Genomic DNA, 55,929 nt, shown 5'->3' with positions numbered 1-55,929 from the left:
GCGCTTCGCGCTGCCGGGCCGGCAGCTGCTGGAGTGCGTTGATCAGCACACGCTGGTCGTCCTGGAGGAGTGCGGTGCTCTCCGCAGAGGCGACGACCTCCGTCGGCGGCGTCTCCGCGTGCTTGCGGGCGACCTGGAGGTGGCGTATGCGCATACGGGTCAGATTGCACACCGTGGAGCGCAGATACGCCTCGGCTGCCTCGGCGTCCCGCAGCCGTCGCCACTTCCGGTAGATCTGGTAGTAGGCCTCGGCCACCACGTTCTCGGGATCGTCGGCGCCGAGCAGGACCGCGAGGCGCAGCATCGAGGCGTAGTGCCGGTCGAAGAGGTCGGCGAGGGCGGCCTCCCGCTCGAGGTCGGCCGGATCGCTCACCGTGGTCGCCAGGGCGGGCGGGCCGGCCGCGTGCTCGGCCGGGGCCGACGTGGCCTCCATGGCCGCCGGGTTCGTGGCCGGTGCAGGCTGCGGCAGCTTGACCGGGGTGTCCTGTCTCGTTCTCACGGATTGCTCGCTCCCGTCTCGGGGCGTCGCCTGAGGGCCAGGCGGGACGGCAGGTCGGTTGCGTCGGCGCCGCGAGGGACGCCGAGGCGTTCGAGAGCCGTGGAAGTGACCACGGCGACGGTCAGGTTGAGAAGAAGGGCCACGAGCCCGGCGTAGATCTCCAGCGGCTGGTCGGCGGGGCCGAACGGCACGACGGACGAGAACCCCTCGCGCACCACCATCACGGTGCCGGACGCCATCCCCACCGCCCACCCGGCGAGCAGGGCCCGCGGATGCAGCCGGCCGGTGAACAGGCCGACGGCCACGGCGGGGAAGATCTGCAGAATCCATACGCCGCCGAGCAGTTGGAGATTGATGGCGTCCTGGTCGCGCAGGCCGAACACGAACGCGACCGCGCCCACCTTCGCGGTGAGCGAGACCGCCTTGGCGATCCGCACCTGCCGCTTGGGCGTGGCGGTGGGATGGAAGTACTCGACGTAGACGTTCCGTACGAAGGAGGTCGCGGCCGCTATCGACATCACGGCGGCCGGGACCAGCGCCCCCACGGTGATCGCGGCGAACACCAGCCCGGCGAGCGGTGCCGGCATGAGGCGGTCGACGAGCATCGGAACTGCCGCCTCGGCGCCGCCCTTCGGGGCGCGTACCCCCGCCGCCACGGCCGCGATGCCGAGCAGGCCGAACAAGGCGAGGAGCGCTGTCCACGCGGGCAGTGCCACGGAGACCTTGCGCAGGGTGGCAGGTCCCGAGGCGGCGAAACCGGCGGTCAGCACGTGCGGGTACATCAGCAGGGCCAGCGCGGAGCCCAGGGCGAGCGTGGCGTAGGCGGGCTGCTGCGCGGGGGAGAGGAGCAGCGGATTCCGGCCCGCGCCCGCCTCGGCGAGCCGGTGTGCCGCAGTGTCGAAGACCGCCCCCGGACCGCCGAGCCGTTCCAGGACCAGCCAGCAGACGACCGTGACCGAGGTGAAGACCGCCACCGCCTTCAGGGCGGAGATGACCGCGGGCGCGCGCAGGCCCTGCCGGTAGGTCGCCACCGCGAGTCCGGCGAAGAGCGCGACCATCACCAGGTCGCCGGCGGCGCCCCGCGGATAGACGCCCCCGGCGGTGAGCACCGCGCGTATGCCGAGCAGCTGCAGCGCCAGATAAGGCATCGTCGCGAGGATCCCGGTCAGAGCCACCACCAGGGCCAGCGGCGGCGAACCGTAGCGTCCGCGGACGAAGTCGGCGGCGGTGACATAGCCGTGGCGGCGGGCCACGTCCCACAGCCGGGGCAGCAGGAGGAAGGCGAGCGGGCAGACGATCACCGTGTAGGGCACCGCGAAGAAGGCCGGTGCGCCGTTGCCGTACGCAAGGCCCGGTACGGCGGTGAAGGTGTACGCGGTGAAGATCGTGCCGCCGAGCAGCAGCCAGGTCCACACGGGCCCGAGCCCCCGGTCGGCCAGCGCCCAGCCCTCCAGCGAGGGAAGCCGGCCGCTGGGATGCAGGCGCCGGGCCGTGACGGCGAGCAGCGACGCCCCGCCGATCACGGCGAGGAACGTCGCGGTCATGGCGCCATCCGCCATGGGTCACCGTCCTTGGTGTGCCTGGACCCTCGGGGTGGAGTTGCGCGGCAGGCCCATTTCGATGACAGAAAACCGGCGGAAATCTTCTGGAAAATTCACTGTCAACCGGTTCCACCGGGTGCGCAACTCTTGCACAGACCGACAGCTGGCGGGAGAGGAGTGCAGGTCATGGCACGGACCGGTCACCACCGGATACGAAGCGTCGCCGTCGCCGTCCTGCTGCTCGCTCCCGCTGCGGGGCTGCTGTGGGTCCCCTGGTACGCGAGTGCGAGCCCGCGGCTCGGGGGGATGCCGTTCTTCTACTGGTACCAGCTCGCCTGGATACCGGGGTGCGGCCTCTGCCTGCATGCCGCACATGCGCTGACCAGGAGCGAACGCCGCCGTCCCTGATTCCGGGCGCGTCCCGGTCCTCGTACCACCCCACACACCGCCACGGTGAGGAGCCGCCATGCCTGTGTCCGCCATGCCCGAATCCGGTCACCCGGAATCCCCTGGGCAGCTTTCCCCATCCCCGCGTGCCCGTATGACGCCTCGGTCGGTCCTGCTGTGGACCGCTGTGGCCATCGCCGGCGCGATCGGCTGGGGCGTGCTCGCCCTCGCCCGGGGCGAGAAGATCTCCGCCGTCTGGCTGCTGGTGGCGGCCCTCGGTTCGTATGCCATCGGCTACCGCTTCTACTCACGCTTCATCACCCGGCGGGTCCTGAGGCCGGACGACCGACGGGCCACTCCCGCAGAGCGGCTCGAGGACGGCGTGGACTTCCAGCCGACCGACCGCCGGGTCCTTCTTGGCCACCACTTCGCCGCGATCGCCGGGGCCGGGCCGCTGGTCGGACCGGTGCTCGCGGCCCAGATGGGCTACCTGCCCGGCACCCTGTGGATCGTCGCCGGAGTGATCTTCGCCGGGGCGGTGCAGGACATGGTGGTGCTCTTCCTGTCCATGCGGCGCGACGGCAAGTCGCTCGGGCAGATGGCCCGCGAGGAGATCGGCAAGGCGGGCGGTGCGGCGGCCCTGATCGCCGTCTTCGCCATCATGATCATTCTGCTCGGTGTGCTGGCCCTCGTCGTCGTCAACGCCCTCGCCCACTCCCCGTGGGGCACCTTCTCGGTGGCCATGACGATCCCCATCGCCCTGTTCATGGGCTTCTGGCTGCACATGCTGCGACCGGGCAGGGTCATCGAGACCAGCCTGATCGGTGTTGCCCTGCTGCTGCTCGCCATCATCGGCGGCAGCTGGATCCAGGAGTCCTCGCTGGCCGACACCTTCACGCTGAGCCCGACCATCCTGGTCTTCTGTCTGGTCGGCTACGGCTTCGTCGCCTCCGTACTCCCCGTGTGGATGCTGCTCGCGCCGCGCGACTACCTCTCCACCTTCATGAAGATCGGCACGATCGCGCTGCTCGCGGTCGGAGTGATCGTCGCCGCTCCGGTCCTGCACGCCCCGTCGGTCAGCGGCTTCGCGTCCTCCGGTACTGGTCCGGTCTTCGCAGGCTCGCTGTTCCCGTTCCTGTTCATCACCATCGCCTGCGGCGCGCTCTCCGGCTTCCACGCGCTGGTCGCCTCCGGGACCACGCCGAAGCTCATCCAGAAGGAGTCCCAGGTCCGGCTCATCGGCTACGGCGCGATGCTGATGGAGTCGTTCGTCGCGATCATGGCGCTGATCGCCGCGGCCACCCTCGAGCCGGGCCTGTACTACGCGATGAATGCGCCTGCAGCGCTCCTCGGCACCACTGCCGAGTCGGCCTCGCACGCCGTGGCGGGCCTCGGCTTCACGATCACCCCCGACCAGCTGACCGCCGCCGCCAAGGCGGTTGAGGAGCAGACCCTGATCGCCCGGTCCGGCGGGGCGCCGACGCTCGCGGTCGGCATGTCGGAGATCTTCTCCAGGGTCTTCGGCGGCACGGCGATGAAGGCCTTCTGGTACCACTTCGCGATCATGTTCGAGGCGCTGTTCATCCTGACGACGGTGGACGCGGGCACCCGGGTCGGGCGCTTCATGCTCCAGGACATGCTCGGCAACGTCTGGAAGCCGATCGGCCGGGTCAACTGGAAGCCGGGCATCTGGCTGTGCAGCGCGCTCGTCGTGACCGCCTGGGGCTACTTCCTCTACACCGGCGCCACCGACCCGCTGGGCGGAATCAACCAGCTCTTCCCGCTCTTCGGCATCGCCAACCAGCTCCTCGCCGCCATCGCCCTCACCGTCTGCACCACCGTGCTCGTCAAGTCCGGGCGGCTGCGCTGGGCCTGGGTCACCGGCATCCCGCTGGCCTGGGTGGTCGCGATCACCTTCAGCGCCGGCTGGCAGAAGATCTTCTCCGACGACCCGCGCGTCGGCTTCTTCGCCCAGCGTTCCAAGTACGTCGACGGCATCGACGCCGGACAGGTCCTACCGCCCGCCAAGACCCTCGAAGAGATGCACACCGTGGTCACCAACTCCACCGTCGACGGCGTGCTGATCGCCCTGTTCCTGCTTCTCGTCGCCGTGGTGATCGCCAACGCGGCCGTGGTCTGCGCACGCGCCGTACGCTCCGCCGCACCGCTGCCGACGACCGAGGCGCCGTACGTCGAGTCCCGCATCGAGGAACCCGGCAGCCGGCATGCCGAGGAGCCGGCCGTCGTGGGCGCCGGCTCATGAGCGGCTGGCTCATGAGCGGTCGGTCCATGAGTGGTCGGTTCGGGAGCGGCCGTGTCCGGAGGCTGGCCGGGGCCGTCCGCTGGTATCTGCGGGAGCTGACCGGCGAGGCGGAGTACGACCGCTACTGCGAGCGGCACGGCCGGGCCCACCCGGGCGCCCCGCTGCCGACCCGCCGTGAGTACGAGGTGCTGCGCACGCGGCACCGGGAGCAGCACGCGCACAGCCGCTGCTGCTGAGCCGGAGCCCGCCCGGGAAGACCCGGGCGGGCAACGGAACACCGAGACCGCGGGGCGGGCGCGACTCCCTGCCCTGATGGGCGCCCGCCCCGCACCGCAAAGCGCCCGCCTTCCCTGCTCTCCCCTGGCGAGACCCCGATGCCGCTACGCAGACCACCCCTGCTGATCCGCCCAGAACTCGACGACCGCAAACTGCACCGGACGCTCGCCGAAGTCCGCCCCGAGCAGCAGCTCCACGGCCTCGGCGCCGGCCGCACGCGCCCCGTCTGGGGGCCCGTCGCCGAGCTGCTGCGCGCCACAGGACGCGACTGGGACCGCCGGGTGCACCGCATCTCGGTCCTGGCGCTCGCCCTGCCGCCCGTCGTCTCCGAGCGCTGGGCCGCCGACCAGCCAGGAGACGGGGACGCCCTCGTCCTGCGAGCCTGCGTGAGCGCGGCGCGCGCGGCGGCCGAGGGCTGGGGCGCCGCCAGGCAGGCCGAGGAGGCCTGTCTGCGCGCCGCGGACGCCTGCCCGGAGGACCCGACGCCGTGGCTCGCCCTGCTGTCCCTGATGTACGCGTTCGCCGTTCCGGTCGCGGACGCCGTTCCCGTATGGAGGGAGGCGGTCGCCCGCGACCCGTGGAACAGGACCGCCCACCACCGGCTGGTGGGTTACCTGTCCCCGCGCGGACACGGAACGGTCCTCGACATGATGGACTTCGCCGCGCACACCGCATCCCGCGCCCCGCACGGCTCACCGCTGGCGCTGCTGCCCGTCGCGGCACGCGCTGAACTCGTCGCCCACCGCCTCGGGCAGCAGTCCCTCGACGCCGTGGCGGCAGGCCGTCACTGGAACGAGCCCAGGGCCGCGGAGGAGCTCGACGCGGCCATGAAGGGCTGGTTCCACACACCGACCCCGCCCCACGCCGAAGCGCTCGCCGACCTCAACCTCCTCGCCTTCGCCCTGATCCGCATGCAGCGCACGGCCGAGGCGGGACCGGTCTTCCGCCGCATCGGCCGCCGTATGACACGGCATCCGTGGGACCTGTTGCCGGATGCGGAACGGACGTTCTTGTACTGGCGGGAGCGCCTGGCTTGAATAGCCCGTCCGGCGTTTGAGGACGAGCCCGAAGGGCGATCGGGGTCCAGGGGCGGAGCCCCTGGTTACGGGAAGGGGCGGGGGAGATCTAAGCGCTACACGGTGGCCGGCGCCGGCGTCTCCGCCGGCCGCGCGGCCGCCTCGGCCCGATCCCGCCGCTCCCGGCGAACGAGAACGACCCACCCGACCGGCACCCCGGCAGCGAACAGCCACCACTGAACGGCATACGCCATGTGCGGCCCGATGCTGCTGTGGTCGGGCTCAGCGATCAGCTCCGGGCTGCCCCCCTTGGGCTCGGGCGACACCTGCTCGATGTACCCGCCGAGCACCTCCCGACCGCCGAGGCTCTTCGCCAGCTGCCCGCCGCTGATCAGCATGATCTGCCGGTCCGGCAGCCCCTGGACGTTCTTGATCCCGCTCTCGGCGGTCGTCTCGTCGGCCATGAGCCGCCCGGTGACGGTGACCTCGCCCTTCGCCGGGGCGGGGATCTTCGGAAAGGCGGTCTGCGGACCGTCCGCGGGGATCCAGCCGCGGTTGACGAGGAGCACCCGTCCGTCGTCGAGGATGAACGGGGTCAGGACATGGAAGCCGACCTCGTCGTCGGAGTTGGTGCGGCGCCGCACGACGACCTCGTGCGCGGTGTCGTACGTCCCGGTCGCAGTCACCCGCCGGTACAGCTCGGAGTGCGGCACGGTGTGCCCCGGCGAGGTGAGCTGCTCCACGGGCACCGGCTTCGCGGACAGCGCGTCGGAGATCAGCTTGTTCTGCGCGACACGGTGCTCGTGCCGGTGCAGCTGCCAGAAGCCCAGCTCGACCATCGTGGGGATGAGCGCCAGGGTCACGAGGGTGAGGATCACCCATTGCCGGGACAACAGGAAGCGGTACACCCCATTGACGGTACCTGGCACCGATCGGCCCCCTACGGGAGGGTCTCCCGTAGGGGGCCGCGTACCCCCAGTGCGTTCCCTGCTCCGCGATGCGTTCCCGGTGCTCACACCGTGCCGTTCACGCTTGTCGTTCACACCTTGTCGACGATTCCCACCTTCCCCTCCGCGCGGGAGCAGTGAGCCCCGCAGAACCAGTGGCCGTCGACCTCGACTCCCTGGCCGATGATCTGGACCCGGCAGTGTTCACAGAGGGGCGCCATGCGGTGGATGGCGCACGCGAAGCAGTCGAAGACGTGCACCGCGCCCTGCGCGTGCACCTCGAACGACATCCCGTAGTCGTTTCCGCAGACCTCACAACGTGCCATGCGCCACAGGGTGGGCTGCCGCGGCGGCAGGGGGCGAGCCATCCGTGGGCGAGTCGCCCGGCAATCACCCGGTCGCCCCTGCCGTCACCCCTCTGATGCCGGGGCCACGTCCTGGAGGAGCTGCCCGAAGGCGGCCTCGTCCACGACCGGCGTGCCGAACTGCTTCGCCTTCGCGGTCTTGGAGGTGCCGGAATCCGGGTCGTTCGTCACGAGCAGGCTGGTGAGCCGGGACAGGCTCGTCGCGACGTGAAGCCCCGCCTCGACCGCCCGGTCCTCGAGCAGGTCGCGCTCGACGGACGTGTCGCCCGAGAACGCCACACGCATGCCCTGCTTGAGCGGCTTGCCTGGTTCGTACCGTCCCGGGTTGGGATAAGGGCACGGCGGCCGCTTCCGCGAGGGCCGCCAACTGCTCACCCCGTAGGAGGACTGGTGATAGGAGGACTGGCGGCCGATCCGCGGGGCGACCGGGCGGTCCGACCACTCGGTGAGCGGCCGGCACTCCAGCAGCGGCAGCCGCACCCCGTCGCGTGCGGCGGCGTGCAGGCTCGGCCGGAACGCCTCGGCGAGCACGCGCGCGTCGTCCAGCGCATGGTGGGCGCGCTGCTGTACGACGCCGAAGTGCGCGGCCAGCGTCTCCAGCTTGTAGTTGGGCAGCGGCAGTCCCAGCTCCTTGGAGAGCGCGATGGTGCACAGGCGCTGGCGTACCGGGGCGGTGCGCTCCGCGCGCGCGTACTCCCGGGCGATCATCGACCAGTCGAAGACGGCGTTGTGCGCGACGAGGACGCGGTCGGCGAGCCGGTCCGCGAACTCCTCGGCGATGTCGCCGAAGAGCGGTGAGCCGGACAGTGCGTCGCTCGTCAGGCCGTGGATCCACACCGGTCCCGGGTCGCGCTCGGGGTTGACCGTCGTGTACCAGTGGTCCTCGACCTCGCCGCGCGCATTCAGCCGGTAGACGGCGGCCGAGACTATCCGGTCGTCCCGGGCGAGGCCGGTGGTCTCCACGTCGACGACCGCGTACCCCTTCGGATACGCGGCCGGCCACGGTCCCGCGGGCGCTGCGGTCGTCAGGTCTTCGAGCATGGTCATTGAGGATACGGGCCCCGACTGACAGTCCCCGTACGGGCCATGACCTGCGGCCCTCGACGGGGCATGCGCCGTCGGCCTGTTGTCGGACCTAGCCGACCCCCCGCTCCCCGATCCGTCCTATTTGTACGAGTTGACGGAAGAGCGGGCGCCGAACTGACGGCTGAACTGGTGGTCGAACTGACGGCCGCTCCAGTCGTGGGCTCAGCGGGGCGGCGCTTCGAGCAACCCCGTCACCAGCGCCCGTACGGACAGGGTGAACAGCTTCTCCGTGTCGATCGGCGCCGCCAGTGCGCGGGCCAGCTCCGGGTCGCCGTCCGCCGTACGCGCACCCCACAGCTCCTCCTCGCCGGGCCGCTGCACGGGTGCGCGCTCACGGTTGCGCTCGACGAGGACGTGGCCGACGACGTGGAACTGCACGGCCCGCACCACCTCGGCGGCGCGCGCCCCGCGCAGGCCCGCCGCGTGCACCTCCCGCACCAGCACCTCCTGGGCGGGCAGGAACATCTGCTCGGTCAGACCGCGTTCGTGCACCATCGCCACGAGGTGCGGATGGCCGCGCAGCCGGTGGCGCAGGGCGCGGGCCACGGAGACGATGCGCTGGGTCGGGGTACGGCCGGTGGGGCGCAGCTCGCCGAGGTCGGCGACGGTGCGCTCGACGAGGGCGTCGAGAAGCGACTCGCGATTGCCCACGTGCCAGTAGATCGAGGTGACCGCCGTGCCGAGCTCGGCCGCGAGCTTGCGCATCGTCAGGGCCGCCGGACCCTGCTGCTTCACCAGCTTCGCGGCGGCTTCCAGGATCTCGTCGCGGCTGAGTGACGGTCTCGCCATGAGTGCCCCCAAGTCCCCGGCACGCTCGTCGGCCAAGTCGTCGGCGTGCACGCCTCTTTACCTTCATCGGCGTCGGTTGTAACAGTGTTACAGGCCGCTGCCGGACCGCTGTCGGCGACTGTCGAGATCAGCGGCCGAGCCGCCGGGCCCCCGGCACGTCAGAGTCGACGAAGGGTGGTACCACATGGCACGCGTACGGTACGGCGCGCGGACCGAGGCGGAGATCGCCGCCGCGCGCACCGCGAACTCCGCACTGCCCGACATCTGGTCCACCGGCGTGGTGGCCGTCTGGGAGAGCGACCCGGACGCGGTGGCGGCCGTGCTGCCGCCGCCGCTCAAGCCCACCGGGCGCCCACTGGTGCGGGTGAACATCAGCAAGGTCGAGCTTCCCGGCTATCCGCTGGGCGCCGGCTCGGTCGCCGTCGCCGCCGCGCACGACGGCGTCGAGGGCTGGTATCCGCTGGTCATGCCGATGACCCACGAGCGGGCCCTCATCGGCGGCCGCGAGGTCTTCGGCGAGCCGAAGAAGCTGGGCGAGGTGACGGTCGAGCGGGACGGCCTCGTCGTACGGGCGTCGCTGGCGCGGCACGGCATCGCGTTCGTCGAGGTGCGCGGCGCGGTGAGCGGGGCACTGCCGGTTCCGGAGCCCGCCCAGAAGACCGACTTCTACTTCAAGTTCCTTCCGGCTGTGGACGGTTCGGGCCTCGAGGGCGATCCGGTGCTGGTGCACTGCGTGCGCAACGAGAAGGTACGCAAGCTGGAGCAGATCACCGGCGACGTCGTGCTCCGCGAGTCGATGTATGACCCCGTCGCCGACCTGCCCGTCCGCCGGCTCGTCGAGATCACCATCGGCGAGAAGACCAGCGATCAGAAGGGCAGGGTCGCCGAGCGGGTGAGCGCGCAGGCGCTGCTGCCGTACATCCATCAGCGCTACGACGACCCGGCACACGTCCTGGACGGCCCGCCGGACGGGTCGGAACGGGGGAGCGCCTGATGGAGCTGAGGGAAGGACAGGTCGCGGTCGTCACGGGCGCGGCGAGCGGTATCGGGCTGGCCATGGCGCGGCGGTTCGCGGCGGACGGCCTCAAGGTGGTCCTCGCGGACGTGGAGGAAGGAGCCCTGGAGAAGGCGGCGGCCGGGCTGCGCGAGGACGGGGCGCAGGTGCACGCGCGCGTGGTCGACGTCGGCGAGCGCGAGCAGGTGATGGCGCTGGCGGACGCGGCGTACGAGACCTTCGGCGCCGTCCACGTCCTCTGCAACAACGCGGGCGTCGGCTCGGGCGCCGAGGGCCGGATGTGGGAGCACGACCCCAACGACTGGAAGTGGGCCTTCGCCGTCAACGTGTGGGGCGTCTTCCACGGCATCCAGGCGTTCGTGCCGCGCATGCTGGCGGCAGGTGAGCCTGGACACGTCGTCAACACGTCCTCGGGCGACGGCGGCATCGCGCCGCTGCCCACCGCCTCCGTGTACGCGGTCACCAAGGCGGCCGTCGTGACGATGACCGAGTCGCTGTACGCCCATCTGAAGGCGGAGCACGCGCGCGTGGGCGCGTCGGTGCTCTTCCCCGGCCCGCACATGCTACGCACCGGCCTGTGGGAGTCGCACCGCAACCGGCCCGTCCGGTACGCCAAGCAGAAGCCCCGCCGGACGCCGTACCGCAGCCTCGGCCAGTGGGAGTCGGCGATGCGGGAAGCGGGACAGGAGGTGCAGTTCACGCCGGTCGAGGACGTCGCGGACCTGGTGGCCGACGGCATCAGGGACGACCGCTTCTGGCTGTTGCCGCCGAGCGAGCACAGCGACCGGCAGATCCGGGCTAGGTCGCAGTCGATGCTCGACCGCGCCGCCCCGTCGTATCTCGAGAGCTTCATCCTGGACTGAGGGAGCCGCCATGACGGACCCGCACGGGAACGACCCGTACCTGATCATCTCCTCCGACTGCCACGCCGGGCTCCCCACCGAGGAGTACCGACCCTATCTGGACGCGCGCTTCCACCGGGCCTTCGACGACTTCCTCGCCGGCCGGGACGCGCGCCGCGACGAGGCGACGCGCCTCGGCATACGGAACGAGGCGTTCGCGAACAAGTGGTTCCAGGACAACGAGGAAGGGCTACGCGGCGGTTGGGACACCGCCCAGCGGCTCAAGGAACTCGACGGCGACGGAGTGGCGGCGGAGGTCGTCTTCCCGGACGCCGACGCCGTCGACAGCCAGACCGCCGCCCCCTTCGGCGTGGGCCTCGGGCTCTCCGGCGACCAGGACCCCGAGCTGGGCATGGCGGGCGCACAGGCCCACAACCGCTGGCTCGCCGACTTCGTCTCCGAGAACCCCGAGCGCCACTGCGGTGTCGCCCTGCTGCCGGTCACGGCCGAGCCCGACAAGGTCGTCGCCGAGATCCACCGTGCCAAGGAGTCCGGACTCGGCGCCCTCATGATCCCGTCCATGTGGGTCGACAAGGAGCCCTACCACGACCGGCGTTACGACCCCGTGTGGGCCGCGGCGGCCGAGTGCGGGATGCCGGTGGTCACCCACTCGGGAGCGGCACCGCGCCACGAGTACGGCGACCACCTGGGCATCTACGTGAGCGAGGTGACCTGGTGGCCCGCTCGGCCGCTGTGGTTCCTGCTCTGGTCGGGCGTCTTCGAACGGCACCCGGGGCTGAAGTTCGGCGTCGCCGAGTCGGGCTGCTGGTGGCTGCCGAACCTGCTGTGGTTCATGGACCGCCTCTACCTCGGCGCGCACGGCGGCAAGAAGCTCTCCCCGTTCGCCGAGCTGAAGCGGCCCCCGCACGAGTACCTGGACCGGCAGGTCTTCGTCTGCGCCACCAACACCAAGCGCCGCGAACTCGCCCAGCGCTACGAGATCGGCGTCGACAACATCCTCTGGGGCAGCGACTTCCCGCACCCCGAGGGGACCTGGCCCGACACGCGCGCGTGGCTCGCGAAAACCTTCCACGACATCCCCGTGGCGGAGACCCGCCGGATGCTCGGCCTGGCGGCGGCGGAGGTCTTCGGCTTCGACGTGCAGAAGCTGGCCCCGCTGGCTCGCCGCATCGGCCCGACACCGGCCGAACTGGGCCAGCCCGCCGACCAGACGGCCGTCGAGGCGTCCTGGGCGCGCTCGCGCGAGGTGGGCCGCCACTGGCTGACCGACCACGACTTCCCGGCCCTGGGGGTGACCTCGTGACGACGACCGACCGAGACCACGTGACGGCCACGACGACCCCTCGAGACCCCGTGACAGCCACGACGACCCCTCGAGACCCCGTGACAGCCACGACGGCCGATCGAGACCCCGAGGCGGCCACAACCGACCGCTACACGGTCATCTCCGCCGACTGCCACGCGGGCGCCGACCTCCTCGACTACAAGCCCTACCTGGAGTCGCGGCACCACGACGCGTTCGACGCCTGGGCCGCCACGTACGTCAATCCGTACGAGGACCTGCTCGCCGACACTGCCGACAAGAACTGGAACTCCGACCGGCGCCTCGCCGAACTGGAGCAGGACGGCATCGTCGCCGAGGTCGTCTTCCCCAACACCATCCCGCCGTTCTTCCCGTCCGCCGCGCTGATGGCCCCGGCGCCGACCCGCGAGGAGTTCGAGCAGCGCTGGGCGGGCCTGCGCGCCCACAACCGCTGGCTCGCAGACTTCTGCGCGGCCGCGCCCGGCCGCCGCGCGGGCGTCTTCCAGATCCTCCTCAACGACGTCGACGAGGCCGTGAAGGAGATCCGCTGGGCGGCGGACGCGGGCCTCAAGGGCGGTCTGCTTCTGCCTGGCACCCCGCCGGGATCGGGCCTTCCCGAACTGTATTCCTCGGCGTACGACCCGATCTGGGCCGTCTGCGCCGAGCTCGGCGTGCCCGTCAACCACCACGCGGGCTCCGCATCGCCGCCCCTCGGCGACGAACCGGCCGCGCGCGCCGTCTTCATGGTCGAGACGACGTGGTTCTCCCACCGTGCGCTGTGGCACCTGGTGTTCGGCGGGGCGTTCCGCCGCCACCCGGAGCTGAAACTCGTCCTCACCGAGCAGGGCTCGGGCTGGATCCCGGGCGTGCTCGACATGCTGGACTACTACCACGGGCGGCTGGTGGCAGCGGCCACGCGCGCGTCCACCGCGGAGTCCAAGTTCGGTGCGGGCCTTGCCGCTTCGATGGGCAAGGGCCCGAGCGAGGTGTGGCGGGAGAACTGCTTCGTGGGAGCGAGCTTCATGCGCCCGCACGAGGTACCGCTGCGCGACCGCATCGGCCTCGACAAGATCATGTGGGGCAGCGACTACCCGCACGACGAAGGGACGTTTCCGTACTCCCGGGAGGGCCTGCGGATCGCGTACGCGGGTTTGCCGCGCGATGAGATCGCGGCGATGGTGGGGGGGAACGCGGCCCGCGTCTACGGCTTCGACCTGGACCTCCTCCAGCCGATCGCGGCGAAGGTCGGCCCGACCGTGGAGGAGCTGGCCGAACCGCTGAAGGAACCGCCGGCGGACGCCACCAGTCCGGTGTTCGCGGCCGGGGGATCGGTCCGCGTCTGGTGATGGCGGGGGTATGCGCATGGCCGATCGCTCACCCGGGGGCAGAGGCTCCCCGGGTGAGCGATCAGGCACCCGGAAGTGACGCTACGCCCGGTAGCGGTTCTCCGCACGACGAGGCCCCATAAGGGTGCACTGGGCGAGCGCCCCCACCGGTCGCGCGCGTGAAGGCCGACCGGGACCGGCCGGGAGACCCGCCCGGAGATCAATGGCCGAAGCCACCAAGAAGTGGGGCCGTACCGCCGGTAATACTTGTCGGTAACAAGGTCTGGCCGCCGCACGCCCAGGCCTCTACGGTGCACCCATGCCGAACCTGCCCGATGTCGTGCTCTGGTCCATACCGGCCTTCGTCCTGCTCACCGTCGTCGAGATCGTGAGCGTCCGGCTCCATCCCGACGAGGAAGCCGCCGGATACGAGACGAAGGACGCCGCCACCAGCATCACGATGGGGCTCGGCAGTCTCGTCTTCGACTTCCTGTGGAAGATCCCGATCGTCGCCGTCTACACGGCGGTGTACGAGCTCACGCCCCTGCGGGTGCCCGTGCTGTGGTGGACGGTCCCGCTGATGCTGCTCGCGCAGGACTTCTTCTACTACTGGTCGCACCGCGGCCACCACGTCGTACGGATCCTGTGGGCCTGCCACGTCGTCCACCACTCCAGCCGCAGGTTCAATCTCACCACCGCCCTGCGGCAGCCCTGGACGTCATGGACGGTCTGGCCCTTCTACCTGCCACTCATCGCGCTCGGCGTGCACCCGGCGGCGCTCGCGTTCTGCTCGTCGGTGAACCTCGTCTACCAGTTCTGGATCCACACCGAACGCATCGGCAGGCTGCCCCGCGTCTTCGAGTTCGTCTTCAACACGCCGTCGCACCACCGCGTCCACCACGCCTCCCAAGGCGGCTACCTGGACCGCAACTTCGGCGGCATCCTGATCGTCTGGGACCGGTTGTTCGGCAGCTTCGTACCGGAGACCGAGCGGCCCGTCTACGGGCTGACCAAGAACATCGCGACCCACAACCCGCTGCGCGTGGCCACGCACGAGTACGTCGCCATCGCCAAAGACCTTCGGACGGCGGCTGGTTGGAGGGAGCGGGCCGGACGTGTGTTCCGCGGTCCTGGGTGGCAGCCGGCCGAGCCCGTTCCGTCCGCCGCCGGGCGGCGGGCGGTCGGGGACGGCGCGGCTGAGCAGCAGACGGTCGCGGAAGGTGCGGCCGGGCGGCGGGTTGTCGGGGAGGGCGCTGCGTGAACGGCCGCCGTGAGCGGGCCGCCCGCGCGCTGCTGTGGGCCTTCGCGCTTGCGGCGGTCGCCGATCTCGTCGCCCTGGCCGCCGGGGCCGGCACGGTCCACACCGCCGTCAAGCCGCTCCTCATGCCGCTGCTCGCGGCGCATGCGGGCGCGCGTGGCGCGCCGCGGCTCCTGACCGGGGCGCTGCTGTGCGGATGGGCCGGCGACACGTTGCTGCTGTCCGAGGCCGATCCGGCGTTCCTCGCCGGGATGGCGGCGTTCGCCGCCGGGCACATCTGCTACCTCGTGCTCTTCGGGAGGCTCGTGTCTTCCGAGAAGCACGTGCCTTTCGGAAGGCACGTGCCCTTCACCGCACGCGCGCGTGCCGCCTGGATCCCGCTCGCGTACGGCGTCGTGCTCGTCGGCATCGTCGCGCTGCTGTGGCGTGACCTGCCGAACGATCTGCGCGGGCCCGTCGCCGCGTACAGCCTGCTGCTGACGGCCATGGCGTACTGCGCCGGCCGGCTCGGGATCATGGCAGGCATCGGGGGAGCGCTCTTCCTGTTGTCCGACACGCTCATCGCGACCGGGGTCGCCGAGTGGCCGCAGCTCCCGCGTCCCGATCTGTGGATCATGGGCACCTATCTCGTGGCGCAGTACCTGCTCACCCGCGGGGTGCTCGATGCCCACGGCAGGCGGGCTGTCCCTGCACCGGCGTACCGGGAAACACGCAATGTCTGACTCTGAACAGACATAGGCTGATCACGACCACCCTGAGCAGGTACTTTGATCAGGCACATCGTGAACACACAGAGGAACCGGACATGCGCGCCACCACCATCCACGCCCCGTACGACATGCGCGTGGAGGACGTCCCCGAGCCCGTGGTGCAGCTGCCCACCGACGCCCTCGTCCGGGTGCTGCGCGCCTGCATCTGCGGCAGCGATCTGTGGGCGTACCGCGGCGAGGCCGCCCGTGAGCCGGGCCAGCGGATCGGACACGAGTTCCTTGGCATCGTTGAGGACACCGGGGCGGAGGTCACCCGCGTCAGGCGCGGGGATCTCGTCGTGGCGCCCTTCATGTGGTCCGACGGCGTCTGCGACTACTGCCAGGAGGGCCTGACGACGTCCTGCGAACACGGCGGATTCTGGGGGTCCGTCGGCTACGACGGCGGACAGGGCGAGGCCGTGCGCGTGCCGTGCGCGGACGGCACCCTCGTCCAGCTGCCCTCCGACGCCGTCTCGGACGACCGTCTGCTGTCGGCTCTGCTCACGCTCTCCGACGTGATGGGGACCGGGCACCACGCCGCGCTGGGCGCGGGCGCACGGCCCGGCGCCACGGTCGCCGTGGTCGGGGACGGTGCGGTCGGTCTCTGCGCCGTACTGGCGGCCAAGCGGCTCGGTGCGGGGCGCATCATCGCGCTGGGCCGTCACCAGGACCGTACGGACATCGCGCGCCGCTTCGGCGCCACGGACGTCGTCGCCGAGCGCGGCGACGCGGCACTGGAGGCGGTGCGCGAACTCACCCGCGGCCAGGGCGCGCACGCGGTCGTCGAGGCGGTGGGCACCGAGCAGTCCATGCGTACGGCCGTGAACATCGCCCGGGACGGCGGCGCCATCGGGTTCGTCGGCGTTCCGCACGGCAGCGGCACGGGCCTGGACCTGAGCGTGATGTTCGACCGGAACATCGCCCTGCGCGGCGGCGTCGCGCCCGTACGCGCGTACATCCCGGAGCTGCTGCCCGACGTCCTCGACGGCACCATCGACCCGTCGCCGGTCTTCGATCTGACCGTCGGCCTGGAGGGTGTGCCGGGCGGCTACAAGGCGATGGACGAGCGCACCGCGCTCAAGGTCATGGTCTCCATGTGACGCCGCCCGGCGATCACCAGCAGGACAATGCCGGGCATCGCCGGGCCGCTACCAGCGGATCGGCAGCGGCAGCGCCGTGAGCAGCGCCGACACGGCCACGACCAGGCCGAGTACGGCCACCTCCGCGCGCGCGGGGACGTACGCGCCGCACCGGTCGGCGGACCGCCTCAGGCGTCGCCGCGCGGTCAGCGCGAGCGCGGCGACGACGGCCACGAGGAGCACCTTCGCCAGCAGGGTGCGCCCGTAGGCCGTCGTCACCAGCTGGTCGAGGACCGTGGACGGCGGCATCCGCCGCAGCGTGCTCCACAGCCCCGTCGCCGTGATAGCGGCCAGCAGAACGATCGCCACGCGCGCGTACAGCCCGAGAAGCGCCGCACCCGCCTCGGGTGCCGTCCGACGCCACAGCCGTATGCGGCGCAGCACGTGCAGCAGCCCGCCGGCCCACAGGGCCGCGCAGGTCAGATGGACGAGGGTCAGGCCCGAGCCGACGAACGGGGTGTCCTCCGTCGTGGGGTGCGCGCGCAGCGCCTCGGCGGCGATGACCGCGGCAAGCGGCAGCAACTGCGTCGCGGGCCGGCGCGAGCGTGCGCACAGTCCGGCGACGAGGAAGGCGTTGAACTCCAGCAGCGCGACCGCACCGTCACGGGTCTGGTAGAGCCCGCCGATGTCCATGTCGGCGAGCCGGTGCGGCACCAGGTTCCCGGTGGACACGACCGAGGCGAGCCCCAGCGCCACCACGCATCCCGCACCCGCAGCGAAGGGCGCCCAGCTGCGCGGTGACGGCTCCAGTGGTGCCCCCGGCACCCGCCGAGCCAGCCATCCCGCGAACACCTCGCCCAGCTGCACACACAGCGCGGCGAACAGGACCATACGGAGCAGTCCGATCCCGCCGAGCCCGGGCGCCGCCGCCTCCCCGGTGCCGTGCAGGGCGGCCGACGGCCCGAGCAGCGGTATCAGCGCCGCGGCCGCCACCAGGACGAGCACCGCGACGGCCCGTCCTGCGGCCTCCCGCCGCACGGGAGCAGCGGGAGCAGGAACAGATACGGCTACGGAAGGAACAGGCGCGGGAGGAACAGAGGCGGGCCCGGGCACCTCTCGGACAGGTCTCTCGCCGCTCGGGCCGGCATCCGGTCGTATGGAGCTCACGGCAAGAGCTTCGCCAGTCGCCGCAGAGCGGGGCAACTCCAGCAGGACAACTGGTCCAACGGCATTCCGGTAACACGACCGTCAGTACGGCACGGAAACCCCGTACGGATGCCGCCCGCCCCGCCAGCCCGCCGCCCGGGATCCGCAGCCCGCAGACGGCGGTTCAGCTCCACTTGGGAGCGTCCTCGCCCCAACGACCGGGTGCCTGAGCCCAGTTGTTCGGTCCGCCGCTGAAGGAGACCGGCGGCAGCGCGTGCCGCAGCCGCCCCAGCGGGCTCTCCGTGACGGCGAGCCACGGCGCGGGGTTCTCCGGGTCGTACGCGGCTGCCTCCGCGGCGGTCCGCTGCCCCGCCTCGCCGGCGAGCCGGTGCACCAGCCACTGCGCCGTCTGCGTGAGGGCCAGCCGGACTGACGTCGCGCCGCCACCGTCCAGCTGCTCGGTGACCGAGCGGAGCACCGCCGCGGCCAGCAGATAGCCGGTGCCGTGGTCCAGCGCCTGGGCGGGCAGCGCCCCCGGCCGTTCGGCGGACCCCTCCAGGGCCGCGATGCCGGTGGCGACCTGCACCAGGCTGTCGAAGCCCCGCCGCTCGCCCCACGACCCGTAGTCACCCCAGGCAGACACCTGGGCGACCACGATGCCCGGCCGCCGGGCGGCCAGTGCCTCCGGAGTCAGCCCGAGCCGGTCCAGCGCGCCGGGCCGGTAGCCGGTGACGACGACGTCGGCCTCGGCGAGCAGGTCCTCGAAGGTGCGACGGTCGGTCTGCCTGGTCAGATCGAGCGTGGTGGAGCGCTTGCCGAAGCCGGTGTCGGCGTGCTGGTCCGGGAGTTCGGGCAGTTGCGGGGGGTCCACGCGCAGCACGTCTGCGCCGAGCAGGGCGAGTGTGCGAGTCCCCACCGGACCTGCGATGACGCGCGTGAGGTCGAGGACGCGCAGCCCGGCCGCGGGCAGCAGCGGATCACCGGAGAGCTCCGGCAGCCGGCGAGGCCCTGCCGAGACACCTGGCTTTCCGATCGGTTCCCGCCTGAGCAGCGGCTGTCCCGCCACGGCGGCGCCCTGCGGATGCGCGGCCCATTCCTCGGGCGTGCGCAGTGCGACGGCGAGGCCTCCTGCCGCGTATACGGCGTCCTCGACGTCTGTCGACCGCCGCTCCGCGAGGGCCGCGGCCATCCGCTCGACCGAGGCGTCGTCCTCCACCAACCCGAGCGCGGCGAGCAGCCGCGCGCGGTGGTGCGGATAGTTCGCGTGCGTCCGCACCCAGCCGTCCGCCGTAGGCCAGAAGCGCGAGAGCGGCGCGAAGTTGACCGGGGCCCTGCCGTCCACGAGCAGATGCCGCTCGCTCACGAACGCCGTGGCCACCGCGCCGTCGTCCACCCGCACCTTGGGCGCGGGCCGCCTGGTGCGGTGCGCGGCGAGCTCGGCGGCAGCCACCGCGCACGCCCCCACACAGGCGCGCGCGAGCTCGATGACGGGAAGCCGCGCGGGCAGCGCCCCCTCGCGGACGACGGTCGAGACACGGTCGAGCAAAGCCGGATCCCCGCCGAGCGCGGCCCACGCCACGCGCGTACCGCCCGACCCGTCTGGCCCGTCCAAAGCTGAGTGCGTCATGCATGCACTATGCCGCACGCAGCGGCGAGGGCCGCTCGGGGGATCTCCCCGAACGGCCCTCGACACTCTGCTGTTTGACGCTACTTGACGGCCTTCAGAGCATCGACGACCCCGAAGCCGTAGAAGCCGTTCACGCGCGCGCCGCCCTCGCAGGTGGCGTCCACCGTGCCGTCGCCGTCCGGGTCGTACGGCTCGGTCGGGCAGCCCGGGTTGTCCGCCTGCGCCTTCAGCAGCGCCTGGAGCTGTGTCGGAGTGGCCTTCGGATGCGTGGACTTCAGCAGCGCGGCGACACCGGCGGCGTGCGGCGACGCCATCGAGGTGCCCTGCAGATAGGCGTATCCGCCGCCCGGCATCGTCGACAGAATCCGGCCGTTCCCCGACGGGGTGTCCGGGATCTGGTACTTGTCGCCACCTGGGGCGGCGATGTCGATGACGCCCTTGCCGTAGGTGGAGTAGTACGACTTGAGGTTCTTGACGCCCGTCGCGCTGACCGTGACCACGCCCGGCAGCTGCGTCGGCACGTCGAAGCACTCGCTCGGGTCGATGGTGCGGGTGACGGGAGTCGAATCGTCGGGGCTCGACTCGTCGACGATCGCGTCCGAGGCGAGGTCGTCGTTGGAGTTGCCCGCGGAGGCCAGGTTGAGCGTGCCCTTGCGCTGGGCGTACAGCTGGGCCCGGTTGACCGCGTCGACGATGGCCCGCTGGTCGGGGTCGTCCATGCAGTTGTACAGCCACGGGTCCACGTAGTAGCTGTTGTTGGTGATCTCGACGCCGTGGTCGGCGGCGAACACGAAGGCGCAGACCACGCTCTCCGGGAAGAACAGCTGGTTCTCGTCCGGTTGGGCCACCGTGATGCCGGCGACCTTGACGCCCGGTGCGACGCCCGCGACGCCGACGCCGTTGCGGGCCGCGGCGATCTCACCCGCCACATGCGTGCCGTGGTAGTGGTCGGCGTCCACGGGCCGCCAGGCGCCGTATGTGGTGTCGGGCTTGCCGCTCACGCAGTTCGCCGACTGCGACGCGGAGAAGTTCGGGGCGATGTCCGGGTGGGTGTCGTCGACGCCCGTATCGATCACGGCGACCGTGACGTCCTTGCTACCAGGGTTGATCTCGGCGGCCTTGTCGGCGCCGATCGCCCGCAGATCCCACTGCTCGGCCTCAAGCGGCTCGGCGTCCGAGCCCGCGGCCTGCGCACCGGCCTTGGCGGCCTCCGCCGCCGAGATGTACTGCGGGGCGCCGGCCTCGGTGGTGCCCGCCGCCGTGAGCGGCGCGGTCCGCGTCGCCCCCGCCGACTGCACCCCGGGCACCGCGCGTATCTCCTTGCCGAAGTCCGGGTTGGCCGAGTGGACGACGATGACGCCGATCTTCTCGTACGCGATGACGACCGAGCCGTCGGCCTTGGCGATCGCCTTCTTCACCGACTCGATCGTCCTGTGGTCGGTCGAGGTGTTGACGACGTACGCGTAGGTGGGGCTCTCCGCCGCCGCGGCGGTCGAAGTGCCGGGCGCCGCAGCCGTCGCGACGCCCGGCATCAGCCCGAGGGACGCCGTGAGCGCGATGCCGATCGGCACGGCGAGAGCAGCGGTCCTACGGCGGCCTGGGCGTCGTCCGGGGCGTCTGGAACGCAGATGAGCCATGGGGTCTCCACATCATCCGGAAACGTGAACTGCCCGAACACAGGTGGTGCTCGGGCAGGTACATGACGGTGGTTCAGGGCGACGCTATCCCTCGTCGTCCCTGGCCAGCAACGACTTCCGAAAGAAATGAAGCGGGTTGAACCGAGCCGCGCGCGCCGCCGTGACGTTGGACAGGGGGTGTCAGCACCATCGAACCCCCGGCCGGATCACGATCCGGGCCACGGGTATGTATCCAGACGTGGCCCCGTGATCCACATCACGTGACGTCAGAGAAACCACACATGTCAGATCAGAACCCGACCACGTCCCAGACCACCCCGACCACCACCGCACCCGCATCGCGAGGAGACTCCGTGGCTACCGATGCACTGCCGCCTTCGAAGGACGGCCCGGCAACCAGTCCCGCAACACCCTCGGCGGAGGACTTCATCGAGGTGCAGGAGAGTGCGGAGTTCGGCGAACTGCGCCGCTCGTACCGCTCCTTCGCCTTCCCGCTCACCATCGCGTTCATCGCCTGGTACCTGCTGTACGTGCTGCTGTCCAACTACGCCGATGGCTTCATGGGCACCAAGCTGTTCGGCAACATCAACGTCGCCTTCGTGCTGGGCCTCGCCCAGTTCCTCACCACGTTCCTGATCGCCTGGTGGTACGCCCGCCACGCCGCGGCCAAGCTCGACCCGAAGGCCGAGGCCATCAAGTCCCGGATGGAGGGCGGCGCATGAGCCCCGCAGTCGCACAGGTCCAGCTCGCCGCCGGTGAGGCGAGCGAGCACCGGCCGCTGATCATCACCCTGTTTGCGCTCTTCGTCGTCGCGACCCTCGTCATCACCGTGTGGGCAGGCCGGCAGACCAGGGACGCCGCCGACTTCTACGCCGGCGGCCGCCAGTTCACCGGTTTCCAGAACGGACTCGCCGTATCCGGCGACTACATGTCCGCCGCGTCGTTCCTCGGTATCGCCGGCGCCATCGCCCTCTTCGGCTACGACGGGTTCCTCTACTCGATCGGCTTCCTCGTCGCCTGGCTGGTGGCGCTGCTGCTCGTCGCCGAGCCGCTGCGCAACTCCGGCCGCTACACCATGGGCGACGTGCTCGCCTACCGGATGCGCCAGCGCCCGGTGCGCACCGCCGCCGGTACCTCCACGATCGTCGTCTCGATCTTCTACCTCCTCGCCCAGATGGCGGGCGCCGGCGTGCTCGTCTCGCTGCTGCTCGGCATCACCAGCGACGCCGGCAAGGTCGGCATCGTCGCGCTCGTCGGCGTCCTGATGATCGTGTACGTCTCGATCGGCGGCATGAAGGGCACCACGTGGGTCCAGATGGTCAAGGCAGTCCTGCTCATCACCGGCACGATCCTCATCACGTTCCTGGTGCTCCTGAAGTTCAACTTCAACGTCTCGGACCTGCTCGGCAAGGCGGCTGAGAACAGCGGCAAGGGCGCGGCCTTCCTGGAGCCCGGCCTCAAGTACGGCGCCACGGCCACGTCCAAGCTGGACTTCCTCTCGCTGGGCATCGCGCTGGTCCTGGGCACCGCGGGCCTGCCGCACATTCTGATCCGCTTCTACACGGTGCCGACCGCCAAGGCCGCGCGTAAGTCCGTGATCTGGGCGATCGGCATCATCGGCGGCTTCTACCTGATGACCATCGCGCTCGGCTTCGGTGCGGCGGCCCTGATCAAGCCGGACGAGATCATCGCCTCCAACAAGGCGGGCAACACGGCGGCCCCGCTCCTCGCCCTGCACCTCGGCGGCGTCGACTCGGCGTGGGGCGCCATCCTGCTGGCCACCATCTCCGCGGTCGCGTTCGCCACGATCCTCGCGGTCGTCGCGGGACTGACCCTGGCCTCGTCCTCGTCGTTCGCGCACGACATCTACGCGAACGTCATCAGGAAGGGCCAGGCCACCGAGAAGGAGGAGGTCAACGCCGCCCGCTACGCGACGGTCGCCATCGGTGTCGTCTCCATCGGCCTGGGCGCGCTCGCCCGCGACCTGAACGTGGCCGGCCTGGTCGCCCTCGCCTTCGCGGTCGCCGCGTCCGCCAACCTGCCGACGATCCTGTACAGCCTCTTCTGGAAGCGGTTCACCACCCAGGGCGCGCTGTGGTCGATCTACGGCGGTCTGACCACGGCCGTCGTCCTGGTGCTGTTCTCGCCGGTGGTCTCGGGCAAGCCCACGTCGATGTTCCCCGACGCCGACTTCCACTGGTTCCCGCTGGAGAACCCGGGCATCATCTCGATCCCGGTGGGCTTCCTGCTGGGCTGGCTCGGCACCGTCCTGTCCAAGGAGTCGGCGGACACCGCCAAGTACGCCGAGCTGGAGGTGCGGTCCCTGACCGGCACCGGGGCGCACTGAGCCGACGCCGCGCTGAACTGCCCTGATCAGCTCCGCGCAGGCGCGGAGCTGATCGTGCGTACGGCCGCGTCGTGGAGCCCGTGATGGGTCTCCACGACGCGGCCGCGCCGTTCCTCGTGGGGATCAGGCTGGTGTCGATGTCAGTCCCGTCACGTAGGCTCGCAAGTGACCGAGTGATCCGGACCAGGGAGGGGGCCGACGTGCTCATCGACACCTATGGCCGCGTGGCCACCGACCTACGCGTGTCGCTGACCGACCGGTGCAATCTGCGGTGCGCCTACTGCATGCCCGAAGAGGGCCTGCAGTGGCTGTCGAAGTCCACGCTGCTCACCGACGACGAGATCGTCCGCCTCATCCGGATCGCCGTCACCCGGCTCGGCATCACCGAGGTCCGCTTCACCGGCGGCGAACCACTGCTGCGCCCCGGTCTCGTCGGCATCGTCGACCGCGTCGCCCGGTTGGAGCGGCGTCCCCAGATGTCCCTCACGACGAACGGCATCGGCCTTGGCCGCACGGCGAAAGCCCTGAAAGAGGCGGGCCTCGACCGGGTCAACGTCTCGCTGGACACCCTCCGCCCGGACGCCTTCAAGACCCTCACCCGCCGCGACCGCCACCACGACGTGCTGGCGGGCCTCGAGGCCGCCCGCGCGGCCGGCCTCGAACCGGTCAAGGTCAACACCGTGCTGATGCCCGGGCTCAACGACGACGAGGCCCCGGAGCTGCTGGCCTGGGCCATCGAGAACGACTACGAGCTGCGTTTCATCGAGCAGATGCCGCTGGACGCCCAGCACGGCTGGAAGCGCGAGGGCATGATCACGGCGGGGGACATCCTGCAGTCGCTGCGTACGAGGTTCGAGCTCACCCCCGAAGGCGCCGACGAGCGCGGCTCGGCACCCGCCGAGCGCTGGATCGTCGACGACGGCCCGCACCGCGTCGGCGTCATCGCCTCCGTGACCCGCCCGTTCTGCGCGGCCTGCGACCGCACCCGGCTCACCGCCGACGGCCAGGTGCGCACCTGCCTGTTCGCCACCGAGGAGACGGACCTGCGGGGAGCACTCCGCTCGGACGCATCCGACGAGGAGATCGCCCGCATATGGAAGCTGGCGATGTGGGGCAAGAAGGCGGGCTCGGGGCTCGACGACCCGGCGTTCCTGCAGCCGGAGCGACCGATGTCGGCGATCGGCGGCTGAGTCAGCACCAGGCCTGCGTCGCCGCGCCCGGCCTCAGCTGCCCTGTTCCCCCGGCTCCTCCGGCGCTTCCCACTCATCGAGCTTCACCACGTCCTTGAGGAACCCGCGTATCCCGAGGAACTTGGAGAGATGCTCGCGGTGCTCCTCGCATGCGAGCCAGGTCTTACGGCGCTCCGGCGTATGGATCTTCGGGTTGTTCCAGGCGAGGACCCACACCGCGGCGGCGCGGCAGCCCTTGGCGGAGCAGATCGGGGACTCCGGCGATGCGGGGAGCGGGAAGAAGTCGGGGGCGTTCACGCCCTCGACCCTAACGGTGCCCCCAGCTACCGCTGGGCGGTGCCCCAGCTGACACGGTCATGGCGTACGGAAGGCGGGCCCAGAAGGGGGGCCAAGAAGAGGGGGACAAAAGGCGACGCCGAGCAGCCACGGGGGGAGCTGCCCGGCGTCGGTCTGTCGCTCCGACGGGGGATGCGGAGCGCGTAGGAAGTATGTCACGGAGGACCCGGCGACCGGCACTGGATCGTCATGATTGATCTGAGCTTTTCTTGAGCTTTGCGGAATCCTCGTGATCAGCTCTGGTCCCGCGCCTCGTCACCTGAACGGGCGCGCGTGTCACCGGCGTCGCCGGTCGAGGCATCGCCCGCGGTGTCGGCGGCACCGGTGGCGTCTTCCGGGACGGATTCCGCGGAGCCGTCCTGCTGCGGCGGCGCGATCATCGGCCGGGTCGGCGCGAGTGTGAAGGACGACGGCAGCGAAGGGGCGTTCTCCCGCCCGGCGTTGGCGATCACCACGGCGACATAGGGGAGGACGGCGCCGAGCACAAGGGCCACGATGGCGACGTGCCGTTCCACGTTCCACAGCACTGCGGCGAGGATCACCGCGACGGTACGGACCGACATCGAGATGACGTAGCGGCGCTGGCGCGCCCGGACATCCGCCTCGAGGCCCTGCCTAGCGGCTGTGATCCGGAAGACCTGGCCCCCGCTCTGCTTCCGCATCGTGTTCCACCACCTGGTCGCTGTGTCGGACTCTCCCCCGGCCCGGACCTGACCGATCCGGCCGGAGCCCGGTCCGAACACACTCCACGTTACGCCGCGGCTGCGCCGGGTTCGACACCGGGCCCCCGTCCCACCTGGGCGGACCCGATGCGCCGTCCGTCGTATGGTGCCGCCCGACATGCGCCGTACGGCCGACGGTCCGAGACTGGGGGCAAGCTCGCGTGAAGCCGCACTAGGAGGCAGTCATGGGCTGGTTGTGGGCGATCATCGTGGGATTTGTACTCGGTTTGCTGGCCAAGGCGATCCTCCCCGGCAAGCAGCACAGCCCGCTGTGGCTGACCACCGTTTTCGGCATCATCGGCGCCGTCATCGGCAACTCGCTGGCGGCGTCCTTCGGCATCGCCGAGACGAGGGGCATCGACTGGGGCCGGCACGCGCTGCAGCTCGTAGCGGCGCTGGTCATCGTGGGGCTCGGCGACATGCTGTATGTGTCGCTCCGCGGGAGGCGCAGAGCGTGACGTACCGGCTGCCGAGCCGGTGCGCCGAAGGGGGCGGCTCCGCACGATGGCGGAACCGCCCCCTTCGGCGTACTCGGCTGGGGGAGTCCCGGCTTGTCAGCCTGCCGTGACCTCGACAGCCGCCAGGTTCTTCTTGCCCCGGCGCAGCACCAGCCAGCGGCCGTGCAGCAGGTCCTCGGCCGCCGCGACCGCGTCCTCGGCGGTGACCTTCGCGTTGTTCACGTAGGCACCGCCCTCCTTGACCGTGCGACGGGCGGCGGACTTGCTCGGCACCAGGCCGGTCTCCGCGAACAGATCCACGACCGGGCCCAGCTCGGCGACCTTCGCCTGCGGGAGCTCGGAGAGGGCCGCGCTCAACGTGGCCTCGTCCAGCTCCTCCAGCTCACCCTGGCCGAAGAGGGCCTTGGACGCCGCGATGACCGCCGCCGTCTGGTCGGCGCCGTGCACGAGCGTCGTCAGCTCCTCGGCCAGCGCACGCTGGGCCGTGCGCGCCTGCGGGCGCTCCTGCGTGACCTTCTCCAGCTCCTCGAGCTCCTCACGGCTCTTGAAGCTGAGGATCCGCATGTACGTCGAGATGTCCCGGTCGTCCACGTTCAGCCAGAACTGGTAGAACGCGTACGGCGTCGTCATCTCCGGGTCCAGCCAGATGGCGCCGCCCTCGGTCTTGCCGAACTTGGTGCCGTCCGCCTTGGTCATCAGCGGCGTCGCCAGCGCGTGGACGTTCGCGTGCGGCTCCAGGCGGTGGATCAGGTCCAGACCCGCGGTCAGATTGCCCCACTGGTCGCTGCCGCCCTGCTGCAGCGTGCAGCCGTGGCGCCGGAACAGCTCCAGGAAGTCCATTCCCTGCAGCAGCTGGTAGCTGAACTCGGTGTAGCTGATGCCCTGGTCGGACTCCAGCCGGCGGGCGACCGAGTCCTTCGTCAGCATCTTGTTGACGCGGAAGTGCTTGCCGATGTCCCGGAGGAACTCGATGGCGGACAGGCCCGCCGTCCAGTCGAGGTTGTTGACCATGACGGCCTTGTTCTCGCCCTCGAAGGACAGGAACGGCTCGATCTGGGCGCGTACCCGCTCCACCCAGGCCGCGACCGTCTCCGGGTCGTTCAGCGTGCGCTCCGCGGTCGGCTTGGGGTCGCCGATCTGGCCGGTCGCACCGCCCACCAGCGCCAGCGGGCGGTGGCCCGCCTGCTGGAGCCGGCGCATGGTGAGCGCCTGCACCAGATGTCCCACGTGCAGGCTGGGCGCGGTCGGGTCGAAGCCGCAATAGAACGTGACGGGACCGTTCGCGAGCGCCTTGCGCAAAGCGTCCTCGTCAGTGGACAGGGCGAAAAGGCCCCGCCACTTCAGCTCGTCGACGATGTCCGTCACGGTTGCTTGTCTCCTTGAAGGGTTCAATCAGATGGAAGGGGCGGAACGGTGTGGCCCGCTCCCCGCAAGTCTATGAGGGTCACACGCCCTGACTGACCGAGCTCATGTTGAAGTCCGGCACGCGCAGGGCAGGCATCGCGGCCCGAGTGAAATAATCGCTCCATTCACGCGGCAATGTCTTTTCCGTGCGTCCGGCCTCCACCGCCCGGCCCAGCAGGTCGACCGGCGACTCGTTGAACCGGAAGTTGTTCACCTGCCCGGTGACCTCGCCGTTCTCGACGAGGTAGACGCCGTCCCGGGTCAACCCGGTGAGCAGCAGCGTGGCCGGGTCCACCTCGCGGATGTACCAGAGGCAGGTCAGCAGCAGCCCCCGTTCGGTCGAGGCGACCATGTCCTCCAGCGAGCGGTCGTCGCCGCCGTCCAGGATCAGATTGCCGATCGAGGGGGCCACCGGCAGCCCGGTCAGGCCCGCGCTGTGCCGCGTGGTGATCAGGTGAGCGAGCGTGCCCTGCCGGATCCAGTCGATGGGGGACACCGGCAGCCCGTTGTCGAAGACGGAGGCGTCGTCGCCGGAGGAGTGCGCGAGGACGAAGGGGGAGGACTCGAGTCCCGGCTCCTTCGGATCGCTGCGCAGGGTCAGCGGCAGCTCGGACAGCTTCTCGCCGATCCGCGTGCCGCCGCCCGGCTTGCTGAAGACCGTCCGCCCCTCGGCTGCGTCCCGGCCCGACGACGACCACATCTGGTAGATCAGCAGGTCGGCCACGGCGGTCGGCGGCAGCAGCGTCTCGTAGCGGCCCGCGGGCAGCTCCACACGCCGTTCGGCCCAGCCGAGCCGCGTGGCGAGCTCCTCGTCCATGGCGCCCGGGTCGACGTCCGTGAAGTCGCGCGTGGAGCGGCCCGCCCAGGCCGAGCGGATCCGGTCCGGCGACTTGGCGTTCAGCTCCAGCGTCCCGTTCGGCTGGTCGTGCCGCAGCCGCAGCCCCGTCGACGTACCGAGATAACTGGACACGAACTCGTGGTTGGCGAACCCGTACAGCTCGCGACCGCCCGCGCGGGCCCGCGCGAAGGCCTCGCCGAGTGCCGGGGCGAAGTCCGCGAAGACCGCCGACGACGTCTCGGCGGGCGCGTCCGTGAAGTCCGGCGAGGCGGGGACACCCTCGACGAGCGGCTGCGCGTCCTCAGCGGGACCCGCTGCCTGCGCCGCGGCCTCGGCGGCCCGCACCAGCGGCTCCAGCTCGTCCGCCGTGACGGCCGAGCGCGAGACGACGCCCGACGCCGTACCCTCCTTGCCGTCCACGGTCGCGATCACGGTGAGCGTACGGCCGCGGGTGACACCGTTCGTCGTCAGCGCGTTGCCCGCCCAGCGCAGGTTCGCGGTCGAGTGCTCGTCGGCGATGACCACGCAGCCGTCGGCGCGGGACAGCTCGAGGGCGCGCTCGACGACCTCGTGCGGCTTGTTCGTACGAGTCGTCGTGCTCATCGCCCGGCCTCCTGCGTGGTGTTAAGGATGTTCACGCCCTTGAAGAGGGCCGACGGGCAGCCGTGCGAGACGGCTGCGACCTGGCCCGGCTGGGCCTTGCCGCAGTTGAAGGCGCCGCCCAGGACGTACGTCTGCGGGCCGCCGACCGACGCCATCGAGCCCCAGAAGTCGGTGGTCGTCGCCTGGTACGCGACATCGCGGAGCTGCCCGGCGAGGCGCCCGTTCTCGATCTTGAAGAACCGCTGCCCGGTGAACTGGAAGTTGTAGCGCTGCATGTCGATGGACCAGGACCGGTCGCCGACGACGTAGATCCCGCGGTCGACGCCGCCGATCAGGTCCTCCGTCGACAGCCCTCCCGGATCCGGCTGCAGCGAAACGTTCGCCATGCGCTGCACGGGCACGTGGCCGGGGGAGTCGGCGTACGCGCAGCCGTTGGACCGCTCGAAGCCGGTCAGCTTCGCGATCCGCCGGTCCAGCTGGTAGCCGACGAGCGTCCCATCCTTCACGAGGTCCCAGGACTGCGCGGCCACGCCCTCGTCGTCGTACCCGATGGTCGCGAGCCCGTGCTCGGCGGTCCTGTCACCCGTCACGTTCATGATCTCGGAGCCGTACTTCAACTTGCCGAGCTGGTCGAAGGTGGCGAACGAGGTTCCGGCATACGCCGCCTCGTAGCCGAGCGCCCGGTCCAGCTCCGTCGCGTGCCCGATGGACTCGTGGATGGTCAGCCACAGATTGGACGGGTCGACGACCAGGTCGTACACGCCCCCCTGGACGCTCGGCGCGCGCATCTTCTCGGCCAGCAGCTCCGGGATCTGTTCGAGCTCGCCGTCCCAGTCCCAGCCCGTGCCGGTCAGGTACTCCCAGCCGCGCCCGACCGGCGGCGCCAGCGTGCGCATCGAGTCGAACTCGCCGCTCGACTCGTCGACCGCGACCGCCGTGAGCTGCGGGTGCAGCCGCACGCGCTGCTGCGTCGTGACCGTTCCCGCCGTGTCCGCATAGAACTTGTTCTCGTGCACTGTGAGCAGCGAGGCGTCGACGTGCGCGACGGCATCGGACGCCAGCAGCCGCTCGCTCCAGGCGCCGAGCAGCGCGGTCTTCTCCTCGTCCGGTACGGAGAAGGGGTCGATCTCGTACGCGGAGACCCAGGTCTTCTCGCTGTGCACGGACTCGTCGGCGAGCTCCACCCGCTCGTCGGACCCGGCAGCCTTGATCACCTCGGCCGACAGCTTCGCCATCGCCACGGCCTGGCTCGCCACCTTCGCCGCGGCGTCCATCGTCAGATCCACGCCCGATGCGAACCCCCACGTGCCGCCGTGCACCACACGGACCGCATAGCCCAGATCCGTGGTGTCCGCCGAGCCCGACGGTTTCGCGTCACGCAGTCGCCATGACGCGCTGCGCACCCGCTCGAAGCGGAAGTCCGCATGTTCCGCACCCAGCGCCCGCGCCCGGGCGAGCGCCGCGTCGGCGAGAGCCCTCAGCGGCAGCGCGAGGAACGACTGGTCAATGTCATGGGCCACGGGTGGCCTTCCTTCCCTCGTACCCTCCGTTTGCCAGTCCGAAGTGAAACACGACACGCGGTCGGCGGGCGCCGGACTTTTCCAGGTCGCGGCCCCGGTCTTCGCCTCGCTCCCGGCCCCGCTGCTCGCGACGGGCCGCGGGTGGGCGTATCCGCCGGGCGTTTCCGTGGGTAGCGGGCGGCGATTCTGTAGGGATCCGACAGTGTGTACCCCGAGCCACTGTGGGTGGCCGATTCTCCGCGGGCGGGTCGAAACCGATAGGTTTCCGAGGTACCAGACCCGCTATCGAAAGGGTGATCCGTTGAGCCGCTCGGTTCTCGTCACCGGAGGAAACCGGGGCATCGGCCTCGCCATCGCCCGCGCTTTCGCGGAGGCAGGCGACAAGGTCGCGATCACGTACCGCTCGGGTGAGCCGCCGGCTGCCCTGACGGAACTGGGCTGCCTGGCAGTCAAGTGCGACATCACCGACAGCGAGCAGGTGGAGCAGGCCTACAAGGAGATCGAGGCCGAGCACGGCAACGTCGAGGTGCTCGTCGCCAACGCCGGCGTCGCCAAGGACCAACTGCTGATGCGCATGTCCGAGGACGACTTCACCTCCGTCCTGGACACCAACCTCACCGGCGCCTTCCGGGTCGTCAAGCGCGCCAACCGCGGCATGCTGCGCGCCAAGAAGGGCCGCGTCGTACTGATCTCCTCCGTCGTGGGTCTGCTCGGCTCGGCCGGTCAGGCCAACTACGCCGCGTCCAAGGCGGGCCTGGTCGGCTTCGCGCGCTCCCTCGCCCGTGAGCTCGGGTCGCGCAACATCACCTTCAATGTCGTCGCCCCCGGTTTTGTCGACACCGACATGACCCAGGCGCTCTCCGACGAGCAGCGCGAAGGCATCCTGTCGCAGGTGCCGCTCGCCCGGTACGCGCAGCCCGAGGAGATCGCCGCCGCGGTGAGGTTCCTCGCCTCGGACGACGCCTCGTACATCACTGGAGCCGTCATTCCGGTTGACGGCGGACTGGGAATGGGTCACTGATCACCATGAGCGGAATTCTCAAGGGCAAGCGCGTCCTGATCACCGGTGTGCTGATGGAGTCCTCCATCGCGTTCCACACCGCCAAGCTGGCCCAGGAGCAGGGCGCCGAGATCATCCTGACCGCGTTTCCGCGGCCCACGCTGACCGAGCGCATCGCCAAGAAGCTCCCCAAGCCCACCAAGGTCATCGAACTCGACGTCACCAACGACGAGCACCTGGGCCGCCTCGCCGACATCGTGGGCGAGGAGCTCGGCGGCCTCGACGGCGTCGTCCACTCCATCGGCTTCGCCCCGCAGGACGCGCTCGGCGGCAACTTCCTCAACACGCCCTTCGAGTCGGTCTCGACGGCCATGCACGTCTCCGCGTTCTCGCTGAAGTCGCTGACCATGGCCTGCCTGCCGCTGATGCAGAACGGCGGCTCGGTCGTCGGACTCACCTTCGACGCGCAGTACGCCTGGCCGCAGTACGACTGGATGGGCCCGGCCAAGGCCGCGCTCGAGGCCACCAACCGCTACATGGCGCGTGACCTCGGCAAGCAGAACATCCGCTGCAACCTGATCTCGGCCGGCCCGATCGGCTCCATGGCCGCCAAGTCCATCCCGGGCTTCAGCGAGCTGGCCTCCGTGTGGGACACGCGCGCTCCCCTGGAGTGGGACCTCACCGACCCCGAGCCGGCCGGCCGTGGCGTCGTGGCCCTGCTGTCGGACTGGTTCCCCAAGACCACCGGCGAGATCGTCCACGTCGACGGCGGTCTGCACGCGATCGGCGCCTGAGCGGTCCGGCACTTTCGGACGGCCACGGCCACGAGCGTGGCTACCGGCGGCTGCTGTCACGGCCGCGGGCGCGCGTTCACAAATTCACGAATTGGCGATGCCCCGTCTCCGCACTGCGCGGAGGGCGGGGCATCGCCCGTTCGGCCCACCCGGCGGGCGGCCGGGGCGCGAAACCGCGCACTCTGGAGTACGAGAAGTCGAGGAGCTGAGAAGTCGAGAAGCCGAGAAGTCGAGAAGCCGAGAAGTCCGAGTTCTCTCGGAGGTCCCCAGGGTTCCTAAAAGGCATTACCCCTTGTGGTGCAGCCGCGGCGGCCTCGCCGACTGCCGCAGTACGGCCGAGGAGGTACCCCTTGTGCGCGTGTTCCACCGCCGGTCCGGGCACCGGCTCCGCTGGAGCGGCTACGCCGCGCTCCCCGGGGCGGTTCTCGCCGCTCTCGCCCTCGTCGCCGTCCTGCCGGTCCTTGCCTCCTCGGACGCCTCGGAAGAGTCCACGCGCGAGCACGCGCGCGTGGAGGGCGACAAAGCCGTGCCGGAAGCCTTCGGAGCGGAGTGCCGCACCGGCATCGACGGCTCCCATGTGACGGTCTACTGCCACAACCCGTACGCCGCGACCGACAAGGTCCGCCTGCACATCGAGTGCGACCGCTGGTGGGACCTCGACAGTGACGGCGCCCCCGTCGCGGCCGAGCCGGCCATGACGGTCCGGCTCACCGGGCGATGCTGGAAGGAGGTCCGCTCGGTGTGGGTCAGCCACGAGCGGTGACGGGGCCCTCCTGGGTTCCGGGCCTGTCGTCGCCGGTACGGCTCTCATCGCCGGTACGGCTCTCATCACCCGGGCGGTCCTCGCCGCCCGGGTGGTTCCCGGTGTGGAGCCGGCCGGGGCGGCACAGGAACGGATAACCGGCGGCCTCCGAAGCGGCCGTCTCGGCGTCCCCCGCGCGGATCGCGTCCACCAGCCGCGTGTGGTCCATGTGGTTCTCGGGTGTCAGCTTCTCGCCGACGTCCTCGCGCAGCCACTCGCGCAGCACCTCGCCGAGATCCGCGTACATCGCCGTCATCACGTCGTTGTGGGAAGCGGCCACCACGGCCATGTGGAACGTCGCGTCGGCCGTCACGAAGGCCTCCGCGTCGCCGGACTCCCACGCCTCCTCGCGGCGCAGCAGCAGCGCGTCGAGCTGCTTGAGGTCCCGCTCGGTGCGCCGCCCGGCGGCCAGCCGGGCCGCGCTGGACTCCAGCGTGGAGCGGAGCTCGGCGATGTGCCGCGGGTCGGCGTCCGCGAACCGGCGGTGCATCACGCCCGCCAGCTCGCTGGTCGCCACCACGTAGGTGCCGGACCCCTGACGGATGTCGAGCAGCCCGTTGTGCGCGAGAGCGCGCACGGCCTCGCGGACGGTGTTGCGGGCCACTCCCAGCTGCTCGACGAGCTCCGGCTCGGTCGGGATACGGGAACCGACCGGCCACTCACCCGAGCTGATCTGGTTCCGCAGCGCGGCGATGACCTGCTCCGACAGCGCCGATCGGCGCGCGTGACTCAACGGCATGACGGTCCTTCGGGCGGAGTCGGCCAGGTGGCCGTGGGACTGGCCTGATTGTGGCGCACCGCCCTGTGACGCAGAGCGAGACGGCTCCAGGGGGATGGACAGTCAATCATCCCATGATTCTATGATGACTGGCATGGCTAGCGAGGAATCCCCGACGATGGCGTCGGCCCCACCGGCATCGGCAGGTACGGACACAGCTGGTGGTACATCCGTGGCCACCTCCATGGACGCGGCTGCGTCCGTGGGCACGGCTGGTGCGTCCGTGGTCACGGGTGCTGCGCCCGGACGAGCGTCCACGCGCGCGTGGACGACGCGCCTCGTGGTCGTCGGCCTCGTGCTGTCGGCCCTCAACCTCCGCCCGGCCATAACGAGCTTCGGCGCCCTCCTCGAAGAGGTACGCGACGGCCTCGGCATGAGCGGCACCGTCGCCGGCCTGCTCACCTCCGCGCCGCCGCTCTGCTTCGCCGTGTTCGGCGTCATGGCCCCGCGGCTCGCCCGCCGCTTCGGTCCCGGCGCGGTGGTCTGCGCCGGCATGGCGGCGATCGCGGCGGGCCTCGCCGTCCGCCCGTACGCAGGCGGCACGGCCGGTTTCCTCGCGGCGAGCGCCCTCGCCCTGATGGGCATCGCCGTCAGCAATGTCCTGATGCCCGTGATCGTCAAGCGCTGGTTCCCGGACCGAGTCGGCTCGATGACCGGCCTCTACTCGATGGCGCTCGCCCTCGGCACCTCCCTCGCGGCCGCCGCCACCGTGCCGATGGCCGACGCGCTGGGCGGCCACTGGCAGTCGGGGCTCGCGGTCTGGGCGGTTCTTGCCGCGGCCGCCGTACTGCCGTGGCTGCCGCTCGTAGGCGCGCGGGGGACGGGGCGGGCCGGAGCAGGTGGTGATCCGTCCGGAGCGGGTGATCCGTCCGGGGCCGGTGATCGGTCGGGCGCCGAAGGCCCCTCCCGCGCACGTGGCGCGTCGGGGGCCGGTGACCTGGCCCGAGCCGGTGGCCCGTTGCGCGCGGGTGGCGCGTCCGGAGCCGGTGGTCCCTCCGGCTCGGGTGGCGCATCCGGGGCGGGTGTCACACCGGGAGTGGGTGCCGCGTCTGGAGCCGGCGGCCCGTCTGGTGCCGCACCCGGAGGAGGTGCCGCACCGGACAGGAGCGTCGCCTCATCCGGCACCGGTGACGCGTCCGGCGTCGGCACGCGGAGCGGGGTCCGGGCCGAGAACGGGCCCGGGCGTGCACCCGACGGGCCCCGGATCGCCCGGAGCCGTACCGCCTGGGCGCTCGCCGTCTTCTTCGGGCTCCAGGCCACCGCCGCGTACATCACGATGGGCTGGATGGCGCAGATCTTCCGCGACGCCGGGGTACCGGCGGGCACCGCGGGGCTGCTGCTGGCCGTCACCATGGCGATCGGCGTACCGCTCTCCATCGTCATCCCGCGGGTGGCCACGCGCCTGTCCCATCAGGGGCCCATCGTGGTCGCCATCGGACTCTGCGGCCTCGCCGGATACGCCGGCCTCTACCTCGCGCCCGCGGGTGGCGCCTGGGCCTGGGCGCTCCTGCTGGGCATCTCGAACTGCGCCTTCCCGCTGGCCCTCACCTTGGTCGGCATGCGGTCCCGAACCGCAGCGGGCGTCGTCAGGCTCTCCGCCTTCGCCCAGAGCACGGGCTACCTGATCTCCATTCCGGGCCCGCTGCTCGTGGGCGTCCTGTACCAGCACAGCGGCGGCTGGGGCCTGCCCCTCGCGCTCATGGCAGTACTGATGGTCCCGCAGATCGTCATGGGCGTCCTGGCGGGCCGCGACCGGACGGTCGAGGACGAGTGCGAGGTGCGCGGGGCCGATTGAGCCAGAGAGCGGGCCCCGCTCACCCCGGCGGCGGCCCTCCGTATCGCGGGTGCGACACTTGCCGCATGCCTGTGCTCGACCCGAATCCCCAGAACGGTCAGAAGAAGCTGCTCCTCGTGTTCGGCGCGATGCTGGCCATCACCGTGATCATCGGCATCATCGCGTCGATCGCCTCTCCGTGACCGCTTGATCCGTCGCCTTCCCACGACCCCCTGATCCGTCGCCTCTCCGTGCCCCCTTGACCGGCCCGTGGCGGGACCCCGCCCGCCGTCAGAGGCGGAACCCGTGCGCCGATGCGCGGTGGGGTTGTCCCCACCACCCCTTAGGGGGTCAGTGTCAGGGTCAAGTGGGTGGATCACCGGATGGGCTGAAGGCGGCGTACTCCGTAGGTTCGAGATGTGAACGCGACGACGCGGCAAGGACTTCTCGAGGACCACGGAGGCGGCATGGCGGTCCCTGCGCACACCCGGCCCCACCCGGTACGCACGGGCGGCGCCGCGCCCCGGTTGCCCTGGTGGGCCCTCCTCCTTCCCGCGATCGCCTTCGCAGCCCTGCTGATGCTGGTGCTCAACCCGGCTGATGCCCAGGCGGCGAGCGGCGACCCCTCGATCACCCACGTCTTCGAGCGCATGCAGCAGGCGGTGCTCAGGCAGGTCCCCTGAGGCGTCCGCACCGCACCGGCCCCCGGGCCTCCGCCCCCACGCCATGCGTGCCGCACCACCCCCCACAGCATGCGCGCCGCACCAGCCCTTGGGCCACCTGCGCGCAGGGCGTCAACCACGTCGGGGAGACCGCGTCAACTCCCTGCGCTCCATGGCGTGTTTCATGCGAAGCTGGGACGCATGAGCGTCGCAGAACCCCGCAGGATTGTCCTTTTCCGACATGCGAAGGCCGACTGGCCACAGGTGTCCGACCATGAGCGGCCGCTCGCCGAGCGGGGCCGCAAGGACGCCCCCGTAGCCGGCCGCAAGCTGGCCGACACCGGCATCTCCTTCGACCTCGCCCTCTGCTCGACCGCGGCCAGGACCCGCGAGACCTGGAAGCTCGCCGTGCACGAGCTCCCGCACCGGCCCAAGACGGTCTACGAGGAGCGGGTCTACGAGGCCTCGCCGGGCGAGCTCATCGCCGTGCTCAACGAAATCCCCGAGGACGTGCAGACCGTCATCCTGATCGGTCACAACCCCGGTGTGCAGGGGCTCACCGAGATCCTCGCCGGCCAGGCGGAGGGCGACGCCCACCAGCGCATGAGCCGCCGCGGCTTCCCGACCTCGGCCTTCGCGGTGCTCTCGATCCCCGGCCCGTGGAAGTCGGTCGAACCCGGCGTGGGCACGCTCATCGACTACTGGGCGCCGGGCGGGGCGTAGCCCTTCCCAGCCCCATCCCTCCGACGGCGACACAGACGGCGAACGGGGCCGGCACCACAGCGGTGCCGGCCCCGTTCGTAGCCCTCGCGTCCCTCGCGTCAGTCGTCGTGCATGTCCGCGGCCTCGACCTCTTCGCGCGTGATGCCCAGCAGGTACAGCACCGTGTCGAGGAAAGGCACGTTCACCGCGGTGTGGGCGGCCTTGCGTACGACCGGCTTGGCATTGAAGGCGACGCCGAGCCCGGCGGCGTTCAGCATGTCCAGGTCGTTGGCGCCGTCGCCGATCGCCACGGTCTGGACGAGCGGCACCCCGGCCTCCGCCGCGAACCGGCGCAGCAGCCGCGCCTTGCCCGCCCGGTCCACTATCTCGCCGGTGACCCGGCCCGTGAGCTTCCCGTCGACTATCTCCAGCGTGTTGGCCTGGGCGAAGTCGAGGCCGAGACGTTCCTTCAGATCGTCCGTGACCTGGGTGAACCCGCCGGACACCACACCGACTTGGTAGCCGAGCCGCTTGAGCGTACGGATCAGGGTGCGGGCGCCGGGCGTGAGCCGCACCTCGCTGCGCACCTTGTCGACGACCGACGCGTCGAGCCCCTCGAGAAGCGCCACGCGCGCGTGCAGCGACTGCTCGAAGTCGAGCTCACCGCGCATCGCGGCCGCCGTGACCTCGGCGACCTTGTCCTCGCAGCCCGCGTGGGCGGCGAACAGCTCGATCACCTCGTCCTGGATGAGGGTCGAGTCGACGTCCATGACGACGAGCCGCTGAGCCCGTCGGTGCAGCCCCGCCGCCACCACCGCGACGTCGACTCCGAGCGCGGCGGCCTCGGTCACGAGCGCGGTGCGCAGTGGCTCGGTCTCCACGCCGGAGACCATCAATTCGACGGCCGTCACGGGGTACTTCGCGAGCCGGAAGATACGGTCGATGTTGCCGCCCGTCGCGGTGATCCGCGCGGCGATCGCGGCCGTCGACTCGGCGGTGAGCGGATGCCCGAGGACGGTCACGTGCGAGCGCCCGAGCCCGCGCGGACGGTTGTCACCGAGCCCGGAGATGATCTCGGCCTGCAGCTTCATGGACTCCGCCCAGCTGTGGACGGTGGCCCGCAGGGAACCTTCGAGGCCGGCCGACGGCTTGGTCACGAGCGCGCACAGGACGATGCGGCCACGGGTGACGACCTGCTCGATGTCGACGACGTCGACCGAGTAGGCGGCGAGAGTGTCGAACAGGCCGGCCGTGATCCCTGGCCGGTCCTTGCCGAAGATCTTCACCAGAAGAGTGGGGATGTCAGAGGTCTGCGAAGCGCTCATGGTGCCACCACCGTATCCGGCACCCCGTGCCTTTCGCGCCTGCGGTCCGCGTACCGGACAGGGGGCGGGAACACGGGCTGACACCTGGGTGCCTGCCAGGTGAACCCACCTGGGTGCCTGCCGGGTGAACGCGCGGCAATCAGCGCCGGCGCTCCCCGGGCGCCCCGGGTGGCGGCGGGCCCTCATCGGGTAGCGGCGGAGACGACGGCCAGCCCGCGCCCGGGGGGCGCGGCTTCGGACGGGGAGGGGGCGGCGTGATCGGGCCCATCACCGTGGGCGCGCCGTACACATCGTGGGGCGGCCGGGGAGGCTCGTCGGGCGGCCGGAGGTACGGGTTGGTCTCGTTGTGCGAGGGGCGGTAGGGACTGCTGGGGTGGTAGGGACCCTGCTCGTACGCGGGCAGCGGATACGTATGGTCCGGCGCCCGGACCGAGTCGCCACCGCGGCCCTCCAGGGCGAGGGGTGCCGCGCGAGTGCCTGCCGCGCGCGTGGCGTACGCGAGCAGCGCCCCCGCCGCGCCCGCGCCCGCCCCCCACACCGCGCCCAGGAGCAGCGCCATACCCGCCCTCCCGTGCAGTTCGATGCCGGCACCGAAGGCGTCGAAGCCGAGCACGGAGAGCGAGGCGCCCACGGACACCTCCGTGAGCCACACGAGGAGGGGCAGCGCCAGCGCCGTCACGACGCCGAGCCGCAGGGCGCATCGCCCGGCGAACCCCAGGGCGCCTGGTCCGCCGCGGCCGCTCACCGGATACGTTCCCGCACCGCCCCAGCTGCTGCCGGCACCGCCTCCGCCGCCGACCGCCCCGGCAGCCCTCACAACGCCACGGCCCGGGGCCCCCGCAGCACCCCCCACACCCCACCCCAACGGGGTACGCACAGCGGCGAGCACCCCCGCGAACAACATCATCGCCGCAGCGCCGATCCCCAGCAGCCACACCGTGCCGTGCAGTTCCGCAAGGCGCCCCAGCGTGACCGGCTCGTCGGCCGAGACGCGTAACAGCTCGTCGAGTGGATCCGGCAGAAGCTTCGCCAGCTCACCCGTCGCCCGGCCGTCCCACGGCACGAACAGCCCCAGCGGGCTGGCAAGCCAGACGCCGTTGGGCGCCCCCAGCAGCGCGGCGCCCGCGATCCGCCTCGGATGGTCGTCGCCGATCATCGCGAACACCGCCGCGGCGAGCCCGGCGGCGACGGCCACCAGCAACACGTCGACCAGGGCCGACGCGGCCGGCCGCACCACCCGGTGCACTGCGTCCCAGCCGCGCGGCAGCGGCGTCCGGCGCGAGGCGAGCAGCGCGATCAGCAGCACGCCGGCCACCCAGGCCGCGCCGCCGAGCAGCGTGGGCCCCGTGTCCACGGTGAAGCCGACCGATGCCTTCGCGTTGGCGAGATCGCCGAGCCGGTCCGGCAGGAGGCCGCTGATGTCCCCGATGTCACCGAGCCCCAGACCGTCTCCTATGCCACCGAGGTCGCCCGCCAGATCACCGCCCGACAGACCGTCCAGGCCCAGCGAGCCGCCGTCGATCGTGATGACGTCATGACCCGCCCAGGCGAGCCCGCCGAGCATCGCCACGAACAGCAAGACCACCGTCCCCACGCGCGCGAGGAGTTCGGCGGGCGAGATCACAACACCCGCTCCTCGCAAGGACCGTAGAAAGAAATGCGCCAGCAGCAGCGCACCCACCAGCCCCACGCCGAGTGGCGCGATATCGACGGCCGTCTCCGCCTGCGCGCCCTCGAGTCCGAACGCCGACACGTCCCCGGACGGCATGACCGAACCGCCTACGCCGAGTGCCACCACGGCAGCCGTCATCGGCCCCAGCGAACCCGCCGCATCGGCGCCCAGCAGATGCAGCCCGAGTGCGGCCGTGACCGCCATGCCGATCAGCGCCCAGCTCACGGCGGCTGTCGCCGAGAGGAGCACGTCCGCCCAACGCACGCCTTCGGTAAGGCTGTTGACATCGCTCTTGCGCCCGCCGGTCTCCATCAGGACCCCCCGATCCGTACCGCCGATCCGTACCGCGATGCCCTGTTCGCTCAGGATGATCATGATCCGTGCGCACTCATGGGCGCTTACCACTTTCCGGGCCGGTATCTGCCTCGTCAACCGGGCGACCAGGGAGGGTCGTACGCACTCTTCACAAGGCCCGGGTTTCGGGCGGAGGGCTCAGCCTGGAATAGTTCCTCACGATGTTCGACATCCCTAGACTCCCCATCGACGGGGCAAACCGGGGGACAACTCAGTGGGGCATGGAGTGCCTGAACTCGTACTGGAATTGAACGGACGAACCTGGACGCTCGATTCGTCCAGGCCATACACCCTCGGACGTGATCCGCAGGGAGACATCGTGCTCGACGACGCCCGGGTCTCCTGGCGTCACGCCACGATCAGCTGGGGCGGCCGCAGTTGGGTCATCGAGGACCACGGCAGCACGAACGGCACCTATGTGCAGGGCCAGCGCATCCACCACATGGAGATAGGCCCGGGCTCGGCCGTGCACCTCGGCAACGCGACGGACGGCCCGCGGCTGAACGTCCAGGGTGCCGCCGCCATGGCGACGCCGCAGCAGGCCCAGCAGCCCGCGCAGCAGTCGCCGGCCGCCGGTCCCGGCTGGGCCCAGCAGGCCCCGCCGCAGCAGCAGGCCCCTCAGCAGGCATGGCAGCAGCCCCAGCAGGGAGCCCCGGGGATCCCGCACCAGCAGGGACCGGGCGGTGATGTCGCGGGAGCCCCGCCGGTCTACGGCGACCGCAGCCCCACGACGTTCCACCAGGTGGCTCTCGGCCGCGTGATGCGCATCGGCCGTGCCCTCGAGAACGAGCTGGTCGTCTCCGACCTCCAGGTCTCGCGTCACCACGCCGAGTTCCACGCGACGCCCGACGGCCGTTTCGAGATCCGTGACCTCGGCTCCCACAACGGCACGTACGTCAACGGCCAGCCGATCGCCAAGGGCGGCTCCGCGCTCCTCGGCCCGAACGACATCGTGGGTGTCGGCCACTCGACGTTCCGCCTCGTCGGCGACCGCCTCGAGGAGTTCGTCGACACCGGCGAGATCTCCTTCTCCGCGCGCCATCTGACCGTCACGGTCGACGGCGGCAAGCAGATCCTCAAGGACGTCTCCTTCGGCGTTCCGGAGAAGTCGCTCATCGCGGTGATCGGCCCGTCCGGCTCCGGCAAGTCGACGCTGCTGAAGGCGCTCACCGGTTACCGCCCCGCCGACCAGGGCGACGTCCTCTACGACAACCGGAACCTGTACAAGCAGTTCGCCGAGCTGCGCCAGCGCATCGGTCTGGTCCCGCAGGACGACATCCTGCACAAGGAGCTGACCGTCAAGAAGGCCCTCAAGTACGCAGCCAAGCTACGCTTCCCCGCGGACACCACGTCGGCCGAGCGCGAGGCCCGCATAGACGAGGTCCTCCGCGAGCTCAAGCTGGACATCCACAAGGAGAAGAAGGTCACCTCCCTCTCCGGCGGCCAGCGCAAGCGCGTCTCGGTCGCCCTGGAGCTGCTGACCAAGCCGTCCCTGATCTTCCTGGACGAGCCGACCTCCGGCCTCGACCCGGGCATGGACCGCGACGTCATGCAGCTCCTGCGCGGCCTCGCCGACGACGGCCGTACGGTCCTGGTCGTCACGCACTCCGTGGCCGAGCTGGCGATCTGCGACAAGCTCCTGGTCATGGCCCCGGGCGGCTCCGTGGCGTACTTCGGCCCGCCCGAGGAGGCGCTGAACTTCTTCGGCTACGAGACCTGGGCCGACGTCTTCTCCGCCTTCGAGAACTACCGCGACTACGACTGGGCGGGCCGCTGGAAGGGCTCGCAGCACTACCAGATGTACGCCGCGGACATCGACGCCGTCGCCCCGCAGTCGATGCAGATGCCGCCGCCCCAAGCGGTCCGCCCGCCCAAGCCGCAGGGCTGGGGCTCCCAGCTGTGGACCCTGATCCGCCGCTATGTCTCGGTGATCGCGTCCGACAAGGGCTTTCTGGCGCTGATGCTGGTCCTGCCGGCGGTGCTCGGCACGGTCAGCCTGCTCATCGAGCCCGACCAGGGGCTGCTGGCCAACCCGCCCCGCCCCAACGGCACCATCATCCCCAACGGCACGGCCACCACCGTCCTGCTGATCCTCGCCGTGGGCGCCTGCTTCGCCGGCGCCGCCAACTCGGTCCGTGAGCTGATCAAGGAACGCGTGATCTACGAGCGGGAGCGCGCCACCGGCCTGTCCCGCTCGGCGTACCTGATGTCGAAGGTCATCGTCCTCGGCATGATCACCGTCATCCAGGGCGCGATCGTCGGCGGCATCGGGTTCACCCCGCGCGAGATCCCCGACGAGGGCCTGGTCCTCGGCAACCTGACGCTCCTCGAGATGTCTCTGCCGATCATGGCGCTCGGCTTCACCTCGATGATGTTCGGCCTGATCATCTCCGCGCTGGTGAAGACCGCGGAGAAGACCATGCCGCTGCTGGTCATGTTCGCGATCATCCAGGTCGTCTTCACCGGCTGCCTCTTCATCCTGAACGGCAGCCCCGGTGTGAACGAGTTCTCGTATCTGATGCCGTCCCGCTGGGCGGTCGCGGCCGCGGGCACCACGCTCGACTTCAACCTCGTCAGCCCCAACACCGACGACCCGGGGAACACGGACCCGCTGTGGGACCACGAGGCGTCCCAGTGGTTCATCGACATGGGTGCGCTGCTCGCCATCGGCGCGCTCTGCGGCTTCCTCGTGGCCCGTTTCCTGCGCCGTCACGAGCCGGAGGTCATGCGCAAGTAAGGGCAGGCCGGGACCACGGGCCGCACGACGCCCGGTCCCGCACGCCGCGCAACGCGAAGGGCGGCACCCCGCGGGGGGTGCCGCCCTTCGGCGTTACTTCGGCGTTTTCCTGAGGCCCAGAGGTCCCGAAGAGACTCAGTACGCGCCGAAGACGTTATCCATCGACCCGTAGCGGTGGGCCGCGTAGTTGGCCGCGGCGGTGATGTTGGCGACCGGGTCGTAGATGTTCCAGGAGGTACCCGGGACGTGGTACGCGTTGAACGTCGGCTGGATGACCTGGAGCAGGCCCTTCGACGGGACACCGTTCTTGGCGTTGATGTCCCAGTTGTTGATGGCCATCGGGTTGCCCGACGACTCACGCATGATGTTGCGGTACAGCCCGTTGTAGGTGCCCGGGATCTTGTTCTTCTTCATGATGTCGAGGGACTCGCGGATCCAGCCGTCGAGGTTGTTGGTGTAGCTCTTCGCCACGACCGGGGTGGCCACCGCGGTGCGCTCGGTCGAGCGGCTCACGGCCGGGGCGACCTTGCGCTCCTGCTGGGCCTCCGCCTTGGCCTCGGCCTCGGCCTTCTGCTTGGCGGCGGCCTCCTGCTGCGCCTTCAGGCGGGCGGCGGCGTCCTGGGCCTTCAGGTTGGCGTTCGCCAGCTGGTCGGTGACGCTCGCCTTGATGTCCTTGGTGGCGCCGGTGGAGACCAGACCGGCCGGGGCTGCCGCGGCGACGGCCTGCGTCTCCTGGACCTCGGCCTGGGCAGGTACGACGGTGAACGCGACAGCCGCGGCACCGAGCGTGGCAACACCGGCGAGGGAGAGCTTCTGGGTCTTCTTCAGACGGCGATCACCGGACTTGGCATGAAAAATCGACATGATGGTTGGACCTCTTCGAGTAGCTGGAGTCGCTCTCGGCCGGTAGGGACGTGTTTCCGGACCAAGCGCCGCGGGTAACCTCCCGCGGCGCCGAGCGACGGCAGCCATTCTTAGCGGCCGCAAAATCCCGGGGCAAAGGTGTGACGTACGATCCGCGGTAGTGGATCACGAAACGGGTGGATCGCGCTAAAACCCGTCTTACGCCAGCTAAAAGCCCTCTTACGCCAGGGATGGGCGATTTCGTCCCCTACTAGGTCCCTTCGTACGTGATGTGCGCCCTATGCGCGGGCTCACATGGCACCCCAAGGTTTCTCACCCACCGCTGCCGCCGAGGTGCTCTCCGTGATGGGACATTTCGGGCAGCAGGAGATGGGTGTCGCCGAACTCGTGCCACAGATAGCGGTGGTGCAGGGCTTCCCCGTAACCACGGCTGATCGCCCGCCGCCCGGCGATCGCCTCGAGCATCAGCAGGTGAGAGGCCTCCGGCTCGTGCAGCCCGGTCAGCAGACCGTCGACCACGCGCACGCCGCGCTCCGGCGTGACCACCAGATCCGTCCAACCCGACGCCGCCCGGACGACCCCGTCCGGGCCGGTCGCGGACTCCACCGCGCGCACGGCCGTGGTGCCGACCGCGATGACCCGTCCGTCCGCCTGCCGCACCGTATTGATGAGCCGGGCCGAGGTTTCCGACACGGTGAACCGCTCCGGATACGGCGGTTCGTGCACCTCGGCGGATGCAACTCCCGTGTGCAAAGTGACAGGTGCGAATTGCACTCCCCGGCTCACGAGCTCCACGACCAGACGTGCAGTGAAGGGCCGGGCGGCGCTCGGCATCTCCGCGCTCCCGGCCCCGTCGGCCGACGGCAGCGCGAACACCGTCTGATACGCGGACAGCGGCTGGTCCCGCTCCGTATAGGAGTAGCGAATGGGCCGGCCGTGCCGCCGCAGCAGAGCGGGCACCGCCTTCCCCGACACGCGGGCCCACCACAGCCGCCCGCTTCCAGGGCTCAGCGGCTCCTCATATACGAGGCGCGCGCCCCCGGACAGCTCCACCACCGTTCCGGCGGGCCCGCCCGCACACGCGCGCGTGGTGCCCCTGCCGTCCGGATCGCGCAGTTCCACGGCCCACCGGCCGTCATCGCCCCGCGTCGAGAAATGAACCACCACGCGCGCGTGCCCGATCCGGCCGTTCACCGCGGCGGCCAGCGTCGGAGACGTGTTGACGACCAGCAGGTCGCCGGCGCGCAGCAGCCGGGGCAGATCCACGAAGTCGTGGTGCGACACCTCTGTGCCACGCGACACCAGCAGCCGCACCGCGTCCCGGTCGAGCCCGGGCCTGCGCTGCTCGGCCGGCACCCTCGCCGACAGCTCCTCGGGCACCTGTATCGCGGCGGCCGCCGAACGTGCAGACACGGCTGTCATCGCACCGAGGGTGTCTCGACGAGGGAGGGAGCGGTGTACCGGCCACTCGCCGGGCGCTCGTCCAGCAGCCGCAGAAAGGCAGGAGCGATCTCCTCGGGCGTGGGCGTCCCCGACAGATCCTCGTCCGGTTCCGCGGCGGCCAGCATGTCCGTACGCATCCCGCCCGGATCGACCCACCAGACCCGCAGATCCGGCTCCTCCACCGCCAGCACGGCCGACAGCTGGTCCAGGGCCGCCTTCGTCGCTCCGTAAGCACCCCAGGTGCGGTACGCCTCCACCGCCGCGTCGGAACTGAGATTGATCACGGCACCGGCGGGCGCCGTACGCAGCAGCGGCAGTGCTTCCTGCAGCAGCCCCAGAGGCGCCACCACATTGGTCTCCAGCGCGGCCCGGAAACCGTCCAGCGGATGGCTGTCGAGCCGTACCAGCGGCTCCGCACCCAGGATCCCCGCATTGTTCACGAGCAGATCGAGGCCACCGAGCCCGCGTGCGGCGGCTACCAGCTCGGCACGGTGCGCGCCGTCGGTGACATCCCCCGTCAGGGCCACCACCTCGGTCCCGTGCCTGCGCACCTCCTGCGCCGCCGTCTCCAGCGGTCCGGCGGACCGCGCACTCAGTACGAGGTCCCAGCCGCGCTCGGCCAGGGCAGCACCCAGCGCACGCCCGAAGCCCCTCGAAGCACCCGTAACGATCGCCACCGGCATGACATCCGTCCCCTCGTCGCACCAGGCACCGCCCTCCCGGCGACTGCCTCGGCCGGCTCTTCCGGCCGTCCTCAACGTAGGAACGGAGCCGTGCGCGGCACCTCGTCCGCGGGCCGGGGAACGCCAGGGCCCTTCGCCCTAAGCCCGAGGGCCTAGCCGGCTGCCGACACAGGTCCGATACTCCGTGTCACACCTCGCCGGTACGGTGAAGCCATGAGTCACGGCCCCCGGTCCGGTCTGTACGCGGTGAGCTCCGCGCTGCTGGCCATGAGCAGGCACCTCGAGGTGCGCGACGTCCTCAAGACGATCGTCGCCTCGGCCCGCGAGCTGCTCGACGCGGAGTACGCGGCGCTCGGCGTCCCGGACGACCACGGCGGCTTCGCGCAGTTCGTGGTCGACGGCGTCAGCGACGCGCAGTGGAGGGCCATCGGCCCGCTCCCGCGCCAGCACGGCATCCTCGCCGCGATGCTGCACGAGGCGAAGCCCCAGCGCCTCGCCGACGTACGCAAAGACCCCCGCTTCGAGGGCTGGCCGGCCGCCCACCCGGACATGTCGGACTTCCTCGGCCTGCCCATCCGCGACGGCGACGAGACCATCGGCGCCCTCTTCCTCGCCAACAAGAGGTGCCCCAAGCCCGAAGGTGGCTGCGGCTTCACCGAGGAAGACGAGGAGCTGCTGTCGATCCTCGCCCAGCACGCCGCCATCGCGCTCACCAACGCCCGGCTGTACGAGCGCAGCCGCGAGCTCACCATCGCCGAGGAGCGCTCCCGCCTCGCCCACGAGCTGCACGACGCCGTCAGCCAGAAGCTCTTCTCACTGCGCCTGACCGCACAGGCCGCGACCGCTCTGGTCGACCGCGATCCGTCGCGCGCCAAGGGCGAGCTGCAGCACGTGGCGGCGCTCGCGGCGGAGGCCGCGGACGAACTGCGCGCCGCCGTCATCGAGCTGCGCCCCGCCGCCCTCGACGAGGACGGCCTGGTCGCCACCCTGCGCACGCAGATCCAGGTCCTCGACCGCGCCCACTCCGCGCGGGTCACCTTCGAGTCCGGCCGAGTGCGCGCCCTGCCCGCCGCGCAGGAGGAGGCCATGCTGCGGGTCGCCCAGGAAGCCCTCCACAACGCGCTGCGCCACTCCGGTGCCCAGCGCGTGGACGTCCTCCTCGCCAAGCGCGGCTGCGGCGCGCTGCTCCGGGTCGCCGACGACGGCAGCGGCTTCGAGCCGAAGGCCGTACGACGGGCCGGGCGCCATCTGGGCCTCGTATCGATGCGCGACCGGGCAAGCGGCGTCGGCGGCACACTGACGGTGGAATCGGCGCCCGGCAAGGGCACCACGATCGAGATGGAGGTCCCCGGTGGCTGAACCGATCAGGGTGCTGCTCGTCGACGACCATCAGGTGGTCCGTCGCGGCCTGCGCACCTTCCTCGAGGTGCAGGACGACATCGAGGTCGTGGGGGAGGCGGCCGACGGCGCCGAAGGGATCGCCCGAGCCGAGGAACTCAAGCCGGACGTCGTCCTGATGGACGTCAAGATGCCCGGCATGGACGGCATAGACGCCCTGCGCAAACTCCGCGAACTCGACAACCCCGCGCGCGTGCTCGTCGTCACCAGCTTCACCGAGCAGCGCACGGTCGTCCCCGCCCTCCGCGCGGGCGCCGCCGGATACGTCTACAAGGACATCGACCCGGACGCGCTCGCCGGAGCCATCCGCTCGGTCCACGCCGGCCATGTGCTGCTGCAGCCGGAGGTCGCCGGTGCCCTGCTGTCCCAGGAGGAGACGGGCAGCGGACCGGGGCGGGGCGGCTCGCTCACCGAGCGGGAACGCGAGGTGCTGGGCCTGATCGCGGACGGGCGCTCCAACCGGGAGATCGCCCGCGCCCTCGTCCTCTCCGAGAAGACGGTCAAGACGCACGTGTCGAACATCCTGATGAAACTCGACCTCGCGGACCGCACGCAGGCCGCGCTGTGGGCTGTACGGCACGGGGTCACCGGCTGATCTCCGCGGCCGTCCGCCCTTGCTGACCTCCCCGGCGGCGCGAGCAGTGAGCCCGTGAGGCATGCGGTGAGCCGGTGACGCGGACGGTTCCATTCCGGCATGAGATTCATACTGTCGTGTAGATGTCCCTCTGATGGCGTATCCCGCGTGATCCCCCGGCCGTTCTCCAGGCGTGCTGCGGCACTTGGCCGCAGTGATCGCTAGGAGGGTCCAAGAAAGTGAAGAACCTGAAGAAGGCCATGGCCGTCACGATGGTGGCGGGGGGCCTTGTTGCCGCCAGTGCCGGTCTCGCCTCCGCCACCGAGGGTGCGCACGCGGGCGGCAGCGCCAGCCACTCGCCGGGTATCGGTTCGGGCAACCTGATCCAGGCGCCGGTGCACGTGCCGGTGAACGTCGTCGGCAACACCGTGAACGTCGTCGGTGCCCTGAATCCCGCCTTCGGGAACTCCGGGTTCAACGGCTGACAAGCGCCTCAGGTCCATGGTGACCACCGGTCCTTGAGGGGTTCCCTCGAGGGCCGGTCCGCGTTCCCGGGAGCAGATGATCTGCTTATTGGTCTGATCCGCGCCCATGTGTGCGCCTTATGGGTACATCGACCGTGCACCCCGTGCCATCGGGCCGACCGGTGCCGTTCCCCAGTGCATGCGACCCCGTGGATACGGGGTCGGAACGCTAAGCAGGAGGAACGCCACCCATGAATATCGCCAAGAAGGCAGCCCTGGCCGTCGCCGTCGCCGGTATCGCCACGGGCGCGTCCGCAGGCGCCGCGGTCGCGGACGCCAACGCCACCGGCTCGGTCAGCGGGTCGCCTGGCATCGTCTCGGGCAACCTCGTTCAGGTCCCGGTTCACGTCCCCGTCAATGTCGTCGGCAACACCATCAACGTGCTCGGCGTGGGCAACTCCACTTCCGACAACCAGGGGTCGAACAGCTGACGCACCCCTCTCGGGTCTCGGGCCCCGCGAACCTCAGCGGGTTCGCGGGGCTCCCCGCGTCTAACCCCGCTCCCGCTCCTCCACGTACGCGTTGTAGGCGGCCACCTGCGCCCGGCGCGCGGTGCGCTCCACAGGGCGCAGAGCCTCGGCACGCGCCGCCATCTCTGACGCGCTCACGGCCCCGCCGTGCCCGTTCTCGTACGCCACCGAGATCAGCAGCCCCACACGCTGCGCCAGCTCCAGCACCCGTACCGCCCTCGGCGGGTAGCCCGGTGCGAGCACCTCGCCGCCACTCTCGGCCCGCGCCCGGTACGCGTCGATCGCCGCCTCCGCGACCGGCCCCGACGCGGCGACGTCGAGTCGTGACAGCACCGCCGTCGCCTCCCGCAGCGCCTCCGCCAGCTCCCGTTCGGCCTCACCGAGCGACGGCACATCGGCCGGCGGGGCCTCCCGTACGGGCAGGCAGTGCCAGACGACCTCCACATGGACGTCGCCGTCAGGCCCCACCTCGTACACCTCCGGCACGAGCCCCACCGCGGCTCCCTGACAGACGACCGCCTCCTCCGCCTCCAGCGCCCGCGCGTTGAACTCGGGCGGGCCGCTCAGCCCCAGCGGATGCCCGGGCGCGGGCAGCGCGACCCGCAGGCCCGTCGCACCCAGGGCGCGCAGCCGCCCCAGCGCGAGCGTCAGCCCGACGGGAGACGACTCCCCGGGGAGCCCCTCCACCCGGTGGACCGCATCGTCGCCGACGATGGCGTCCGCGGCGTCGTCCGGTGCAGCAAACCCGGCCAAAAGGGCGTTTCCCCATGCGGCCAGCCGTCCTGAGCGTGGTTCCGAGAGCATGCACCAAGCCTAAGGACCGGCCTAGCGGCCGGACCGCCCGACCGGTGGCGTAGGTTTTCCCTGGGGGCTGCGCCCACAGGCGCACGCGACAGCCGAGACTGCAATGGGAGACAGTGCGCTCATGAGCGATGTACTGGAGCTGGAGGACGTATCCGTGGTCCGAGAGGGCCGGGCTCTGGTGGACCAGGTCTCCTGGTCGGTCAAGGAGGGGGAGCGCTGGGTGATCCTCGGCCCGAACGGCGCCGGAAAAACGACCCTCCTGAATGTCGCGTCCAGCTACCTCTTCCCCAGCCAGGGCACCGCCACCATTCTCGGCGAGACCCTGGGCAAGGTCGATGTCTTCGAGCTCCGCCCGCGCATCGGCATGGCCGGCATCGCGATGGCCGAGAAGCTCCCCAAGCGCCAGACCGTCCTGCAGACCGTGCTCACCGCGGCCTACGGCATGACCGCCGGCTGGCACGAGGACTACGAGGACGTCGACGAGCAGCGCGCCCGCGCCTTCCTCGACCGCCTCGGCATGAGCGACTACCTGGAGCGCAAGTTCGGCACCCTCTCCGAGGGCGAGCGCAAGCGCACCCTGATCGCCCGCGCCCTGATGACCGACCCGGAGCTGCTCCTCCTCGACGAGCCGGCGGCGGGCTTGGACCTCGGCGGCCGCGAGGACCTCGTACGCCGCCTCGGCCGCCTGGCCAAGGACCCGATCGCCCCCTCGATGATCATGGTCACGCACCACGTCGAGGAGATCGCCCCCGGCTTCACCCATGTCCTCATGATCCGCCAGGGCAAGGTCCTCGCAGCGGGCCCGCTGGAGCTGGAACTCACCTCCCGCAACCTCTCCCACTGCTTCGGCCTCCCCCTGGTCGTAGAGCGGAACGGCGAACGCTGGACCGCGCAGGGCCTGCCCCTGTCCTGACCCGCACTTGCCGACCGGGCCGTCCGGCCGCCCTGACCGGGCCGCCCGGCCGCGCGGCCCGACAGGGCCCCTGTCCGCGGACGGACTCGCGGTCCTACCATGAACATGTGGACATCGATGCGTGGGTGTGGTGGCTCATCGGCGCGGCCGCACTGGGAATTCCGCTCGTACTGACCGCGATGCCCGAATTCGGCATGCTCGCCGTGGGCGCCGTCGCCGCCGCCGTGACCGCGAGTCTCGACGGCGGCATCGTTCTCCAGGTGCTCGTTTTCGCCATCGTCTCGGTCGGCCTGATCGCCGTCGTACGCCCGGTCGCCGCCAGGCACTTGGCCCAGCGCCCCCAACTGGCCACCGGCGTCGACGCGCTGAAGGGCAGACAAGCCGTCGTACTGGAGCGCGTGGACGGGGCCGGAGGCCGTATCAAACTCGCCGGAGAAGTCTGGTCGGCACGCGCCCTGGACCCCGGGCAGACCTACGAGGCGGGCCAGGAAGTGGACGTCGTGGACATCGACGGGGCCACCGCCGTCGTCATGTGAGGCGGTGATCCGGGGCATGACCTCGTGGTGATGTCACGTCATGTGACCGAACGCCTCCCGCCGCAGGCGGCTGTCTGACAGACTCGACCAGCAAGATCTCCAGGAGCCCGAGGTGCCCCAACACCCCCGGGATCCACCGGAAATGACGAGTCAAGAAGGGTACGGGGAGCCACGATGGAACCGATCATCATCGTCCTGATCATTCTGGTGGTGCTGGTCTTCATCGCCCTGATCAAGACCATCCAGGTCATCCCACAGGCAAGCGCCGCCATCGTCGAGCGCTTCGGCCGCTACACGAGAACGCTGAACGCGGGACTGAACATCGTCGTCCCGTTCATCGACTCCATCCGCAACCGCATCGACCTCCGCGAGCAGGTCGTACCCTTCCCGCCCCAGCCGGTGATCACCCAGGACAACCTGGTCGTCAACATCGACACGGTCATCTACTACCAGGTGACCGACGCCCGCGCCGCGACCTACGAAGTGGCGAGCTACATCCAGGCGATCGAGCAGCTCACCGTCACCACCCTCCGCAACATCATCGGTGGCATGGACCTCGAGCGGACCCTCACATCGCGTGAGGAGATCAACGCGGCCCTGCGCGGCGTCCTCGACGAGGCCACCGGCAAGTGGGGCATCCGCGTCAACCGCGTCGAACTCAAGGCGATCGAGCCGCCCACCTCCATCCAGGACTCGATGGAGAAGCAGATGCGCGCCGACCGTGACAAGCGCGCCGCCATCCTCACCGCCGAAGGCATCCGCCAGTCGCAGATCCTCACCGCCGAGGGTGAGAAGCAGTCCGCGATCCTGCGCGCCGAGGGTGAGGCCAAGGCCGCCGCCCTCCGCGCCGAGGGCGAGGCCCAGGCCGTTCGTACGGTCTTCGAGGCGATCCACGCCGGAGACCCCGACCAGAAGCTCCTCTCCTACCAGTACCTCCAGATGCTCCCGAAGATCGCCGAGGGCGACGCCAACAAGCTCTGGATCGTCCCCAGCGAGATCGGCGACGCCCTGAAGGGCCTGTCGGGCGCCATCGGCAACTTCGGCCCGGCCAATGGAGGTTCGGGCAGCCAGAGCGGCAAAAGCAACGGCAGCGGCACCGACCGCCGCGAGCAGCCGCGCATCGACTAGGACATGACGGTGCCCCCGCCTCCAGTTGAGGCGGGGGCACCGTCATGTCGTCTTACTGCTGCGGTCACGCAGCCGGCTGCGCCATCCACTCGGGCAGAGCGTCCAAGTCGTCGTGCCCGAGCGCCAGCAGCATCGCATCCGCAGGCGTCGGCTCGAACGGCTCCCGCAGCAGCGGCATACCCGCCTGCTCCGGCGTACGGTCCGCCTTGCGGTGGTTGTCCTCCGCGCACGAGGCCACCGTGTTCAGCCAGGAGTCCGCGCCACCCCGCGACCGCGGCACCACGTGGTCCACGGTCGTCGCCCGCCTCCCGCAGTACGCGCACCTGTGCCCGTCCCGTACGAGAACACCGCGCCTCGACCACGGCGCTTGTCTTCGAAAGGGCACCCTCACATACCTGCACAGCCTGATCACCCGTGGCACGGGAAGGTCCACCGCGGCAGCCCGCATACGGAGTTCGGGGTGGGCCTGCTCGACGACGGCCTTGTCCTGGAGCACCAGAACGACGGCTCGGTTCAACGTCACCGTCGACAGCGGCTCAAAGCTCGCGTTCAGTACCAGCGTGTCCCGCATCCAGCCCACCTCCCGTGCGCACCGGCCCACCCCCTTGGCGGGCTGGGATCAACTCTGGCCGGGCACGCCGAGATGGACAACGCAATATCTGTGCCTCCCGAGGGGCTGCGACCTCACCACGCCACCGCCGCTCCCCGGGACCCCCGGCAACAAAAATGCCCGCCTCTGATCACTTCCAAGACCAGAGGCGGGCAAACGTTCCATGAACATACAGTTCGATGCTCGGTGGAGTTCTGGACGTCTATCCCTCGGCGCGAGACGCGTACTCACCGATCAGCTGCGCACGCGCCAGCGTGTGGAAGCGCAGATTGAACCCCACCACGGCGGGCGACGCGTCGGAGTCCGGACCTAGCTTCTCCTGGTCCACCGCGTACACGGTGAACACATACCGGTGCGCCGGGTCCCCGGGCGGCGGCGCGGCGCCCCCGAAGTCCTTCGTCCCGTAGTCGTTGCGCACCTGGACCGCACCCTCGGGCAGCCCCTCGAACTTGCCGCTGCCCGCACCCGCCGGCAACTCCGTCACGGAGACCGGGATGTCGAAAACGGTCCAGTGCCAGAACCCGCTGCCCGTCGGGGCGTCCGGGTCGAAGCACGTCACGGCGAAGCTCTTGGTCTCCGGCGGGAAACCCTCCCACCGCAGATGCGGCGAGGTGTTCCCGGCCGCGTAGACCTGAGCGTCCTTCAGCACCGCGCCCGGCTCGACGTCGTCGCTCACGACCGTGAACGAGGGCACCGGCGGATGGAAGTCATGCGGAAGCGGGGGCCTCTTGAGCTCGGTCACGTCTGTACCTCCTGGATCGGCGATGTCTCCGGCCCGAGCCTAGAACCAGTTGCGACGGCTGCCGACCTGGGACAGCCACTCGTTCAGGTACGCCGCCCAGTCGGTCCCCTGGAAGTCGTGCAGACCGACCCTGAACGCCTTGTACGAGTCGCTGCCCTCGCTGAAGAGCCCGGGCTTCTTGTCCATCTCCAGGACGACGTCCATCTCACGGTCGTCCGCGACAAAGCTCAACTCGACCTGGTTCAGCCCGCGGTACTGCTCCGGCGGGAAGAACTCGATCTCCTGGTAGAACGGCAGCTGCTGCCGCGTACCCCGGATGTGACCGCGCTCCATGTCCGCGTTCTTGAACCGGAAGCCGAGCTGCCCGAAGGCGTCAAGAATCGCCTGCTGCGCCGGCAGGGGATGCACGCTGATCGGGTCGAGGTCACCGGAGTCCACGGCACGCGCGATCTGCAGCTCGGTCGTCACGCCGATGTTCATGCCGTGCAGCTGACGCCCGGCGAAGCTGGTGATCGGCGTCTCCCAGGGGATCGCAAGCCCGAACGGCACCGCGTGCACCGCGTTGGCCTGCAGCGAGAAAGCGCCACCAAGCCGCATCTTGGTGAACTCGATGTCCTGCTTGAGCTCCTGGTCACCCCCCTCCACCTCGACCCGGGCCTGAAGACCGACCGACAGCCCCTCGATCTCCTGGTCGACGGACCCGCCCTGGATCCGCACCTCACCCTGGACGACACCGCCCGGCACCACGTTTACCTCGGTCAGGACGGTCTCCACCGACGCCCCACCGGCACCCAGGCTCGCCAGCAGCCTCTTGAACCCCATGTCTCTCCTCCCCAGGACGCGCCTGCCAGCCAGACGCGCTCCCTGATCACTGTTCCTTGATCTTCGGGCCCTTGATCCTCTGATCCCTTGATCTTTAGAAACGCGACCGCACCCCGGCCGGTTCCGCGCCATCACCCTGGCAAGCGGCAGGGCCCATGGCCACCCGCGCGTGCACACCGGTTGCACTACGCTCGTACGCCATGATCACGGCCCCCGACCGTACGCCCCTCAGCCGGGAGTTCTTCGACCGCCCCGTCCTGCAGGTCGCACCGGACCTCCTGGGCCGCATCCTCGTGCGCAACACCCCGGACGGCCCGATCGAACTCCGCCTCACGGAGGTCGAGGCGTACGCGGGCATGGACGACCCCGGCTCCCATGCGTATCGAGGCCGTACTCCCCGCAACGACGTGATGTTCGGTCCGCCCGGTCACGTGTACGTCTACTTCACCTACGGCATGTGGCACTGCATGAACCTGGTGTGCGGCCCGGAAGGCAAGGCGAGCGCGGTCCTGCTCCGCGCGGGCGAGATCACGGAGGGCGCCGACCTCGCCCGCAAACGACGACTCTCGGCCCGCAACGACAAGGAACTGGCCAAGGGTCCGGCCCGCCTGGCGACGGCCCTGGGCGTGGGCCGAGCGCTCGACGGCAGCGACATATGCGCTGGCCCGGACGCTCCGCTCAGCATCCTCACGGGTACGCCCGTCAGCCCTGACCAGGTCCGCAACGGTCCCCGCACCGGGGTAGCCGGCGACGGCGGGGACGGAGAGGCCCACCCCTGGCGCTACTGGATCGCCAACGACCCTACGGTCAGCCCGTATCGGGCCCACACGCCGCGCCGACGCCGAACTTGACTCGCCCCTGGGGGACGCGTAACGTAGCCCGAGCCGCTTGAACCGGGTACTGCGTTCAGTCAGCAGCCGGAAGCGGTCAAACCCCACTACTCAGCAAGGACTCCCCATCAGCGGGTGCTTATTTCGCGTGCCTTTTGCATGTCGGAATCTGAACTCGAGAAGCTCAATTATGAGCAGCCGGGAGAATCGGCTAGCGTAGTGAATGTCGAAAGGCCGCGAGGTCGAAAAGACACAGCATGAATATCCCGCTTGCGGGATGCCCCCACCGACTGGGAATCAGGCCCGAAAGGATCTGATAGAGTCGGAACCGCCGGAAAGGGAAACGCGAAAGCGAGAACCTGGAAAGCACCGAGGAAATCGGATCGGAAAGATCTGATA

At 70.5% G+C, this 55,929-nt stretch carries 54 protein-coding genes and 1 pseudogene (1 of these 55 only partly in view); 31 read left to right on the top strand and 24 right to left on the bottom strand.

Annotated features, from left to right (window positions below):
- Together ABT009_RS39000 and ABT009_RS38995 are read right to left on the bottom strand one after the other, a co-directional pair.
- A protein-coding gene (locus ABT009_RS39000) for a SigE family RNA polymerase sigma factor (protein ID WP_351306052.1) crosses the window boundary here: on the bottom strand, window positions 1–433 show its 5' portion. It extends 134 nt beyond the left edge of the window; 433 of the gene's 567 nt are visible here — the first part of the coding sequence; its start codon is at window positions 431–433; its stop codon lies beyond the left edge, outside the window.
- Window positions 434–495: 62 nt separating this feature from the next.
- Window positions 496–2,058 (bottom strand): sodium:solute symporter family protein, encoded by a 1,563-nt coding sequence (locus ABT009_RS38995; protein WP_351306013.1) that lies wholly within the window; start codon window positions 2,056–2,058, stop codon window positions 496–498.
- Between the two features lie 168 nt (window positions 2,059–2,226).
- Between ABT009_RS38995 and ABT009_RS38990 the strand changes: the two genes are divergently transcribed.
- The 4 genes from ABT009_RS38990 to ABT009_RS38975 all read left to right on the top strand — a co-directional run bounded on the left by ABT009_RS38990 (window position 2,227) and on the right by ABT009_RS38975 (window position 6,003).
- Window positions 2,227–2,448, top strand: a complete 222-nt coding sequence (locus ABT009_RS38990; protein WP_351306011.1) for a DUF3311 domain-containing protein — start codon at window positions 2,227–2,229, stop codon at window positions 2,446–2,448.
- A gap of 58 nt (window positions 2,449–2,506) precedes the next feature.
- Window positions 2,507–4,690, top strand: a complete 2,184-nt coding sequence (locus ABT009_RS38985; protein ID WP_351306009.1) for a carbon starvation CstA family protein — start codon at window positions 2,507–2,509, stop codon at window positions 4,688–4,690.
- Window positions 4,691–4,716: 26 nt separating this feature from the next.
- Window positions 4,717–4,926 carry a YbdD/YjiX family protein gene (locus ABT009_RS38980; protein ID WP_351306008.1) on the top strand — a complete coding sequence of 70 codons (210 nt, stop codon included), beginning with the start codon at window positions 4,717–4,719 and terminating at the stop codon, window positions 4,924–4,926.
- A 138-nt stretch (window positions 4,927–5,064) separates the two neighbouring features.
- Entirely contained in the window at window positions 5,065–6,003 is a 939-nt protein-coding gene (locus tag ABT009_RS38975; protein ID WP_351306006.1) for a hypothetical protein, read from the top strand.
- 95 nt (window positions 6,004–6,098) lie between these two features.
- Here the strand turns inward: ABT009_RS38975 and ABT009_RS38970 are convergent, their stop codons facing one another.
- From ABT009_RS38970 to ABT009_RS38955, 4 genes are all read right to left on the bottom strand, one after another.
- Window positions 6,099–6,890 (bottom strand): SURF1 family cytochrome oxidase biogenesis protein, encoded by a 792-nt coding sequence (locus ABT009_RS38970; protein ID WP_351306004.1) that lies wholly within the window; start codon window positions 6,888–6,890, stop codon window positions 6,099–6,101.
- Window positions 6,891–7,021: 131 nt separating this feature from the next.
- A complete protein-coding gene (locus ABT009_RS38965; protein ID WP_181659364.1) occupies window positions 7,022–7,255 on the bottom strand; it encodes a metallothionein in 234 nt (77 codons plus the stop codon).
- Window positions 7,256–7,339: 84 nt separating this feature from the next.
- Complete coding sequence (locus ABT009_RS38960; RefSeq protein WP_351306002.1) at window positions 7,340–8,335, bottom strand: DEDDh family exonuclease; 996 nt, start codon at window positions 8,333–8,335, stop codon at window positions 7,340–7,342.
- A gap of 207 nt (window positions 8,336–8,542) precedes the next feature.
- Entirely contained in the window at window positions 8,543–9,169 is a 627-nt protein-coding gene (locus ABT009_RS38955; protein ID WP_351306050.1) for a TetR/AcrR family transcriptional regulator, read from the bottom strand.
- Window positions 9,170–9,353: 184 nt separating this feature from the next.
- On the opposite strand from ABT009_RS38955, the gene ABT009_RS38950 reads away from it, so the two are divergent.
- The 7 genes from ABT009_RS38950 to ABT009_RS38920 all read left to right on the top strand — a co-directional run bounded on the left by ABT009_RS38950 (window position 9,354) and on the right by ABT009_RS38920 (window position 16,782).
- Window positions 9,354–10,163 (top strand): acetoacetate decarboxylase family protein, encoded by an 810-nt coding sequence (locus ABT009_RS38950; protein WP_351306000.1) that lies wholly within the window; start codon window positions 9,354–9,356, stop codon window positions 10,161–10,163.
- On the top strand, window positions 10,163–11,047 hold the full coding sequence (locus tag ABT009_RS38945) for an SDR family NAD(P)-dependent oxidoreductase (RefSeq protein ID WP_351305998.1): 885 nt from the start codon (window positions 10,163–10,165) through the stop codon (window positions 11,045–11,047). The genes ABT009_RS38950 and ABT009_RS38945 overlap by 1 nt, the downstream gene beginning before the upstream one ends.
- Window positions 11,048–11,057: 10 nt before the next feature.
- Entirely contained in the window at window positions 11,058–12,350 is a 1,293-nt protein-coding gene (locus ABT009_RS38940) for an amidohydrolase family protein (protein ID WP_351305996.1), read from the top strand.
- An 80-nt stretch (window positions 12,351–12,430) separates the two neighbouring features.
- Complete coding sequence (locus ABT009_RS38935) at window positions 12,431–13,696, top strand: amidohydrolase family protein (RefSeq protein ID WP_351305994.1); 1,266 nt, start codon at window positions 12,431–12,433, stop codon at window positions 13,694–13,696.
- Window positions 13,697–13,994: 298 nt separating this feature from the next.
- Window positions 13,995–14,936 carry a sterol desaturase family protein gene (locus ABT009_RS38930; RefSeq protein ID WP_351305992.1) on the top strand — a complete coding sequence of 314 codons (942 nt, stop codon included), beginning with the start codon at window positions 13,995–13,997 and terminating at the stop codon, window positions 14,934–14,936.
- Window positions 14,933–15,655: a lysoplasmalogenase gene (locus ABT009_RS38925; protein ID WP_351305990.1), complete on the top strand. Its 723-nt coding sequence runs from the start codon at window positions 14,933–14,935 to the stop codon at window positions 15,653–15,655. The genes ABT009_RS38930 and ABT009_RS38925 overlap by 4 nt, the downstream gene beginning before the upstream one ends.
- Before the next feature lie 83 nt (window positions 15,656–15,738).
- Window positions 15,739–16,782, top strand: a complete 1,044-nt coding sequence (locus ABT009_RS38920; protein WP_351305988.1) for a zinc-dependent alcohol dehydrogenase family protein — start codon at window positions 15,739–15,741, stop codon at window positions 16,780–16,782.
- A gap of 48 nt (window positions 16,783–16,830) precedes the next feature.
- Here ABT009_RS38920 and ABT009_RS38915 read toward each other — a convergent pair whose 3' ends face one another.
- From ABT009_RS38915 to ABT009_RS38905, 3 genes are all read right to left on the bottom strand, one after another.
- Window positions 16,831–17,799: a CopD family protein gene (locus tag ABT009_RS38915; RefSeq protein ID WP_351305987.1), complete on the bottom strand. Its 969-nt coding sequence runs from the start codon at window positions 17,797–17,799 to the stop codon at window positions 16,831–16,833.
- A gap of 292 nt (window positions 17,800–18,091) precedes the next feature.
- Window positions 18,092–19,534: a CoA transferase gene (locus ABT009_RS38910; protein ID WP_351305985.1), complete on the bottom strand. Its 1,443-nt coding sequence runs from the start codon at window positions 19,532–19,534 to the stop codon at window positions 18,092–18,094.
- A gap of 80 nt (window positions 19,535–19,614) precedes the next feature.
- Window positions 19,615–21,171: a S8 family serine peptidase gene (locus ABT009_RS38905; protein ID WP_351305983.1), complete on the bottom strand. Its 1,557-nt coding sequence runs from the start codon at window positions 21,169–21,171 to the stop codon at window positions 19,615–19,617.
- Window positions 21,172–21,524: 353 nt separating this feature from the next.
- On the opposite strand from ABT009_RS38905, the gene ABT009_RS38900 reads away from it, so the two are divergent.
- From ABT009_RS38900 to moaA, 3 genes are all read left to right on the top strand, one after another.
- On the top strand, window positions 21,525–21,893 hold the full coding sequence (locus tag ABT009_RS38900; protein WP_351305981.1) for a DUF485 domain-containing protein: 369 nt from the start codon (window positions 21,525–21,527) through the stop codon (window positions 21,891–21,893).
- Window positions 21,890–23,518, top strand: a complete 1,629-nt coding sequence (locus ABT009_RS38895) for a monocarboxylic acid transporter (RefSeq protein ID WP_351305979.1) — start codon at window positions 21,890–21,892, stop codon at window positions 23,516–23,518. Before ABT009_RS38900 ends, ABT009_RS38895 begins: the two co-directional genes overlap by 4 nt.
- Window positions 23,519–23,718: 200 nt before the next feature.
- The gene (gene moaA, locus ABT009_RS38890) at window positions 23,719–24,708 is read left to right on the top strand and encodes a GTP 3',8-cyclase MoaA (protein ID WP_351305977.1); all 990 of its coding nucleotides are present in this window, start codon (window positions 23,719–23,721) and stop codon (window positions 24,706–24,708) included.
- A gap of 33 nt (window positions 24,709–24,741) precedes the next feature.
- On the opposite strand, the gene ABT009_RS38885 is transcribed toward moaA, so the two are convergent.
- Together ABT009_RS38885 and ABT009_RS38880 are read right to left on the bottom strand one after the other, a co-directional pair.
- Window positions 24,742–25,005, bottom strand: a complete 264-nt coding sequence (locus ABT009_RS38885; protein WP_351305975.1) for a hypothetical protein — start codon at window positions 25,003–25,005, stop codon at window positions 24,742–24,744.
- 272 nt (window positions 25,006–25,277) lie between these two features.
- On the bottom strand, window positions 25,278–25,706 hold the full coding sequence (locus ABT009_RS38880; RefSeq protein WP_351305974.1) for a DUF3099 domain-containing protein: 429 nt from the start codon (window positions 25,704–25,706) through the stop codon (window positions 25,278–25,280).
- A gap of 245 nt (window positions 25,707–25,951) precedes the next feature.
- Here ABT009_RS38880 and ABT009_RS38875 point away from each other — a divergent pair, with 245 nt between their 5' ends.
- Window positions 25,952–26,224, top strand: coding sequence for a GlsB/YeaQ/YmgE family stress response membrane protein (locus ABT009_RS38875; protein ID WP_351305972.1), 273 nt, complete (start codon window positions 25,952–25,954; stop codon window positions 26,222–26,224).
- Window positions 26,225–26,320: 96 nt separating this feature from the next.
- On the opposite strand, the gene tyrS is transcribed toward ABT009_RS38875, so the two are convergent.
- From tyrS to ABT009_RS38860, 3 genes are all read right to left on the bottom strand, one after another.
- Window positions 26,321–27,589: a tyrosine--tRNA ligase gene (gene tyrS / locus ABT009_RS38870; RefSeq protein ID WP_351305970.1), complete on the bottom strand. Its 1,269-nt coding sequence runs from the start codon at window positions 27,587–27,589 to the stop codon at window positions 26,321–26,323.
- A gap of 79 nt (window positions 27,590–27,668) precedes the next feature.
- Window positions 27,669–29,069, bottom strand: a complete 1,401-nt coding sequence (locus ABT009_RS38865) for a metallopeptidase TldD-related protein (RefSeq protein WP_351305968.1) — start codon at window positions 29,067–29,069, stop codon at window positions 27,669–27,671.
- On the bottom strand, window positions 29,066–30,589 hold the full coding sequence (locus tag ABT009_RS38860) for a TldD/PmbA family protein (protein ID WP_351305966.1): 1,524 nt from the start codon (window positions 30,587–30,589) through the stop codon (window positions 29,066–29,068). The genes ABT009_RS38865 and ABT009_RS38860 overlap by 4 nt, the downstream gene beginning before the upstream one ends.
- A gap of 301 nt (window positions 30,590–30,890) precedes the next feature.
- On the opposite strand from ABT009_RS38860, the gene fabG reads away from it, so the two are divergent.
- The 3 genes from fabG to ABT009_RS38845 all read left to right on the top strand — a co-directional run bounded on the left by fabG (window position 30,891) and on the right by ABT009_RS38845 (window position 33,146).
- Window positions 30,891–31,610 carry a 3-oxoacyl-[acyl-carrier-protein] reductase gene (gene fabG / locus ABT009_RS38855; protein ID WP_351305964.1) on the top strand — a complete coding sequence of 240 codons (720 nt, stop codon included), beginning with the start codon at window positions 30,891–30,893 and terminating at the stop codon, window positions 31,608–31,610.
- Window positions 31,611–31,615: 5 nt separating this feature from the next.
- The gene (fabI, locus tag ABT009_RS38850; RefSeq protein WP_351305962.1) at window positions 31,616–32,383 is read left to right on the top strand and encodes an enoyl-ACP reductase FabI; all 768 of its coding nucleotides are present in this window, start codon (window positions 31,616–31,618) and stop codon (window positions 32,381–32,383) included.
- A 451-nt stretch (window positions 32,384–32,834) separates the two neighbouring features.
- A complete protein-coding gene (locus ABT009_RS38845; protein ID WP_351306048.1) occupies window positions 32,835–33,146 on the top strand; it encodes a hypothetical protein in 312 nt (103 codons plus the stop codon).
- On the opposite strand, the gene ABT009_RS38840 is transcribed toward ABT009_RS38845, so the two are convergent.
- Entirely contained in the window at window positions 33,130–33,924 is a 795-nt protein-coding gene (locus ABT009_RS38840; protein WP_351305960.1) for a FadR/GntR family transcriptional regulator, read from the bottom strand. The two genes, ABT009_RS38845 and ABT009_RS38840, sit on opposite strands and share 17 nt — an antisense overlap.
- Window positions 33,925–34,057: 133 nt before the next feature.
- Between ABT009_RS38840 and ABT009_RS38835 the strand changes: the two genes are divergently transcribed.
- From ABT009_RS38835 to ABT009_RS38820, 4 genes are all read left to right on the top strand, one after another.
- Window positions 34,058–35,758, top strand: a complete 1,701-nt coding sequence (locus tag ABT009_RS38835; protein ID WP_351305958.1) for a CynX/NimT family MFS transporter — start codon at window positions 34,058–34,060, stop codon at window positions 35,756–35,758.
- 65 nt (window positions 35,759–35,823) lie between these two features.
- A complete protein-coding gene (locus tag ABT009_RS38830) occupies window positions 35,824–35,940 on the top strand; it encodes an SGM_5486 family transporter-associated protein (RefSeq protein WP_107441149.1) in 117 nt (38 codons plus the stop codon).
- 264 nt (window positions 35,941–36,204) lie between these two features.
- Window positions 36,205–36,420, top strand: a complete 216-nt coding sequence (locus ABT009_RS38825; protein WP_351305956.1) for a hypothetical protein — start codon at window positions 36,205–36,207, stop codon at window positions 36,418–36,420.
- A 180-nt stretch (window positions 36,421–36,600) separates the two neighbouring features.
- Window positions 36,601–37,122 carry a SixA phosphatase family protein gene (locus ABT009_RS38820; protein ID WP_351305954.1) on the top strand — a complete coding sequence of 174 codons (522 nt, stop codon included), beginning with the start codon at window positions 36,601–36,603 and terminating at the stop codon, window positions 37,120–37,122.
- A gap of 98 nt (window positions 37,123–37,220) precedes the next feature.
- Here ABT009_RS38820 and serB read toward each other — a convergent pair whose 3' ends face one another.
- Together serB and ABT009_RS38810 are read right to left on the bottom strand one after the other, a co-directional pair.
- Window positions 37,221–38,426, bottom strand: coding sequence for a phosphoserine phosphatase SerB (gene serB, locus ABT009_RS38815; RefSeq protein ID WP_351305952.1), 1,206 nt, complete (start codon window positions 38,424–38,426; stop codon window positions 37,221–37,223).
- Window positions 38,427–38,565: 139 nt separating this feature from the next.
- Window positions 38,566–40,410 (bottom strand): streptophobe family protein, encoded by a 1,845-nt coding sequence (locus tag ABT009_RS38810; protein ID WP_351306046.1) that lies wholly within the window; start codon window positions 40,408–40,410, stop codon window positions 38,566–38,568.
- Between the two features lie 268 nt (window positions 40,411–40,678).
- On the opposite strand from ABT009_RS38810, the gene ABT009_RS38805 reads away from it, so the two are divergent.
- Window positions 40,679–43,189, top strand: a complete 2,511-nt coding sequence (locus tag ABT009_RS38805) for an ABC transporter ATP-binding protein/permease (protein ID WP_351305950.1) — start codon at window positions 40,679–40,681, stop codon at window positions 43,187–43,189.
- 135 nt (window positions 43,190–43,324) lie between these two features.
- On the opposite strand, the gene ABT009_RS38800 is transcribed toward ABT009_RS38805, so the two are convergent.
- The 3 genes from ABT009_RS38800 to ABT009_RS38790 form a co-directional block, all read right to left on the bottom strand.
- Entirely contained in the window at window positions 43,325–44,053 is a 729-nt protein-coding gene (locus tag ABT009_RS38800; RefSeq protein ID WP_351305948.1) for a transglycosylase SLT domain-containing protein, read from the bottom strand.
- 312 nt (window positions 44,054–44,365) lie between these two features.
- Window positions 44,366–45,475: an S-adenosylmethionine:tRNA ribosyltransferase-isomerase gene (locus ABT009_RS38795; protein WP_351305946.1), complete on the bottom strand. Its 1,110-nt coding sequence runs from the start codon at window positions 45,473–45,475 to the stop codon at window positions 44,366–44,368.
- Window positions 45,472–46,179: an SDR family NAD(P)-dependent oxidoreductase gene (locus tag ABT009_RS38790; RefSeq protein ID WP_351305944.1), complete on the bottom strand. Its 708-nt coding sequence runs from the start codon at window positions 46,177–46,179 to the stop codon at window positions 45,472–45,474. Before ABT009_RS38790 ends, ABT009_RS38795 begins: the two co-directional genes overlap by 4 nt.
- A 213-nt stretch (window positions 46,180–46,392) precedes the next feature.
- Here ABT009_RS38790 and ABT009_RS38785 point away from each other — a divergent pair, with 213 nt between their 5' ends.
- The 4 genes from ABT009_RS38785 (at window position 46,393) to ABT009_RS38770 (ending at window position 49,106) form a co-directional block, all read left to right on the top strand.
- Window positions 46,393–47,538 (top strand): GAF domain-containing sensor histidine kinase, encoded by a 1,146-nt coding sequence (locus ABT009_RS38785; RefSeq protein WP_351305942.1) that lies wholly within the window; start codon window positions 46,393–46,395, stop codon window positions 47,536–47,538.
- Window positions 47,531–48,172: a response regulator gene (locus ABT009_RS38780; RefSeq protein ID WP_351305941.1), complete on the top strand. Its 642-nt coding sequence runs from the start codon at window positions 47,531–47,533 to the stop codon at window positions 48,170–48,172. The genes ABT009_RS38785 and ABT009_RS38780 overlap by 8 nt, the downstream gene beginning before the upstream one ends.
- Before the next feature lie 218 nt (window positions 48,173–48,390).
- Window positions 48,391–48,636 (top strand): chaplin, encoded by a 246-nt coding sequence (locus ABT009_RS38775; protein ID WP_351305939.1) that lies wholly within the window; start codon window positions 48,391–48,393, stop codon window positions 48,634–48,636.
- Window positions 48,637–48,866: 230 nt separating this feature from the next.
- Window positions 48,867–49,106, top strand: coding sequence for a chaplin family protein (locus tag ABT009_RS38770; RefSeq protein ID WP_351305937.1), 240 nt, complete (start codon window positions 48,867–48,869; stop codon window positions 49,104–49,106).
- 60 nt (window positions 49,107–49,166) lie between these two features.
- Here ABT009_RS38770 and ABT009_RS38765 read toward each other — a convergent pair whose 3' ends face one another.
- Window positions 49,167–49,949: an Rv1486c family protein gene (locus tag ABT009_RS38765; RefSeq protein ID WP_351305935.1), complete on the bottom strand. Its 783-nt coding sequence runs from the start codon at window positions 49,947–49,949 to the stop codon at window positions 49,167–49,169.
- 103 nt (window positions 49,950–50,052) lie between these two features.
- Here ABT009_RS38765 and ABT009_RS38760 point away from each other — a divergent pair.
- The 3 genes and pseudogenes from ABT009_RS38760 to ABT009_RS38750 all read left to right on the top strand — a co-directional run.
- Window positions 50,053–50,595 (top strand): annotated as a pseudogene (locus ABT009_RS38760) (ABC transporter ATP-binding protein); the annotation flags it as partial.
- A gap of 374 nt (window positions 50,596–50,969) precedes the next feature.
- Window positions 50,970–51,398, top strand: coding sequence for an NfeD family protein (locus tag ABT009_RS38755; protein WP_351305931.1), 429 nt, complete (start codon window positions 50,970–50,972; stop codon window positions 51,396–51,398).
- Window positions 51,399–51,572: 174 nt separating this feature from the next.
- A complete protein-coding gene (locus tag ABT009_RS38750; protein ID WP_351305929.1) occupies window positions 51,573–52,526 on the top strand; it encodes an SPFH domain-containing protein in 954 nt (317 codons plus the stop codon).
- 64 nt (window positions 52,527–52,590) lie between these two features.
- Here the strand turns inward: ABT009_RS38750 and ABT009_RS38745 are convergent, their stop codons facing one another.
- The 3 genes from ABT009_RS38745 to ABT009_RS38735 all read right to left on the bottom strand — a co-directional run bounded on the left by ABT009_RS38745 (window position 52,591) and on the right by ABT009_RS38735 (window position 54,700).
- Window positions 52,591–53,097 (bottom strand): HNH endonuclease, encoded by a 507-nt coding sequence (locus ABT009_RS38745; protein ID WP_351305927.1) that lies wholly within the window; start codon window positions 53,095–53,097, stop codon window positions 52,591–52,593.
- 241 nt (window positions 53,098–53,338) lie between these two features.
- Window positions 53,339–53,878 carry a YbhB/YbcL family Raf kinase inhibitor-like protein gene (locus ABT009_RS38740; protein WP_351305926.1) on the bottom strand — a complete coding sequence of 180 codons (540 nt, stop codon included), beginning with the start codon at window positions 53,876–53,878 and terminating at the stop codon, window positions 53,339–53,341.
- 39 nt (window positions 53,879–53,917) lie between these two features.
- Window positions 53,918–54,700, bottom strand: a complete 783-nt coding sequence (locus ABT009_RS38735) for a sporulation protein (protein WP_351305924.1) — start codon at window positions 54,698–54,700, stop codon at window positions 53,918–53,920.
- Between the two features lie 200 nt (window positions 54,701–54,900).
- Between ABT009_RS38735 and ABT009_RS38730 the strand changes: the two genes are divergently transcribed.
- The gene (locus tag ABT009_RS38730; protein ID WP_351305922.1) at window positions 54,901–55,551 is read left to right on the top strand and encodes a DNA-3-methyladenine glycosylase; all 651 of its coding nucleotides are present in this window, start codon (window positions 54,901–54,903) and stop codon (window positions 55,549–55,551) included.
- Window positions 55,552–55,929: the final 378 nt, after the last annotated feature.

This window comes from Streptomyces sp. NPDC002896, from assembly GCF_040295225.1.
Classification (GTDB): domain Bacteria; phylum Actinomycetota; class Actinomycetes; order Streptomycetales; family Streptomycetaceae; genus Streptomyces.
This window is presented reverse-complemented; position numbering and strand designations above follow the sequence as displayed.

Coding starts and splice junctions, on each gene's coding strand:
- ABT009_RS38830 (WP_107441149.1), top strand. CDS start 35,824: ATGCCTGTGCTCGACCCGAATCCCCAGAACGGTCAGAAGAAGCTGCTC.
- ABT009_RS38820 (WP_351305954.1), top strand. CDS start 36,601: ATGAGCGTCGCAGAACCCCGCAGGATTGTCCTTTTCCGACATGCGAAG.
- ABT009_RS38975 (WP_351306006.1), top strand. CDS start 5,065: ATGCCGCTACGCAGACCACCCCTGCTGATCCGCCCAGAACTCGACGAC.
- ABT009_RS38795 (WP_351305946.1), bottom strand. CDS start 45,475: ATGACAGCCGTGTCTGCACGTTCGGCGGCCGCCGCGATACAGGTGCCC.
- ABT009_RS38920 (WP_351305988.1), top strand. CDS start 15,739: ATGCGCGCCACCACCATCCACGCCCCGTACGACATGCGCGTGGAGGAC.
- ABT009_RS38745 (WP_351305927.1), bottom strand. CDS start 53,097: ATGCGGGACACGCTGGTACTGAACGCGAGCTTTGAGCCGCTGTCGACG.
- ABT009_RS38930 (WP_351305992.1), top strand. CDS start 13,995: ATGCCGAACCTGCCCGATGTCGTGCTCTGGTCCATACCGGCCTTCGTC.
- ABT009_RS38995 (WP_351306013.1), bottom strand. CDS start 2,058: ATGGCGGATGGCGCCATGACCGCGACGTTCCTCGCCGTGATCGGCGGG.
- ABT009_RS38945 (WP_351305998.1), top strand. CDS start 10,163: ATGGAGCTGAGGGAAGGACAGGTCGCGGTCGTCACGGGCGCGGCGAGC.
- ABT009_RS38910 (WP_351305985.1), bottom strand. CDS start 19,534: ATGACGCACTCAGCTTTGGACGGGCCAGACGGGTCGGGCGGTACGCGC.
- ABT009_RS38835 (WP_351305958.1), top strand. CDS start 34,058: ATGGCTAGCGAGGAATCCCCGACGATGGCGTCGGCCCCACCGGCATCG.
- ABT009_RS38785 (WP_351305942.1), top strand. CDS start 46,393: ATGAGTCACGGCCCCCGGTCCGGTCTGTACGCGGTGAGCTCCGCGCTG.
- ABT009_RS38790 (WP_351305944.1), bottom strand. CDS start 46,179: ATGCCGGTGGCGATCGTTACGGGTGCTTCGAGGGGCTTCGGGCGTGCG.
- ABT009_RS38750 (WP_351305929.1), top strand. CDS start 51,573: ATGGAACCGATCATCATCGTCCTGATCATTCTGGTGGTGCTGGTCTTC.
- ABT009_RS38940 (WP_351305996.1), top strand. CDS start 11,058: ATGACGGACCCGCACGGGAACGACCCGTACCTGATCATCTCCTCCGAC.
- ABT009_RS38765 (WP_351305935.1), bottom strand. CDS start 49,949: ATGCTCTCGGAACCACGCTCAGGACGGCTGGCCGCATGGGGAAACGCC.
- ABT009_RS38735 (WP_351305924.1), bottom strand. CDS start 54,700: ATGGGGTTCAAGAGGCTGCTGGCGAGCCTGGGTGCCGGTGGGGCGTCG.
- ABT009_RS38825 (WP_351305956.1), top strand. CDS start 36,205: ATGGCGGTCCCTGCGCACACCCGGCCCCACCCGGTACGCACGGGCGGC.
- ABT009_RS38770 (WP_351305937.1), top strand. CDS start 48,867: ATGAATATCGCCAAGAAGGCAGCCCTGGCCGTCGCCGTCGCCGGTATC.
- ABT009_RS38985 (WP_351306009.1), top strand. CDS start 2,507: ATGCCTGTGTCCGCCATGCCCGAATCCGGTCACCCGGAATCCCCTGGG.
- ABT009_RS38990 (WP_351306011.1), top strand. CDS start 2,227: ATGGCACGGACCGGTCACCACCGGATACGAAGCGTCGCCGTCGCCGTC.
- ABT009_RS38810 (WP_351306046.1), bottom strand. CDS start 40,410: ATGGAGACCGGCGGGCGCAAGAGCGATGTCAACAGCCTTACCGAAGGC.
- ABT009_RS38840 (WP_351305960.1), bottom strand. CDS start 33,924: ATGCCGTTGAGTCACGCGCGCCGATCGGCGCTGTCGGAGCAGGTCATC.
- ABT009_RS38980 (WP_351306008.1), top strand. CDS start 4,717: ATGAGTGGTCGGTTCGGGAGCGGCCGTGTCCGGAGGCTGGCCGGGGCC.
- ABT009_RS38955 (WP_351306050.1), bottom strand. CDS start 9,169: ATGGCGAGACCGTCACTCAGCCGCGACGAGATCCTGGAAGCCGCCGCG.
- serB (WP_351305952.1), bottom strand. CDS start 38,426: ATGAGCGCTTCGCAGACCTCTGACATCCCCACTCTTCTGGTGAAGATC.
- ABT009_RS38880 (WP_351305974.1), bottom strand. CDS start 25,706: ATGCGGAAGCAGAGCGGGGGCCAGGTCTTCCGGATCACAGCCGCTAGG.
- ABT009_RS38965 (WP_181659364.1), bottom strand. CDS start 7,255: ATGGCACGTTGTGAGGTCTGCGGAAACGACTACGGGATGTCGTTCGAG.
- ABT009_RS38960 (WP_351306002.1), bottom strand. CDS start 8,335: ATGCTCGAAGACCTGACGACCGCAGCGCCCGCGGGACCGTGGCCGGCC.
- ABT009_RS38730 (WP_351305922.1), top strand. CDS start 54,901: ATGATCACGGCCCCCGACCGTACGCCCCTCAGCCGGGAGTTCTTCGAC.
- ABT009_RS38875 (WP_351305972.1), top strand. CDS start 25,952: ATGGGCTGGTTGTGGGCGATCATCGTGGGATTTGTACTCGGTTTGCTG.
- fabI (WP_351305962.1), top strand. CDS start 31,616: ATGAGCGGAATTCTCAAGGGCAAGCGCGTCCTGATCACCGGTGTGCTG.
- ABT009_RS38800 (WP_351305948.1), bottom strand. CDS start 44,053: ATGTCGATTTTTCATGCCAAGTCCGGTGATCGCCGTCTGAAGAAGACC.
- ABT009_RS38905 (WP_351305983.1), bottom strand. CDS start 21,171: ATGGCTCATCTGCGTTCCAGACGCCCCGGACGACGCCCAGGCCGCCGT.
- ABT009_RS38950 (WP_351306000.1), top strand. CDS start 9,354: ATGGCACGCGTACGGTACGGCGCGCGGACCGAGGCGGAGATCGCCGCC.
- ABT009_RS38865 (WP_351305968.1), bottom strand. CDS start 29,069: ATGAGCACGACGACTCGTACGAACAAGCCGCACGAGGTCGTCGAGCGC.
- ABT009_RS38895 (WP_351305979.1), top strand. CDS start 21,890: ATGAGCCCCGCAGTCGCACAGGTCCAGCTCGCCGCCGGTGAGGCGAGC.